47 protein-coding genes (1 of these 47 only partly in view) are annotated in these 56,634 nt (G+C 73.9%); 11 read left to right on the forward strand and 36 right to left on the reverse strand.

Annotation, left to right across the window (positions count from 1 at the left end; translation table 11 throughout):
• Positions 1-100 precede the first annotated feature (100 nt).
• The 5 genes from ffh to nsdA all read right to left on the reverse strand — a co-directional run bounded on the left by ffh (position 101) and on the right by nsdA (position 8,148).
• On the reverse strand, positions 101-1,666 hold the full coding sequence (gene ffh / locus ACWGB8_RS04125) for a signal recognition particle protein (RefSeq protein ID WP_452210050.1): 1,566 nt from the start codon (positions 1,664-1,666) through the stop codon (positions 101-103).
• A gap of 238 nt (positions 1,667-1,904) precedes the next feature.
• Complete coding sequence (locus ACWGB8_RS04130; protein ID WP_452210052.1) at positions 1,905-4,529, reverse strand: [protein-PII] uridylyltransferase; 2,625 nt, start codon at positions 4,527-4,529, stop codon at positions 1,905-1,907.
• Positions 4,530-4,634: 105 nt separating this feature from the next.
• Complete coding sequence (locus tag ACWGB8_RS04135) at positions 4,635-4,973, reverse strand: P-II family nitrogen regulator (protein WP_380267600.1); 339 nt, start codon at positions 4,971-4,973, stop codon at positions 4,635-4,637.
• Positions 4,970-6,331: an ammonium transporter gene (locus ACWGB8_RS04140; protein WP_452210054.1), complete on the reverse strand. Its 1,362-nt coding sequence runs from the start codon at positions 6,329-6,331 to the stop codon at positions 4,970-4,972. Before ACWGB8_RS04140 ends, ACWGB8_RS04135 begins: the two co-directional genes overlap by 4 nt.
• A 362-nt stretch (positions 6,332-6,693) precedes the next feature.
• Complete coding sequence (gene nsdA / locus ACWGB8_RS04145; protein ID WP_452210056.1) at positions 6,694-8,148, reverse strand: transcriptional repressor NsdA; 1,455 nt, start codon at positions 8,146-8,148, stop codon at positions 6,694-6,696.
• A 516-nt stretch (positions 8,149-8,664) separates the two neighbouring features.
• Between nsdA and ACWGB8_RS04150 the strand changes: the two genes are divergently transcribed.
• Positions 8,665-9,366 (forward strand): bifunctional DNA primase/polymerase, encoded by a 702-nt coding sequence (locus ACWGB8_RS04150; RefSeq protein ID WP_452210058.1) that lies wholly within the window; start codon positions 8,665-8,667, stop codon positions 9,364-9,366.
• A 160-nt stretch (positions 9,367-9,526) separates the two neighbouring features.
• Here ACWGB8_RS04150 and ftsY read toward each other — a convergent pair whose 3' ends face one another.
• From ftsY to ACWGB8_RS04175, 5 genes are all read right to left on the reverse strand, one after another.
• Entirely contained in the window at positions 9,527-10,768 is a 1,242-nt protein-coding gene (gene ftsY, locus ACWGB8_RS04155; protein WP_452210060.1) for a signal recognition particle-docking protein FtsY, read from the reverse strand.
• A 54-nt stretch (positions 10,769-10,822) separates the two neighbouring features.
• Positions 10,823-14,416 (reverse strand): chromosome segregation protein SMC, encoded by a 3,594-nt coding sequence (gene smc, locus ACWGB8_RS04160; RefSeq protein ID WP_452210062.1) that lies wholly within the window; start codon positions 14,414-14,416, stop codon positions 10,823-10,825.
• A 251-nt stretch (positions 14,417-14,667) separates the two neighbouring features.
• Entirely contained in the window at positions 14,668-14,871 is a 204-nt protein-coding gene (locus ACWGB8_RS04165; RefSeq protein ID WP_452210064.1) for a hypothetical protein, read from the reverse strand.
• Between the two features lie 435 nt (positions 14,872-15,306).
• On the reverse strand, positions 15,307-15,606 hold the full coding sequence (locus ACWGB8_RS04170; RefSeq protein WP_452210066.1) for an acylphosphatase: 300 nt from the start codon (positions 15,604-15,606) through the stop codon (positions 15,307-15,309).
• A 99-nt stretch (positions 15,607-15,705) separates the two neighbouring features.
• The gene (locus ACWGB8_RS04175; protein ID WP_452210068.1) at positions 15,706-17,049 is read right to left on the reverse strand and encodes an EGFR-like transmembrane domain-containing protein; all 1,344 of its coding nucleotides are present in this window, start codon (positions 17,047-17,049) and stop codon (positions 15,706-15,708) included.
• Positions 17,050-17,379: 330 nt separating this feature from the next.
• Here ACWGB8_RS04175 and ACWGB8_RS04180 point away from each other — a divergent pair, with 330 nt between their 5' ends.
• Complete coding sequence (locus ACWGB8_RS04180; protein WP_452210069.1) at positions 17,380-18,309, forward strand: hypothetical protein; 930 nt, start codon at positions 17,380-17,382, stop codon at positions 18,307-18,309.
• Positions 18,310-18,372: 63 nt separating this feature from the next.
• On the opposite strand, the gene mutM is transcribed toward ACWGB8_RS04180, so the two are convergent.
• From mutM to ACWGB8_RS04230, 10 genes are all read right to left on the reverse strand, one after another.
• Entirely contained in the window at positions 18,373-19,236 is an 864-nt protein-coding gene (gene mutM / locus ACWGB8_RS04185) for a bifunctional DNA-formamidopyrimidine glycosylase/DNA-(apurinic or apyrimidinic site) lyase (RefSeq protein ID WP_452210071.1), read from the reverse strand.
• Between the two features lie 4 nt (positions 19,237-19,240).
• Positions 19,241-20,032 carry a ribonuclease III gene (rnc, locus tag ACWGB8_RS04190; RefSeq protein WP_452210073.1) on the reverse strand — a complete coding sequence of 264 codons (792 nt, stop codon included), beginning with the start codon at positions 20,030-20,032 and terminating at the stop codon, positions 19,241-19,243.
• A gap of 20 nt (positions 20,033-20,052) precedes the next feature.
• Positions 20,053-20,226 carry a 50S ribosomal protein L32 gene (gene rpmF / locus ACWGB8_RS04195; RefSeq protein ID WP_030056747.1) on the reverse strand — a complete coding sequence of 58 codons (174 nt, stop codon included), beginning with the start codon at positions 20,224-20,226 and terminating at the stop codon, positions 20,053-20,055.
• A gap of 2 nt (positions 20,227-20,228) precedes the next feature.
• Complete coding sequence (locus ACWGB8_RS04200; protein WP_452210075.1) at positions 20,229-20,897, reverse strand: YceD family protein; 669 nt, start codon at positions 20,895-20,897, stop codon at positions 20,229-20,231.
• A gap of 134 nt (positions 20,898-21,031) precedes the next feature.
• Positions 21,032-22,234 carry an ATP synthase F0 subunit B gene (locus ACWGB8_RS04205; protein ID WP_452210076.1) on the reverse strand — a complete coding sequence of 401 codons (1,203 nt, stop codon included), beginning with the start codon at positions 22,232-22,234 and terminating at the stop codon, positions 21,032-21,034.
• Positions 22,235-22,438: 204 nt separating this feature from the next.
• Positions 22,439-22,930, reverse strand: a complete 492-nt coding sequence (gene coaD / locus ACWGB8_RS04210) for a pantetheine-phosphate adenylyltransferase (RefSeq protein WP_452210078.1) — start codon at positions 22,928-22,930, stop codon at positions 22,439-22,441.
• Positions 22,931-22,976: 46 nt separating this feature from the next.
• Complete coding sequence (gene rsmD, locus ACWGB8_RS04215; RefSeq protein WP_452210080.1) at positions 22,977-23,558, reverse strand: 16S rRNA (guanine(966)-N(2))-methyltransferase RsmD; 582 nt, start codon at positions 23,556-23,558, stop codon at positions 22,977-22,979.
• Between the two features lie 152 nt (positions 23,559-23,710).
• Positions 23,711-24,238, reverse strand: coding sequence for a hypothetical protein (locus ACWGB8_RS04220; RefSeq protein ID WP_452210082.1), 528 nt, complete (start codon positions 24,236-24,238; stop codon positions 23,711-23,713).
• A 148-nt stretch (positions 24,239-24,386) separates the two neighbouring features.
• Positions 24,387-26,594 carry an ATP-dependent DNA helicase RecG gene (recG, locus tag ACWGB8_RS04225; protein ID WP_452210084.1) on the reverse strand — a complete coding sequence of 736 codons (2,208 nt, stop codon included), beginning with the start codon at positions 26,592-26,594 and terminating at the stop codon, positions 24,387-24,389.
• A 38-nt stretch (positions 26,595-26,632) separates the two neighbouring features.
• On the reverse strand, positions 26,633-28,267 hold the full coding sequence (locus ACWGB8_RS04230; RefSeq protein WP_452210085.1) for a DAK2 domain-containing protein: 1,635 nt from the start codon (positions 28,265-28,267) through the stop codon (positions 26,633-26,635).
• A 285-nt stretch (positions 28,268-28,552) separates the two neighbouring features.
• Here ACWGB8_RS04230 and rpmB point away from each other — a divergent pair, with 285 nt between their 5' ends.
• Entirely contained in the window at positions 28,553-28,738 is a 186-nt protein-coding gene (rpmB, locus tag ACWGB8_RS04235) for a 50S ribosomal protein L28 (RefSeq protein WP_014138233.1), read from the forward strand.
• A gap of 106 nt (positions 28,739-28,844) precedes the next feature.
• Here rpmB and thiD read toward each other — a convergent pair whose 3' ends face one another.
• From thiD to ACWGB8_RS04250, 3 genes are all read right to left on the reverse strand, one after another.
• Positions 28,845-29,639 (reverse strand): bifunctional hydroxymethylpyrimidine kinase/phosphomethylpyrimidine kinase, encoded by a 795-nt coding sequence (thiD, locus tag ACWGB8_RS04240; RefSeq protein WP_452210086.1) that lies wholly within the window; start codon positions 29,637-29,639, stop codon positions 28,845-28,847.
• A gap of 24 nt (positions 29,640-29,663) precedes the next feature.
• Positions 29,664-30,689, reverse strand: a complete 1,026-nt coding sequence (locus tag ACWGB8_RS04245) for an ATP-dependent 6-phosphofructokinase (RefSeq protein WP_452210088.1) — start codon at positions 30,687-30,689, stop codon at positions 29,664-29,666.
• A 248-nt stretch (positions 30,690-30,937) separates the two neighbouring features.
• A complete protein-coding gene (locus tag ACWGB8_RS04250) occupies positions 30,938-31,903 on the reverse strand; it encodes a thiamine-phosphate kinase (protein ID WP_452210090.1) in 966 nt (321 codons plus the stop codon).
• A 221-nt stretch (positions 31,904-32,124) separates the two neighbouring features.
• Here ACWGB8_RS04250 and ACWGB8_RS04255 point away from each other — a divergent pair, with 221 nt between their 5' ends.
• Together ACWGB8_RS04255 and ACWGB8_RS04260 are read left to right on the forward strand one after the other, a co-directional pair.
• The gene (locus ACWGB8_RS04255; RefSeq protein ID WP_452210091.1) at positions 32,125-32,358 is read left to right on the forward strand and encodes an Lrp/AsnC ligand binding domain-containing protein; all 234 of its coding nucleotides are present in this window, start codon (positions 32,125-32,127) and stop codon (positions 32,356-32,358) included.
• A gap of 19 nt (positions 32,359-32,377) precedes the next feature.
• Positions 32,378-32,896, forward strand: coding sequence for a DUF3515 domain-containing protein (locus ACWGB8_RS04260; protein WP_452210092.1), 519 nt, complete (start codon positions 32,378-32,380; stop codon positions 32,894-32,896).
• Positions 32,897-32,975: 79 nt separating this feature from the next.
• Here ACWGB8_RS04260 and ACWGB8_RS04265 read toward each other — a convergent pair whose 3' ends face one another.
• The 3 genes from ACWGB8_RS04265 to ACWGB8_RS04275 are packed head-to-tail and all read right to left on the reverse strand — an operon-like array spanning position 32,976 to position 36,019.
• On the reverse strand, positions 32,976-34,118 hold the full coding sequence (locus tag ACWGB8_RS04265; RefSeq protein WP_452210094.1) for a D-alanine--D-alanine ligase family protein: 1,143 nt from the start codon (positions 34,116-34,118) through the stop codon (positions 32,976-32,978).
• A gap of 60 nt (positions 34,119-34,178) precedes the next feature.
• A complete protein-coding gene (locus ACWGB8_RS04270; RefSeq protein ID WP_452210096.1) occupies positions 34,179-35,180 on the reverse strand; it encodes an NAD(P)H-dependent glycerol-3-phosphate dehydrogenase in 1,002 nt (333 codons plus the stop codon).
• Positions 35,177-36,019 carry a lysophospholipid acyltransferase family protein gene (locus tag ACWGB8_RS04275; RefSeq protein ID WP_452210098.1) on the reverse strand — a complete coding sequence of 281 codons (843 nt, stop codon included), beginning with the start codon at positions 36,017-36,019 and terminating at the stop codon, positions 35,177-35,179. Before ACWGB8_RS04275 ends, ACWGB8_RS04270 begins: the two co-directional genes overlap by 4 nt.
• Positions 36,020-36,236: 217 nt before the next feature.
• Here ACWGB8_RS04275 and cofC point away from each other — a divergent pair, with 217 nt between their 5' ends.
• Both cofC and ACWGB8_RS04285 read left to right on the forward strand, forming a co-directional pair.
• On the forward strand, positions 36,237-36,944 hold the full coding sequence (gene cofC / locus ACWGB8_RS04280) for a 2-phospho-L-lactate guanylyltransferase (protein ID WP_452210099.1): 708 nt from the start codon (positions 36,237-36,239) through the stop codon (positions 36,942-36,944).
• Positions 36,945-37,020: 76 nt separating this feature from the next.
• Positions 37,021-37,254, forward strand: coding sequence for a hypothetical protein (locus ACWGB8_RS04285; protein ID WP_452210101.1), 234 nt, complete (start codon positions 37,021-37,023; stop codon positions 37,252-37,254).
• A gap of 103 nt (positions 37,255-37,357) precedes the next feature.
• Here ACWGB8_RS04285 and ACWGB8_RS04290 read toward each other — a convergent pair whose 3' ends face one another.
• The 4 genes from ACWGB8_RS04290 to leuC all read right to left on the reverse strand — a co-directional run bounded on the left by ACWGB8_RS04290 (position 37,358) and on the right by leuC (position 40,755).
• Positions 37,358-38,068, reverse strand: coding sequence for an HU family DNA-binding protein (locus ACWGB8_RS04290; RefSeq protein WP_452210103.1), 711 nt, complete (start codon positions 38,066-38,068; stop codon positions 37,358-37,360).
• 133 nt (positions 38,069-38,201) lie between these two features.
• Positions 38,202-38,549: an SCO5555 family protein gene (locus ACWGB8_RS04295; protein ID WP_452210105.1), complete on the reverse strand. Its 348-nt coding sequence runs from the start codon at positions 38,547-38,549 to the stop codon at positions 38,202-38,204.
• A 182-nt stretch (positions 38,550-38,731) separates the two neighbouring features.
• On the reverse strand, positions 38,732-39,328 hold the full coding sequence (gene leuD, locus ACWGB8_RS04300; RefSeq protein WP_452210106.1) for a 3-isopropylmalate dehydratase small subunit: 597 nt from the start codon (positions 39,326-39,328) through the stop codon (positions 38,732-38,734).
• Between the two features lie 5 nt (positions 39,329-39,333).
• Positions 39,334-40,755, reverse strand: coding sequence for a 3-isopropylmalate dehydratase large subunit (leuC, locus tag ACWGB8_RS04305; RefSeq protein WP_452210108.1), 1,422 nt, complete (start codon positions 40,753-40,755; stop codon positions 39,334-39,336).
• A 231-nt stretch (positions 40,756-40,986) separates the two neighbouring features.
• Between leuC and ACWGB8_RS04310 the strand changes: the two genes are divergently transcribed.
• Entirely contained in the window at positions 40,987-41,700 is a 714-nt protein-coding gene (locus ACWGB8_RS04310; RefSeq protein ID WP_452210110.1) for an IclR family transcriptional regulator, read from the forward strand.
• 51 nt (positions 41,701-41,751) lie between these two features.
• Here ACWGB8_RS04310 and ACWGB8_RS04315 read toward each other — a convergent pair whose 3' ends face one another.
• The 4 genes from ACWGB8_RS04315 to ACWGB8_RS04330 form a co-directional block, all read right to left on the reverse strand.
• The gene (locus ACWGB8_RS04315) at positions 41,752-42,480 is read right to left on the reverse strand and encodes a heparin lyase I family protein (protein WP_452210111.1); all 729 of its coding nucleotides are present in this window, start codon (positions 42,478-42,480) and stop codon (positions 41,752-41,754) included.
• Positions 42,481-42,749: 269 nt separating this feature from the next.
• A complete protein-coding gene (locus tag ACWGB8_RS04320) occupies positions 42,750-44,222 on the reverse strand; it encodes a uracil-xanthine permease family protein (RefSeq protein ID WP_452210113.1) in 1,473 nt (490 codons plus the stop codon).
• Positions 44,223-44,417: 195 nt separating this feature from the next.
• Positions 44,418-45,308, reverse strand: coding sequence for a DUF4436 family protein (locus tag ACWGB8_RS04325; RefSeq protein WP_452210115.1), 891 nt, complete (start codon positions 45,306-45,308; stop codon positions 44,418-44,420).
• A gap of 347 nt (positions 45,309-45,655) precedes the next feature.
• Positions 45,656-46,444, reverse strand: a complete 789-nt coding sequence (locus ACWGB8_RS04330; RefSeq protein WP_452210116.1) for an alpha/beta fold hydrolase — start codon at positions 46,442-46,444, stop codon at positions 45,656-45,658.
• 167 nt (positions 46,445-46,611) lie between these two features.
• Between ACWGB8_RS04330 and ACWGB8_RS04335 the strand changes: the two genes are divergently transcribed.
• The 3 genes from ACWGB8_RS04335 to ACWGB8_RS04345 all read left to right on the forward strand — a co-directional run bounded on the left by ACWGB8_RS04335 (position 46,612) and on the right by ACWGB8_RS04345 (position 49,692).
• Positions 46,612-47,508: a LysR family transcriptional regulator gene (locus tag ACWGB8_RS04335; RefSeq protein ID WP_452210118.1), complete on the forward strand. Its 897-nt coding sequence runs from the start codon at positions 46,612-46,614 to the stop codon at positions 47,506-47,508.
• Between the two features lie 137 nt (positions 47,509-47,645).
• Positions 47,646-48,449 carry a GntR family transcriptional regulator gene (locus tag ACWGB8_RS04340; protein WP_452210120.1) on the forward strand — a complete coding sequence of 268 codons (804 nt, stop codon included), beginning with the start codon at positions 47,646-47,648 and terminating at the stop codon, positions 48,447-48,449.
• A 4-nt stretch (positions 48,450-48,453) separates the two neighbouring features.
• Positions 48,454-49,692: an MFS transporter gene (locus tag ACWGB8_RS04345; RefSeq protein ID WP_452210122.1), complete on the forward strand. Its 1,239-nt coding sequence runs from the start codon at positions 48,454-48,456 to the stop codon at positions 49,690-49,692.
• Positions 49,693-49,783: 91 nt separating this feature from the next.
• Here the strand turns inward: ACWGB8_RS04345 and ACWGB8_RS04350 are convergent, their stop codons facing one another.
• Together ACWGB8_RS04350 and ACWGB8_RS04355 are read right to left on the reverse strand one after the other, a co-directional pair.
• Positions 49,784-52,582, reverse strand: a complete 2,799-nt coding sequence (locus tag ACWGB8_RS04350; RefSeq protein WP_452210124.1) for a hypothetical protein — start codon at positions 52,580-52,582, stop codon at positions 49,784-49,786.
• Positions 52,579-56,634, reverse strand: the final stretch of a protein-coding gene (locus ACWGB8_RS04355) for a protein kinase domain-containing protein (RefSeq protein ID WP_452210126.1). Its footprint extends 4,059 nt past the window's final position; 4,056 of the gene's 8,115 nt are visible here — the last part of the coding sequence; the start codon falls outside the window, past its right edge; it ends in the stop codon at positions 52,579-52,581. The genes ACWGB8_RS04350 and ACWGB8_RS04355 overlap by 4 nt, the downstream gene beginning before the upstream one ends.

Consider the following 56,634-nt stretch of genomic DNA (forward strand, 5'->3'; position numbering starts at 1 on the left):
TATCCCCGCTCACCCCCACAAAATCCACATTCCTACGGCCCGGCGCCCGGTGTTGGGGGCGGCGGGCCGTGCACGGTGGCGCGGGGGTGGGTCCCCGGTCCTACAGCAGGTCCTTGAACTCCTTGGGCAGTTCGAAGTCGGCCGGGCCCTTGCCCGCGCCGAGCCCGAACGCACCGCCCGGGGCCTGGCCCGCACCGGCGCCGGGGCCGAGCGCGCGGCGCTCGGCGGCGGCGGCCTCCTCCTGCGCGCGCTTCAGCGGGTTGCCGGACTTGCGCTTGCCCTTGGCGACCGGGGCCTTCTTGCCGGACTTCTTGGAGCCGCCGCCCATGCCGGGGATCCCCGGCATGCCGGGCATGCCCTTGCCGGAGGCCATCGCGGACATCATCTTGCGGGCCTCGAAGAACCGCTCGACCAGGTTGTTGACCTCGCCGACCTGGACGCCGGAGCCCTTGGCGATGCGCAGCCGGCGCGAGCCGTTGATGATCTTCGGGTCGGTCCGCTCGGCCGGGGTCATCGACTTGATGATGGCGCCGACGCGGTCGACGTCCTTGTCGTCGATGTTGTTGATCTGCTCGCGGATCTGGCCCATGCCCGGCAGCATGCCGAGCAGCTTGGAGATCGAGCCCATCTTGCGGACCTGCTCCAGCTGCGCCAGGAAGTCGTCGAGCGTGAAGTCCTTGCCGCCGCCCTGCAGCTTGGAGGCGATCTTCTCGGCCTCGGCCTGGGAGAAGGTCTGCTCGGCCTTCTCGATCAGGGAGAGCACGTCGCCCATGCCGAGGATGCGCGAGGCCATCCGGTCGGGGTGGAAGGCGTCGAAGTCGTCGACCTTCTCGCCGTTGGAGGCGAACATGATCTGGCGGCCGGTGACGTGCGCGACCGACAGGGCGGCACCGCCGCGGGCGTCGCCGTCGAGCTTGGAGAGCACGACACCGGTGAAGTCGACGCCGTCGAGGAACGCCTGGGCGGTGGTGACCGCGTCCTGGCCGATCATGGCGTCGACGACGAAGAGGACCTCGTCCGGCTGGACCGCGGCACGGATGTCGGCGGCCTGCTGCATCAGCTCGGCGTCGATGCCGAGGCGGCCGGCGGTGTCGACGACGACGACGTCGTACTGCTTCTGCTTCGCGTACTCGATCGAGTCGCGCGCCACCTGGACCGGGTCGCCGACGCCGTTGCCCGGCTGGGGGCCGTAGAAGGCCACCCCGGCGCGCTCGGCGACGACCTGCAGCTGGTTGACGGCGTTGGGGCGCTGGAGGTCGCAGGCGACCAGCAGCGGGGTGTGCTTCTGCTGCTTCAGCCAGTGGCCGAGCTTGCCCGCGAGGGTGGTCTTACCGGCACCCTGGAGACCGGCGAGCATGATCACCGTCGGGCCGTTCTTGGCGAACTTCACCCGGCGGGTCTCGCCGCCGAGGATGGCGATGAGCTCCTCGTTGACGATCTTGATGATCTGCTGCGCCGGGTTCAGCGCGCCGGAGACCTCGGCGCCGAGCGCCCGCTCCTTGATCTGCTTGATGAAGGCCCGGACGACCGGCAGCGCGACGTCCGCCTCCAGCAGCGCGATGCGGATCTCGCGCGTGGTGGCGTCGATGTCCGCCTCGCTGAGGCGGCCCTTGCCCCGGAGGTTCTTGAACGTCGCTGCGAGGCGATCGGAAAGAGTGTCGAACACGTCGGCGCGGGTCCCTTGCGGCATCGGTATTTGTACGGTCGTCGCCCCCCAGGGTATCCGGCCGCCCCGGGTCCGGTCTCCACCCCCGGGACGGCCCGGCCCCGCGCTGCCCCGCGGACCGCCCCCGACCTGCACCGACCTGCCCCGACTCATTCCGGGGACGGCCCGGTCCGGGCCCCGTCCGGGGACGGCCCGGCCCGGCGAGGCCCCCGGGGCAGCGGCGGACCGGCGGACCGGCTCAGCCCAGCGCCGCCCGGACGGCCGCCGCGACCTCGCCGGCACGCTGCGCGGCGAGCGGGCGGCCGGCCTCGTCGGTCAGGTAGAAGGCGTCCACGGCGTCGGCACCGAGGGTGGAGACGTGCGCCGTCCGCACCCGCACCCCGGCCGTGTCCAGTGCCCGGCCGATCCGGTGCAGCAGGCCGGGGGCGTCGTGGGCGCGGACCTCCAGCACGGTGGCGCTGGCCGAGGCCACCGCGGGGGCGACGGCGACCACCGGTGGCGGCGTGGGGATGCCGGTCCGGCGCGGGGCCGCCGCGTCGCGCTCGGCGAGCCGCCGGGCGACGTCCAGCGAACCGTCCAGGGCCCGCCGCAGGTCGGCCCGGAGCCGGGCGGCCTCCGGCAGCTCGCCGAACTCGGCGGCCACCGTCCAGGTCAGCAGCAGGACGGCGCCCGCGCCGATCGGGTCGAGTTCCCGCAGGCCCGCCTTGCGGACGGTGAGCCGGTGCAGCGCCAGCACCCCGGCGACGGTGCCGAGCAGCCCGGGGCGGTCCGGGACGGCCAGCGTCAGCTCGACCCCCATCGGCTCCACACCGACCGGCCCGCCCGTGCGCCCCGTCCCGACCGAGCCGCCCGGCCCGCCGGGAGTACCCGGTGCGGCCCCGTCCCCGTCCGCGCCGGGACCGCCCTCGGCCTGCGCCCGCAGCGACAGGGCCGGGCCCCCGGTGCGGGCCGCCTCCACCGCGAGCCGCTCCTGCTCGGCGGTCGGGTCGGCGTCCACCGGGAAGGGGTACGCCCCGGCCAGCTGGGCGGCGGCCCGCTGGACCAGGCCGTCCACCAGCGAGGCCCGCCAGCTGCTCCAGGCGGCCGGGCCGGTGGCGGTGGCGTCGGCCTCGGTGAGCGCGTGCAGCAGTTCCAGCTGCGGCAGGGTGGCGACCACCTTGGTGATCGCCTCGACGGTGGCCGGGTCGTCCGGGTCGCGGCGGGTCGCGGTGTCGACCAGGGTCAGGTGGTGGCGGACCAACACCGCCAGGGTCTCGGTGTCCTCCCGGTCGAAGCCCATCCGGGCGGCCACGTCGCGGACGATCACCTCGCCCGCCTCGGAGTGGTCGCCGGGCCAGCCCTTGCCGATGTCGTGCAGCAGCGCGGCCACCAGCAGCAGGTCGGGCCGGGCCACCCGGCGGGTCATCGCGGCGGCCCGGACGGCGGTCTCCACCAGGTGCCGGTCGACGGTCCAGCGGTGCACGGCGTTGCGCTGCGGGCGGCAGCGCACCCGCTCCCAGTCGGGCAGCAGCCGCGTGATCAGGCCCTCGGCCTCCAGCGCCTCCCAGACCGGGATGCAGGCCTCCCCCGCGCCGAGCAGGGTGACCAGCTGCTCACGGGCCTCGTCCGGCCACGGCACCGGCAGCGGACGGCACTCGGCGGCCAGTCGCCGGACGGTGGCGTGCGAGACGGTCAGCCCGTTCTGCGCGGCGGCCGCGGCGGCCCGCAGCGGCAGCACCGGGTCGGCGGCGGGGCGGGCGCCCTGGGCGAGGACGGCCTCGCCGTCCTGCTCGACCACGCCCTCGGCGAGCGGGCGCCGCTCCACGCCGCCCCGGGCCACCGCGCCCGAGCCGCGCCCGGCGCCGGAGAACGGGAAGGCGAGCCGCGGCCCCCGCCGACCGCGCCGCGTGCGGGCCGCGAGCACCCGGTCGACCGCCCGCCAGGTGACGTCGCTCGCGTAGGCGACGGTCCGGGCGGCCTCGTAGACCTGGCGCAGCAGGGTGTCGGCGTCCAGCACGCCGAGCTGCCGGGCGACCTGGTCCTGGTCCTGCAGGCTGAGCCGTTCGGTGGCCCGGCCGGTGGCCAGGTGCAGGGCGTCGCGGACGTCGGCGAGGCGCAGCGCGGCGGCGTCGAGGCCGTCGCGGGGGGCGTCGGCGAGCCAGGTGGCGGCGATCGCGTTGAGGGCGACGACGTCGCGCAGGCCGCCGCGGGCCTCCTTGAGGTCGGGTTCCAGCAGGAAGGAGAGCTCGCCGTGGCGTTCGGCCCGCTCCCGGCCGAGTTCGCGCAGTTCGGGCAGCCGGGTGGGGGCGGCGGCGCGCCAGTCCGCGAGGACGGCGGAGCGCAGGCCGGCGGTGAGCGCGGGGTCGCCCGCGATGTGCCGGGCGTCCAGCAGGCCGAGCTGGGCCTTGAGGTCGGCGGCGGCGACGGTGCGGGCCTCGGCGGTGGTGCGCACCGAGTGGTCGAGGGCGGCGCCGGAGTCCCAGACGGGGTACCAGATGCGCTCGGGCAGGGCGGGGTCGAGCGGGCCCTCGTGCAGCAGCAGGACGTCGAGGTCGCTGCGCGGGGAGAGTTCACCGCGTCCGTAGCCGCCGACGGCGACCAGGGCGACCCCGGCGGGCGCTCCGGCGGCGGCGAGCAGGCCGCTCAGCCAGTCGTCGGCGAGGCGGGCGAGGGCGGTGCGCAGGGCGGGGCCGGTCGGGCCGGTCCCGTCCAGCAGGCGGGCCCGGGCCGCCCCGTACGCCACCGTCGCGGAGGCATCGGGAGCACCGGCGGTACTGGCGGTACCGGGAGCACCGGCGACACCTGAAGCACCAGCGGTACCGGAGGAGGCGGCAGCGGCGGAGTCGGGGCGAGGGTCGGAGTCGGAGTCGGCAGCGGCGGTCATTCGTTCTCCCCGTCCATCGTGCTGGGCTGATACGCCGTCAGCGGACCTGCGACCGGGGCCGGTCGCAGGTCCGCCTGCGGTGTCGAGCTGATGGTAGGACCTCGCTCAGAGGGCGTCGGGTCCGCGCTCGCCGGTCCTGACCCGGACGGCGGTGTCGACGGGGATGCTCCAGACCTTGCCGTCGCCGATCTTGCCGGTCCGGGCGGCCTTCACCAGGACGTCGATCAGCTGCTCGGCGTCATCGTCCTCGACCAGGACCTCGATCCGGACCTTGGGCACCAGGTCGACGGTGTACTCGGCGCCGCGGTAGACCTCGGTGTGGCCGCGCTGGCGGCCGTAGCCGCTGGCCTCGGTGACGGTCAGGCCGTGCACTCCGAAGGCCTGCAGGGCGGCCTTCACGTCGTCCAGGCGGTGCGGCTTGATGACCGCGGTGATCAGCTTCATCGGGCGTCGACCTCGGTCTTCTCGGTGGTCCGGCCGGCGGTGGCGGCGGGAGCGGGGGCGGCGGGGGCGGCGGAGGCCGCCACCGGGGCGGGACGGGCGATACCGGTGCCGAGGGCGCTGAAGTCGTACGCGGACTCGGCGTGCTCGCTCTGGTCGATGCCGGCGACCTCCTCCTCCTCGCTGACCCGGAAGCCGATGGTGCGGTGGATCGCCTGGCCGAGCAGCCAGGAGAGGACGAAGGAGTACGCGCCGACGGCGACGACGCCCATCGCCTGCTTGCCGAGCTGTTCGAGGCCGCCGCCGTAGAACAGGCCCTTGGCGGTCTGGCCGACGGCGCCGGTGGCGAACAGGCCGACCAGCAGCGAGCCGATCACGCCGCCGACCAGGTGGACGCCGACCACGTCGAGCGAGTCGTCGTAGCCCCAGCGGTACTTGAGGCCGACGGCGGCGGCGCAGGCGATGCCGGAGACGATGCCGATCGCGACGGCGCCGAGCGGGGAGACCGAGCCGCAGGCCGGGGTGATGGCGACCAGGCCGGCGACCGCGCCGGAGGCGGCGCCCAGGGTGGTGAACGCGCCGTGCTTGATCTTCTCGTAGGCGAGCCAGCCGAGGACCGCGGCGGCGGTGGCGACCTGGGTGTTGACCAGCGCCATCGCGGCGACGCCGTTGGCGGCCAGCGCGGAGCCGGCGTTGAAGCCGAACCAGCCGAACCAGAGCAGGCCGGAGCCGAGCATCACCAGCGGCAGGCTGTGCGGGCGCATCGGGTCCTTGCGGAAGCCGACCCGCTTGCCGAGCACCAGGCAGAGGGCCAGGCCCGCGACACCGGCGTTGATGTGCACGGCGGTGCCGCCGGCGAAGTCGATCACGCCGTTGCGGTCACCGAGCCAGCCGCCGTTGCCGCCGTCGAAGAAGAACACCCAGTGCGCGACCGGGAAGTAGACGACCGTGGTCCAGAGCGCGACGAACAGGCCCCAGGCGGCGAACTTGGCGCGGTCCGCGATGGCGCCGCTGATCAGGGCGGGGGTGATGATGGCGAACATCAGCTGGAAGGCGGAGAACGCGGTGACCGGGATCGCGCCGGTCAGGTCGTTGAGCCCGATGCCGCGCATCCCGAGGTGGTCGAGGTTGCCGATCAGGCCGGCGCCCGCGTCGGGGGCGAAGCTGAGCGAGTAGCCGTACAGCACCCAGAGCACGCTGACGATGCCGAGCGAAATGAAGCTCATCGCCAGCATGTTCAGTGTGCTCTTGGCCCTGACCATGCCGCCGTAGAAGAAGGCCAGCCCGGGGGTCATCACCATGACCAGGGCCGCACTGATGAGCACGAAGGCGGTATCGCCCGCGCTGAAGCCGTCCGGCATCGGCGTCTCCTCATGAATGGAAGCCGCTCCACACCCGGGATACCTGTCCCGTGCCACCCGGGGTGTCGGCGATGAAGAGGAGCGTGCCGAAGGCGGGTTTCGGCCGATGCGGCCCGTTGTTTCGCGGCCGTGACGAGGCCGACGCCGGGGTTACGCGTACGTGAACTGCGGCCCTGCCGGGGCGGCCGGTGGGTTACCGTACCGCCCCGCACCACGCGGAGTGCCGGACGTGCCACCGACCGTGGCAGCGGCGGCTGTCACGGTCGGCGGGTCCGGGGGGCTCCGGCGTGATCCACTGGCCGGAACCGGCCCACGGGCGGACGGGGCGGTCCCACAGGACCCGGGCAGGGGCGCGGGTGGGCTCACACCACCGAGACGTACTCCGGGATGTCCTCGGTGATCCGCTCCGTGAGCCGGTTGACCGCGTCCACGCCCCGGAACCGCGCGGCGGCGGCCTCGGTGGTCTTGCGCACCCGGGAGTTCAGCCGCTCCGAGCGGACCTTGGTCGCGATGTCGACCGCCTGCTCGGCCATCACGGCCGCCTGCTCCGCCTCGTTCTGCAGGACGTGCACGCTGGCCATCCCGATCAGGTTGAAGGCGTACGAGCGGATGTGGTCCGGGTCCTTGCGGAAGAGGTCGACCGCGGTCTCCATGACCGGTGCGGACATCGAGGCGTACAGCTCCGCCTGGCCGGAGTGGTAGGCGAGGTCCCGGTAGGAGTGGGCGTTCTCGGCGTTGAGCTCGGCGGGCGAGAAGAACCGCAGCCAGTTCGGCTGGTCGTCGCCCTCGCGGATGTCGGTGAAGGTGTCCTCGGCCAGCCGGACGGCGCGGGCGCAGCGGTTGACCTCGCCGATGGTGGCGTAGGCGCGGGCCTCCATCGCGTAGAGCAGCGACTGCTGGCGCGGGGTGGCGGTGTCCCGGCTGCCGTACTGGGCGAGGTGGATCAGCTCCAGGGCGTCCTCGCCGCGGTTGAGGTGGATCATCTGGCGGCTCATGTCGGTGAGGATCTGCGCGCCGAACGGGCGGTCTCCGGCCTCCTTGGCGGCGTGCAGCGCGAGCACGTAGTACTTCTGCGCGCTGGGGTGCATGCCGACGTCGTACGACATCCAGCCGGCCAGGTGGGCCAGCTCGGAGGTGAGCCGGAAGAGCCGCCTGGTGGTCTGCTCGGGGTAGGTCTCCTGGAGCAGGTCGGTGACCTCGTGCAGCTGGCCGACCACGGCCTTGCGGCGCAGCCCGCCGCCGTTCTGGGCGTCCCACTGGCGGAACATCACGGTGGTCTGTTCGAGCAGTTCCAGCTCGGGTTCGGAGAGCCGGCCGCTGTGCGGCTCCCCGCCGTTGGCGGCGGCCAGGATCGGGGTCGGCGCGCCGCCCGGGCCGGGGGCGAGCCAGCGCTGCATGGGCTCGATCAGCGCGGCGCCGGCCGTCAGGGCGAGCGAGGTGCCGAGGAAGCCCCGGCGGTTGAGCATCAGGTCGCTGCGGGAGTAGTCGCTGATCAGCTGGACGGTCTGGGGGGCGCTCCACGGCAGGTCGACGCCGCCGCCGACGGTGGAGACGGGGACGGCGGCGCGCAGCCCGAGGTCCTCGATCGAGACGACCGAGCCGAAGCGCTCCGAGAACAGCTCCGACATGATCTTGGGGATCGGCTCGCGCGGCTGCTCCCCGTCGAGCCAGCGGCGCACCCGCGAGGTGTCGGTGGACACGTGGTGGGCGCCGATCTGGCGGGCCCGGCGGTTGACCTGGCGGGCCAACTCCCCCTTGGACCAGCCGCTGCGCGCGAACCACGTGCTCAGCTTCTCATTGGGTTGCTTCTCTGCCATGGGAACGTCCCCATCCCGCCCGGCTCCGGTCCGGAGCCCCGATCGTGACTGCCCGACGGTTGCGGGCGCTGTGCCAGACGTGCCGTACCTGAGGTGCTGTCATGCTTGGTGAACCGAACGTAACGCCCTCTGCGCCGTCCGGGGGAGCGGGCCTGGCGAAACGCCACCCTTCGCCACCCCCAGGAGTGAACCGAAGCCGGTCCGCGCGCGCTTCACTGGTAGTCCCGGCGGAGCGGCACATGCCACCCGCCAAGTCCACCCCGGCCGTCCCGGCCGTCTCGGCAATCCACAGCAGTCCCAGGCGAGTTGTTCTCCCGCCTGAAGCGGCGGCAGCCTCGCGCACCCGACGATCCTGCACCCGCACCGCCCGCCGCAAGGCGGCGCCCGGAGCGCACCGCACCATCAGGCGCACGCCCTGCGCCGCGCGCCGCCACCGCACAACGCACGACGCAACGGACAATCAACACAAAGTCACCATCCCGTAACCACCGGCAACGAGAACCTGTTGGGGGAGGCATGGACAACCTGTTCGGCGAACTTCGGCTGGGGCACCTGCGGCTGGCACCGAGGGGCGCGCGCCGCCGCACCCGCACCACCGCGTCCCAGGCCGCCGCGGAGTACACCGGCCGCTGGGGCTGGGCCGTCGCCGTCGGCAGCCCGGCCGGGCCCGCCACCCCCCACGGCGGCTGCCACTGCGGCGCCCCCCGCTGCGCCGCCCCCGGCCTCCACCCGGCCGGCGGCGAGCTGCCGGCCGGCGACGGGATCCGCCCGGCCGCGGACGGCCTGCGCGGGGAGGAGGCACCGGTGCTCTTCCCGACCGGCCGCGCCTTCGACGTGCTCGACGTGCCCGAGCAGGCCGGCCTCCAGGCTCTGGTCCGGCTGGAGCGGATGGGCACCCAGGTCGGACCGGTGCTGGCCTCCCCCACCGGCCGGCTGCAGTTCCTGGTCGCCGCCGGCACCGCCCGGATGCTGCCCGACCTGCTGTACCGGATGGGCTGGGACGACGCCGCACTCGACCTCGCCTGCCACGGCGAGGGCAGCTGGGTGGCCGCTCCCCCGACCGTGCTCGACGGCCTCGGCCCGGTGCGCTGGCTGCGCCGCCCCACCCGGGACAACGCCGGCTGCCCGCCGGAGGCCCGGCTGCTGCTCGGCACCCTGGCGTACGCCTGCCACCGCAGCCGAGAGCGGGCCGCCGAACCCGCCTGGGTCGCCTCCTAGGGCTCCCCCTCCCCCACGCACCGCGCACCAGGCGCCACCGGGAGCACCACCCGGAGCCCCCGCACCCACCCGCCCCGGGTACGCCGAAGGGCCCGCCCCCTGCGGAGCGGACCCTTCGTCCGACGGGACCCGGCCGCGGCAGCGGCCCGGACGGCGGCGGTCAGTCGCCGATCAGCGCGTCCACGAACGCCCCGGGCTCGAACGGCGCCAGGTCGTCGGCGCCCTCGCCCAGCCCGATCAGCTTGACCGGCACGCCCAGCTCGCGCTGGACCGCGATCACGATGCCGCCCTTGGCGGTGCCGTCCAGCTTGGTCAGCACGATGCCGGTGATGTCGACGACCTCGGCGAACACCCGGGCCTGCACCAGGCCGTTCTGGCCGGTGGTGGCGTCCAGCACCAGCAGCACCTCGTCGACCGGGCCGTGCTTCTCGACGACCCGCTTGACCTTGCCCAGCTCGTCCATCAGGCCGGTCTTGGTGTGCAGGCGGCCGGCGGTGTCCACCAGGACGGTGTCCACGCCCTCGGCGATGCCCTCCTTGACGGCGTCGAAGGCGATCGACGCGGGGTCGCCGCCCTCGGGGCCGCGGACGGTGTGCGCACCGACCCGCTCGCCCCAGGTCTGCAGTTGGTCGGCGGCGGCGGCGCGGAAGGTGTCGGCCGCGCCGAGCACCACCCGGCGGCCGTCGGCGACCAGGACCCGTGCCAGCTTGCCGGTCGTGGTGGTCTTGCCGACGCCGTTGACGCCGACGACCAGGACCACCGCCGGGCCCTCCTCGTGCTTGGTGGAGCGGACGGTGCGGTCGCTGTCCTTGCCGATCAGGTCGACGAGCTCCTCGCGCAGCAGGCCGCGCAGCTCGTCCGGGGTGCGGGTGCCGAGCACCTTGACCCGGGTGCGCAGGCGCTCGACCAGCTCCTGGGTCGGGACCACGCCGACGTCGGCGATGAGCAGGGTCTCCTCGATCTCCTCCCAGGTGTCCTCGTCGAGGTGCTCGCGCGAGAGCAGCGAGAGCAGGCCCTTGCCGAGGGAGTTCTGCGAGCGGGAGAGCCGGGAGCGCAGCCGGACCAGCCGGCCGGCGGTGGGCTCGGGGACTTCGAGGGCCGGGACCTCCTCCGCGGCCTCGGCGGTCTCGACCGGTTCGACGGCCTCGGCCGGTTCGACCGTCCCGGCCGGCGCGGCGGGAGCCTCGGGGAGCTGCACCTCCTCGACGGTGCGTCTGGGGGCCTCGGTCGGCGGCGCGGACTCCTCGCCGACCTGGGGCTCGCTCGGGGTCTTGGGCGCCGTGATGACCGGCGCCTGCGACTTCGGGGGCAGTTGCTGGCGTCGTCTGCCGGAAACGACGAGGCCCGCGATCGCGCCGATGGCGATCACGGCGATGACTACGGCAAGAATCACGTATTCCATAACCCGTCCAGTATCCGCGACGGGTGCCCGGACGGACCGCAGGAGTCACCGGGTTCAGGCGCGGCGCCCCCGCGGGGCGCGGCCGGGCCCGTCCTCGCGCAGCCGCTGGCTGATCACCTGGGAGATGCCGTCGCCCTTCATGGTCACCCCGTACAGGGCGTCGGCGGACTCCATGGTCAGCTTCTGGTGGGTGATCACGATCAGCTGGGAGCTCTCCCGCAGCTCCTCCATGATCCCGACCAGCCGGCGCAGGTTGGTCTCGTCGAGCGCCGCCTCCACCTCGTCCATCACGTAGAACGGGCTGGGGCGCGCCTTGAAGATCGACACCAGCAGGGCCACCGCGGTCAGCGAGCGCTCCCCGCCGGAGAGCAGCGAGAGCCGCTTCACCTTCTTGCCGGGCGGGCGGGCCTCCACCTCGACCCCGGTGGTCAGCATGTCGTCCGGGTCGGTGAGCAGCAGCCGGCCCTCGCCGCCGGGGAAGAGCCGTGCGAAGACGCCCTCGAACTGGGCGGCGGTGTCGTGGTACGCGGCGGTGAACAGCTGCTCGACCCGGGCGTCGACGTCCTTGACGATGTCCAGCAGGTCGCGCCGGCTGCGCCGGAGGTCGTCGAGCTGCTCGCCCAGGAAGCGGTGGCGCTCCTCCAGCGCGGTGAACTCCTCCAGCGCCAGCGGGTTGACCCGGCCGAGCTGCTGGTACGCCTTCTCCGCCGTGCGCAGCCGCTTCTCCTGCTCGGCCCGGACGTACGGGTACGGCTCGCCCGGCTCCTTGCCGTCCTCGGGCGGCGCGGGCGGCACCGGGAGGTCCGGCCCGTACGAGGCGAGCAGGTCGCCGCCGGCGATGCCGAACTCCTCCAGCGCGCGGGCCTCCAGCTGCTCGATGCGCAGCCGCTTCTCAGCCCGCAGCACCTCGTCCCGGTGGCCGGCGTCGACCAGCTTGTCCAGTTCGCCCTTGAGTTCGCGCCCGTGCTCGCGGTGCTCGCGCAGTTCGGCCTCGCGGGTGGTGCGGGCCTCCTCGACGGCGGCGCGGTCGGCGTCCGCACGGGCCAGCGACACCTCCAGGCAGGCGAGCAGCTGCCGGGCTCCGGAGGCCACGGCGGTCGCCACCGCGGCGTCGTGTTCGGCGCGCCGGCGGCGTTCGGCGGCCCGGGCGCGGGCCTCGCGTTCGGCCCGGGCGGCGCGGTCCAGCTGGTCGGCCCGGCCGGTGAGGGCGCGCACCCGCTCCTCGTGGGTGCGGACCGCGAGCCTGGCCTCCAGCTCGCCCTGGCGGGCCCGCGCGGAGTCCTCGGCGAGCCGCTGCTGTTCGGCCTGGTCGGGTTCGTCGTCCGCGGCGCCGGCCGACTCCTCGGCGGCGGCGAGGCGTCCGGCGAGTTCCTCGGCGGCGGCCAGGGCCTGGGCGAGGCCCTCCTCGGCGCGGGCGGCGGCGGCCGAGAGCCGCTCGGCCTCGCCGGCCGCGGCGCGGGCCTGCCCGCCGAGCCGGCCCAGGGTGCCGGCGGTCCGGGCTCGTTCCCGTTCGGCCTGCCGCCGCCGTTCGGCGAGCCGGTCCAGCTCGGCGGCGGTCTCCCGGCGCCGGGCGGTGAGGTCGGCGAGCCGCTCGGCCGCGGCGGCGCAGCGGAGGTCGAGGTCGGCGATGGCGCGGGTGGCCTCGTCCACCGCGGCGGCGGTCTCCAGCAGGCTGGGGGCGGCGCCGGAGCCTCCGTGCGCGGAGCCGGTGCCGAGCCGGTCGCCGTCGGCGGTGACGGCGGTGAGCCGGGGGTGGGCGGCGATCAGGGTGAGGGCCGTGTCGAGGGTGTCGACGACGGCGGTGCCGGCCAGCAGGGTGCGGACGGCGGGCAGCAGCGCAGCCGGGCCCTCGACCAGGTCGGCGGCCCAGCGGGCGCCGGCCGGGAGCCCGGGTTCGGCGGCGACCGCGGCGGCGGCCGGTCCGGGGGCGTCCGCGATCAGCAGGGCGGCCCGTCCGGCGTCGTCGGTGCGGAGCAGGCGCAGGGCCTCGGCGGCGGCGCCGGGCGAGTCGACCGCGACGGCGTCGGCCGCGCTGCCGAGCGCCGCGGCGACCGCACTCTCGTGGCCGGGGGCGATCCGCAGCAGGTCGGCGGCCGGGCCGAGGAGTCCGGTGAGCCGGTCCCCGGCGGCGAGCAGGGCGCCGCTGCCGTCCTTGCGGCGCAGGCCGAGGGCGAGGGCGTCGCGCCGGGCGGCGAGCGCGGCGCGTTCGCGGTCGGCGGCACCGGCGGTGTCCCGGGCGGCGGCGAGGTCCCGTTCGACGGCGGCCAGCGCCGTGCGGGCGTCCTGGTGGGCGGTGTCGGCGTCCGCGTCGTCGGCGGCCTCCCCGTCCACCAGGTCCTGCAGCTCCTGGTGCTCGGCCCGGGCCGCCTCGGCCCGCAGCAGCGCCTCGTCGCGGGCCTCGGCGAGCCGGCCGATCTCGGCCTCGGCGGACGCGGCCCGGGAGCGGGCGGCGGCGGTCTGCCCCTGGAGCCGGGCCAGGCCCTCGCGGCGGTCGGCGATCGCGCGGGCGGCGGCCTTGAGCCGGCGCTCCTCCTCGGCGAGGGCGCGTTCCAGGTCGCTCCTGGTCTCGACGGCTTCGGCCAGCGCGTACCGGGCCTCCTCCAGGGCCTCGGCGAGGGCGGCCTCCTCCGCGCGGATCCGCTCGGCCTCCCGTTCGAGCTCCTCGGGGTCGCGTCCGCGCCGTTCCTCGGCCTGGCGGCCGGCCGCGGCGTGCCGGGCGGCGGCCTCGGCGAGTCCGAGGGTGCCGCGGGTGCGTTCGGCGAGGGCGGAGAGCCGGTACCAGTTCTGCCGGGCCGCTTCGAGGCCGGGCCCGAGCTGCTGGACCTGCGCCTCCAGGACGGCCTCCCGCTGCAGGGCGCGGGCGAGCTGCTGTTCGACGGTGCTGCGGCGCAGGCCGAGCGCGAGCTCGTCGGCGATCTCCGCCTCGACGGCCCTGCGCAGGGTCAGCAGGTCGTCGGCGAGCAGGCGCAGCCGGGCGTCGCGCAGTTCGGCCTGGATGCCGGCGGCGCGGCGGGCGATCCTGGCCTGGCGGCCGAGCGGGCCGAGCTGGCGGCGCAGTTCGGCCACCAGGTCCTGGACGCGGTTGAGGTTGACCTGCATCGCGTCCAGCTTCCGCAGCGCCTTCTCCTTGCGCTTGCGGTGCTTGAGGACGCCGGCGGCCTCCTCGATGAAGGCGCGGCGGCCCATCGGGTCGGCGTGCAGGACGGAGTCGAGCTGCCCCTGCCCGACGATGACGTGCATCTCGCGGCCGATGCCGGAGTCGGAGAGGAGTTCCTGGATGTCCAGCAGCCGGCAGGTGTCCCCGTTGAGCGCGTACTCGCTGCCGCCGTTGCGGAACATCGTCCGGGTGAGGGTGACTTCGGCGTAGTCGATGGGCAGGGCGCCGTCGGTGTTGTCGATGGTGAGGCTGACCTCGGCCCGACCGAGCGGGGCGCGCCCGCTGGTCCCGGCGAAGATGACGTCCTCCATCTTGCCGCCGCGCAGCGATTTGGCGCCCTGTTCGCCCATGACCCAGGAGAGGGCGTCGACGACGTTGGACTTGCCGGAGCCGTTGGGGCCGACCACGCAGGTGATGCCCGGTTCGAAGCGCAGGGTGGTGGCGGAGGCGAAGGACTTGAACCCGCGCAGGGTCAGACTCTTCAGGTGCACGCGCCGGTACTCCTCTTCGCTCGCCGGGCGTCCCGGCGGCGGCGTCTTCGCCCGACGGGGTCCCAGCGGCGACTGTATCCGGCTCCCGCCCCGGTCAGGGCGCCCGGACACGGCCGCGGCCCGAGCGGCGAAGGTGCCCGGTGCGGTGCCCGGACACGACGAAGGGACGCCACTCCGGGCGTCCCTTGCAAGCTGCGTCCCTTTCGGGGGCTCGTAGCAGAACGGCGTCGATCGGTGGGACCGGGCGGGACTCAGGTGAGAGCCGGCTCCCGCTGATCCAGGTCGAGTCCGTTGAGCAGCGAGTGCTCGTCAGCGACAGCGGCGAGAGCGTCGTTCTCGGCCTGCATCCGGAGAAGCTCGGCCTCCAGATCCTGGACGCGCTGCTGCAGCCGTCGCATCTCGGAGAGCATTCGCGGGTCGGGGCCGCCGACGTACCCGAGAAGCGCCTTTGCCATGATGAATGGTCCTCCACGCTGAGTGACCGAACCGGAACGGTATGGGTCTAGGGGGAAGGGGGACGCACGCGCGGCGCGCCACCGGCAGTGCTGGCTGGGCACCACGGCGCAACCACCGTGAGCTGGGCCCACGGGGGAATGCACCTACCGGCCGAACGCGGTCGTGTGCGCGGGCTTCCAGCGTCTCACCAAAGACGGTACGGGTCAACACGATCACCGCACGCTACCGCGCCCCTGTCACCTGCATGGCGGTGTCGTCACACCATGCGGACCCGAGGGGGCTCCACCCCGTGCTCGTGGATCATCACTCGAAGCGGAGTCAACCACGAGTCTGCCCCGATGGCAACCGTATGACACCGGCAGTTGCCTGCTCTTTTCCGTGATCCGCCAGCCGGGTGACCCGAACGGGTGAGGCGGGCCCGGCGCCGCACGGCCTCAGCGGATCTCGAAGCCCGGGTAGCCTGCGCCGGTGGCCGTCCAGATCTCGGTGACACCGCTGACCCGGCCGGGCGTGTCGGGTCCGCGCAGCAGCGCGAGCAGGAACTCGCAGTCGGCCGCGAGCCCCTCGGCCACCACCTGGACGCGCCCGTCCCCCAGGTTGCTCGCATAGCCGGTCAGCCCGATCTCCAGCGCCCGCGCCCGGGTCCACCAGCGGAAGCCGACCTGCTGGACCTTCCCCCGCACCCAGGCGGTCACCCGGACCGGTTCGTCCCCGTGCGCGTCGCGACCATGCATGTCCCGACCCTATCCGCCCGCCCCCGGCCCCGCCCCGCCGGCAGCCGCCGCTCACGGCCCGGCCCCGGGCCGGAGCCGGGCCGCCGAACGCCGCCGCCGTCAGAACCCGCCCCCGAAGTCCCCGCCCCCGCCGAAGTCCCCACCGCCGCCGAACCCGCCGCCGTAGTCCCCGCCGCCGTGGTCCCCGCCGGACCACTCGCCGCCCCCGTACTCGCCGCCGCCCTCGCCCGCGTACGCCGGGCCGCTCGCCATCATCGAGCCGAGCATGGTGCCGACCAGCAGGCCCGGCAGCAGCCCGCCGCCGTACCCGCCGAAATAGCCGCCCGCCCACGGGCCGTACACCGGGCCGGCGTTCCAGTACGGCTGCGGGCCGCGCGCGGTCGGCACGGTCCGGACGTCCGGATCCTCGCCGGAGGCCAGCCGGGCGGCATCGGCCGCGCAGACCGGCACCGGCCGGGCCGCACCGCCGTCCGGCGCCCAGTCCGCGTCCTGGGCGGAGGGGCCGTGGCGCGGGTCGAAGAAGCACGGCGGACGGCGTTCCGGCAGCGCGCGGCCGTCCCGCCGGGCGGCCAGCACGGCGAGCGCGAACCGGCCGTCCTCCAGCGCCTCGGTGACCGGCTTGACGTCCGCCGGGCGCCGGGCCGCGTCCATGGTGCGCTTGGCGTGCTCGTACGAGTCGAGGGCGCTGGTGTAGTCGGCGCGCTGGACCTCGTCGGCGTCCGACGCACCGGGGTGGAAGTCGAGGCGCTCCAGTTCCTCGCCGTACGCGGTGATGTCCTCGTCGACGACCCGGCGCAGCTGCGCGAGCTCGGCCCGGTGCTGCTCCTCCTTGCGCTGCCGGGAGCGCCGCAGCAGCAGGAAGGCGCCCGCGCCGACCAGGGCCAGCAGGGCGAGCGGGACGACGATCCCGGCGACCGAGGGGCCGTCGGCGGCGCCGCCGCCGCCCGCGGCCTGCGGTGCGGCGAGGTCGACGAAGTCGGTCAGGGTGCCGTCGATGTCGCCGGGGTGGGCGCGCGCGGCGGCGCCGGCGGTGTTGCCGACCGCGGCGGCGGAGAGCACCGCGGCGTCGGCGCGGGCCTGGAACTCCTCACCGCGCCAGATGCCGTAGACGCCCTCGACGCCGACGCGGGTGCGAAGGTCCCGGAAGACCGTGTCGGCGTTGTAGTCGTCGGTGGCCGGCACCACCGCGACGAACAGCGGCTTGCCGGTCTCCCGGATCCGCTCGGTCAGGGCGTCGGCTTGGCTCTGCGGGAAGCGCTCCGCCATCGCCGGGTCGACGTAGACCTGGCCCTGTTTCAGCACCGCGGCGGCGTCGACCGGGCCGGCCGCCGAGGCGGCGGGGGCGAGCAGCGCGGCGAGCAGCAGGATCAGCAACCCGAGCAGCGCCGCCGCCGGGGCGAGCGGCCCCACTGTCCGGGAAGGTCGTCGTGCAGGGCTCCTCATGACACCGACGCCACCTCTCGAATCGGGCCGAAACGGTATACCCCTCGCATACCCCCGCAGAGGCCGCCCCCACCGTCCGCCGGGGTATCGACCCTCCTCCGGGATGATGTTTGCCGCCCTGGCCCCTGAGCGGCCCCCGGAACGGGAACCCCTGCCCCGTTCCGTGCGTCCGTCCCGGCGGGACGCACCGCCGGGACCAGGCATAGTGGTGTGCCGGCCGCCCCCGCGCGGCCGGTCCGGAGCGACCCCTCCGCCCCACGACTCTCGGCACCCCCAAGACTCTCGACACCCCGCGACTCTCGCCCCCAAGACTCTCGAACGGAGCACCTGGTGATCATCGGCCTCGTCACCGCCGTAGCGGCCTCGGCCTGCTACGGCATCGGCTCGGTCCTGCAGGCCGTCGGATCCCGCCGCTCCGCCCGGGAGGAGGCCGCCAAGGGCAGCTCCGGCGGGACGACCGAGCACGGCGGCCCGAGCCTGTCGTCGACCGCGAAGGCCGCCGTGACCTGGGAGTTCATCCTCGGCACGGTGCTCGACCTGATCGGCTTCCTGCTGGGCGCGCTGGCCGCCCGGCTGCTGCCGCTGTTCCTCTCGCAGACGATCATCAGCGCCAACCTGGTGATCACCGCGGTGCTGAGCATCAAGCTGCTGGGCATCCGGCTGAAGCAGCTGGAGTGGGTCTCGATCGGGGTGCTCTGCTCGGCCCTGGTCATTCTGGCCGTCGCGGCGGGCCCGGAGGGCGGGCACCACGCGGCGATGACCTTCCACTGGTGGCTGCTGGCCGTCACGACCGTGGTGCTGGTCGGCGGCGGCCTGCTGGTGCGCCGGATGGGCGCCAACGGGGCGATCGTCGCCGGTCTGCTCTCCGGCCTCGGCTTCGGCGCCCTGGGCGTCGGGGTGCGCGTCCTGAACGGCGTCGAGCCCTTCGACCTCGGCCTGCTGCTCTCCGACCCGGCCCTGTACGCCGTGCTGGTCGGCGGTATCGGCGGCATGTACGTGCACACCGTCGCCCTGCAGATCGGCTCGGTGAACGGGGCGACCGCGGCGCTGGTCGTCGGCGAGACGGTCTTCCCCGGCGCGGTCGGCGTGCTCTGGCTCGGCGACGCGACCAAGTCCGGGCTGGGCTGGCTCGGGGCGGTCGGCTTCCTGCTCGCGGTGGTGGCCGCGGTGGGCGTCGCCTGGTTCGGGCAGGACACCCACGGCCCCGCGCCCGCTCCCGGGGAGCCCGCCGCCCCGCAGCCGGAGCTCAGCGCCCGCTGAGCCGCCCCGCCCGCGAGCCGCGACCGGCGCCGCGCGGGCCGGGACCTGCGCCCCTCGGACCCGCTACCGGGCCCGGGGGGCGCGCTGGCAGCGGGGGCAGAAGTAGCTGGAGCGGTTCATCCAGGCGGCCCGGCGCATCGGCGTGCCGCAGCGGCGGCAGGGCTCGTCGGCCCGGCCGTAGGCGTCGAGGTCCCGGGAGAAGTAGCCGCTCTCGCCGTTCACGTTGACGTAGAGGCTGTCGAAGCTGGTGCCGCCGACGGCCAGCGCGGCGGTCATCACGTCGCGGGCGTGGGCCAGCAGCAGGAGGGCCTGCGGGCGGGTGAGGGTGGCGGTCGGCCGGTCGTAGTGCAGCCGGGAGCGCCAGAGCGCCTCGTCGGCGTAGATGTTGCCGACGCCGCTGATCAGGGTCTGGTCGAGCAGGGCCCGCTTGACCGTGGTGCGCCGGGCCCGCAGGGCGGCCGCGAAGGCGGCGTCGTCGAAGCGGGGGTCGAGCGGGTCGCGGGCGATGTGCGCGATGGAGACCGGGGTGGCCTCCGGGTCGCCGTCCTCGGCCTCCTCGACGGCGAGCCCGCCGAAGGTCCGCTGGTCGACGAAGCGCAGTTCCCGGCCGCCGTCGGTGAAGCGCAGCCGGACCCGCAGGTGGGTCTCGTCGGGCACCGAGGGGTCCTGGACGAGCAGCTGGCCGCTCATCCCGAGGTGGCCGATCAGCGAGAAGCCGCCGCCGGCCAGCGGCACCCAGAGGTACTTGCCGCGCCGCTGGGCCGTGCCGAGGGTGGTGCCGGTGAGCCGGGCGGCGAAGTCGGCGGCCCCGGCCGGCTGGCGGCGCACCGCCCGCGGGTGCAGCACCTCGACGTCGGCGACGGTCCGCCCGGCGACCCAGTCGGCGAGTCCCCTGCGGACGACCTCGACCTCGGGCAGCTCGGGCACGGGATCAGGCGCCGGCGTTCGGCAGGCGGTCGGCGAACTTCTCCTTGATCGCCCGCCAGGCGCTCTCCGCGGCCTTCTGCTCGGCTTCCTTCTTCGAGCGGCCGACGCCGCTGCCGAAGTCCTCGCCGGCCACCCGGGCCGCGGCGGTGAAGGTCTTCTCGTGGTCCGGGCCGGACTCCTCGACCACGTACTCCGGCACTCCGATGCCCACCGCGGCGGTGAGCTCCTGGAGGCTGGTCTTCCAGTCCAGGCCGGCGCCCAGCTGAGAGGACTCCTCGATCAGCGGGTCGAACAGCCGGTGGACGAACTCGGTGGCCGCGTCCAGGCCGCGGTCCAGGTAGATGGCGCCGATCACGGCCTCGACGGTGTCCGCGAGGATCGACGACTTGTCGCGGCCGCCGGTGCCCTCCTCGCCCTTGCCGAGGCGGATGAAGGTGCCGAGCTCAAGGCCCCGGCCGACGTCGGCCAGCGCGCGCGAGTTGACCACCGCGGCGCGCAGCTTGGCGAGCGTGCCCTCCGGGACGTCCGGGTGGACGCGGTAGAGGGTGTCGGTCACCACCAGGCCCAGCACCGAGTCGCCGAGGAACTCCAGGCGCTCGTTGGTGGGCAGCCCGCCGTTCTCGTACGCGTACGAGCGGTGGGTCAGGGCACGTACCAGAAGGGCGCGCTCAAGCGTGTACCCGAGGCGCCCTTCCAGAACGTCGTATTCGGTCGAAGCCGGCCCGCCGGCCTTCCCTCCGCCAGAAGAGTCCTTCTGGGCAGTGGTCGACTTGCGGGAGGAGTTACCGTCCGACATCGATCCGTACACCCCGCCGATCAGACCGAGAGGACCTGGCGACGGTTGTACGTGCCGCAGCTCGGGCACGCGATGTGGCCCAGCTTCGGCTCGTGGCAGCGGTCGCACGCCACGAGGGCCGGAACAACGGCCTTCCAGTTGGAACGGCGGTGGCGCGTGTTGCTGCGCGACATCTTCCGCTTCGGAACAGCCACGGCTACTTCTCCTGGTTCTCGGCGGCACCCTCGCGGGTGTCGCTGTTCGTGTTTCCCCACCGCCGGTCAGCGGCTTCGCCACGGGTCTCGTCGCCGTGGCCGGCGGAGAGTCCCTGCAGAGCCGCCCACCGGGGGTCGACGGCGTCGTGGTGGTGCGCCGGGTCGTCGCTCAGCCGCGCCCCGCACTCGGAGCACAGGCCCAGACAGTCGTCCTGGCACACCGGCTGCAGCGGCAGTGCGAGCACCACCGCATCACGCAGCACCGGCTGGAGGTCGAAGAAATCGCCCTCCAGGCGGTAAGTCTCTTCCTCCGAGTCCTCGTCGAGGTCCTCGGTCCCGGCCGTCCGGGCGCGGTGGCGCTCGTCGGACTCCGGGTAGTAGTACAGCTCCTGGAACGCCACGTCGAGGTCGTCCTCGACCGGCTCCAGGCACCGTACGCACTCGCCCTCGACGTGGGCCTCGGCGGTGCCGGTCACCAGCACGCCCTCGACCACCGACTCCAGGCGGAGCTCCAGGCTGATCCCGCTGCCCTCGGGCACGCCGATCACGTCGGCGATCCCGAGGCCCTCGGGGGCCTCCAGGGTGCGGGAGACCTTGCGCATCGAGCCGGGGCGACGGCCCAGCTCGTGCGTGTCGAACACGAGAGGGTCGCGGTGGTCGAGGCGGTTCAAGGTTCCTGACTTCCTGGAAAGAGCTGGTGTGCGGCGCTGCTCGTCGGATGACGCGCGGGCAGACCGACGGCCCGACACGGGGAGGCCGGAGTGGTCAGACTACCCGAGAGTTCGGCCAGGACCCAATCCGGCGGTCACCGCCCGCCCAGCTCCCGCAGCCTGGTCATGTCGATCATGCTGGTGTCGAAGAAGCTGGTCTCGTCGAGCGCCTGCTGCTGTTGCTGCGGCAGCTGCGCGGGCACCGCGGGCGGGGCGGCCGGCGGCTGCGGGTAGCCTCCCCCGGCCTCCGGCCGGGGGTGCCCCCATGCGTCGTACTGCTGGGCCGCGTAGCCCTGCTGCTGCGGGTAGCTGTAGCCACCGTCCGGCTGCCCGGCCGGGTAGCCGGGCTGCTGGGGGTAGCCGCCGCCGTACTGCTGCGCGGCGTACGGGTCGGCCTGGCCGGCCGGGTCGTAGCCGCCGCCGTACACCTCGGCGTACTGCCCGCCGGGGGCGCCCTGCTGGGCCGCCGCCGCGTACTGGTCGCCGCCCGGGGCCTGCCAGCCGGCCGCCGCGGGGGTCTGCTCGGGCCAGGTCTGCTGCTGCGGGACGTCCTCGCGGTACCAGGGCTGCTCGTCGCCGTCGGCGGCGAAGCCGGCCGCGACCGCCTCGGCGCGGTCCTTCAGCTGCTGGGCCTGGTCGGCGGCGGCCAGGTAGGCGCCCAGCTCGTCGATCGGGGCCTTGCCGAGCAGCTTGTCGCGGCCCTTGCCGACCGCCTCCAGGGTCTTGCCGAGCACGGCCTCCAGGGTGGCGAGCTTGGCGTCGACGTAGTCGTCGACCTCCGGGCTCGGGCTGATCCGCTGCGGCCGGAACTCCTCGCCGTCGGCCTCGCCGTCGTGCTCGTTCTCGAAGACGCTCGCGTCGCCGCGCAGCTTGGTGCGCCCGCGGCCGACGGCGCCGAGCGTCTTGGTCAGCACGACCTCGAAGTTGGCGAGCTTGCTGTCCACATAGTCGTCGGCCTCGGCGAGCTTGGTCTCGACCTCGCTGCGGGCCTCGGCGAGGATCCGGTCGGCCTCGGCGCGGGCCTGGCGGACCACCTCGGTGTCGGAGATCAGCGAACCCCGCTCGGCGTGAGCACCCTGGATGATCAGCTCGGCCTCGGCCTGCGCCCCGGCGACCACCTGCTCGTGGTCGGCCATCATCGACTGGGCCTGGGCGAGTTCGGCGGGCAGCGCGGCCCGCAGCTCCTGCAGCAGTCCGACCAGTTCGGCGCGGTTCACCACGCAGGACGCCGACATGGGCATCGAGCGGGCGTTCTCGACGGCCGCGACGATCTCGTCGACCTTGTTCTGCACGTCCACGGGGCTCCGTCTTTCCGTGTGCCGCCGACGGTCCGGCGGAGGCAGCGCCCGGCGCGGCGGTGTCACCGCAGGGCAGGACTACAGACTGTACGGCCACGGCCCGGGGTGCTCACAACGCCCGTGCCCGCACGGCCGCCCGGGCGGGGGACAAGCAGTGACGAACCGGCAGAAAGGGACACCCCGGGGCGGGCCCGGCCCGGCGGCCTACTGCTCGGCGCGGCGCTCCGCGATCCGCTCCACCAGCCGGTCGTGGACCACCGCCGGCAGCAGGTGCGAGACGTCGCCCCCGTACGAGGCGACCTCCTTGACCAGCGTGGACGACAGGAAGCTGTAGGTCGGCGAGGTCGGCACGAAGAGCGTCTCCACCCCGGTCAGGCCGTGGTTCATCTGCGCCATCTGCAGCTCGTAGTCGAAGTCGCTGACCGCCCGCAGGCCCTTGACGATCGCCGGGATGCCGCGCTCCCGGCAGAAGTCGACCAGCAGCCCGAGGTGCGACTCGACCACGATGTTCCCGTACCGGGCGGTGGTCTCCTCGATCAGCGCGATCCGCTCCTCGACGCTGAACATGCCCTGCTTGTTCCGGTTGATCAGGACCGCGACGTGCACCACGTCGTACAGCTTCGAGGCCCGCTCGATGATGTCGAGATGGCCGTTGGTGATCGGGTCGAACGAACCGGGACAGACGGCGCGGCGCATGGCGTTGGCTCCCTCGTGGGGTCGAGTGGTGCGGGCCGGGCGCCCGCTAGGGGTGGCGGGCCTCGGCGGCGGCGCGACCGTACCAGAGCGTTCCCTCGCCGTACCGGCGCGAGCGCAACGCCTCGAAACCGTCCGGCCAGCCGAACTCGCCGCCCCGGGTGCTGCGCTCCACGGTGACGAGTGCCTCGCCCGCGAGCCAGCCCCCGGCCAGGAGTGTGATCAGCATCTCGCGGATCTCGTCGTCGGTCACGACGTACGGCGGGTCCAGGAAGGCCAGGTCGTACGGGCTCTGCGGGGCCGGTCCCGCGATCACCTTCTCCGCCCTGGCGGCCCGCACCTCGGCCCCGGGCAGGCCCAGCGTCCGGACGTTCTCCCGGATCACCCGGACCGCCTGGGCGTCGGCCTCGACCAGCAGCACGTGCTCGGCGCCCCGGGAGAGCGCCTCCAGTCCAACCGCGCCGGAGCCGCCGAACAGGTCCAGCATCCGGGTGCCGCGGACGGTGCCGTGCAGCGCCTCCAGGGTGGAGAACATCGCCTCCCGGGCCTTGTCGGAGGTCGGTCGGGTGCCCCGGCCAGGCGGTACGGCCAGCCGGCGGCCCCCGGCCGCTCCGGCGATCACACGGGTCATGGTGGGGGAAGGTCCTTTCGTCGCTGCCCGTCCACGCTATACGGGTGCAGCCCCGCCGGTCCGACCGGCGGGGCTGCAGGGCTGAACGACAGGTGGCGGTACGACGGGCGGTTCGGCGTGCCGGGCGGCGTGCGGCGCTGCGGGCCGGGCGGCTACTCGGCGGCCGCGGCCTGGGCGGGCACGGCCGCGCCGAGCAGGGCCGGCGAGGCGTAGCGGGACCAGGACAGGCAGCCGTCGGGCGGGCAGAACTCGGGGCGGCGCGGGTCGTGGCCCAGCTCGCGCAGCTTGGTCCGGACGGAGTCGGGCGTGCGGCCGAAGCGGGCGGCGATCCGGGCGACGGTCTCGCCCTCGTGGAACCGCCGGACCAGCTCCTCCTCGTGCTGCGGCACCCAGGGGGCGCCGTGGCCGGGGTAGAGCTCGCGCAGCACGTCGCGGTCGGGGATGGGCTCGGCGACGTCGGCGACGATCGCCAGCGCCCGCAGCGCGCGGTTGAGCGCGATCCGCAGCGAGGCGACGTCCTCGACCGGCAGGCGGAGCTTGCCCGAGGCGAGCGGCGCGGCGGCCGCCCCCTCGCGCCAGCCGGTCAGGGTGAGGGTGACCTCGCGGTCGTCGTCGCTGGCGAGTTCGATCCGGAAGACCTTGTCGCCCAGCGGGAGCTCGTTGAGATGACGGAATGCCATGGCAGGACCCCCAAATGTCGTGCCGGGTACGCACCTTGGGGGTGCGTCCCGAACAACTACATTCTCTCCCGGGGGTCTGACAATCGGCCCTCGCCCGACCGGTCCTCCGTGTCCGGCCCTTCTCCGGCCGGGCCCCGCCCGCCGCGGTTCAGCCCTTCTCCATGTAGGCCGCACGGTCCTCGTCGAGCAGGCCGGCCAGGGCGGTGCGCAGGTCCGGGTGGGCGGCCAGCTCCGGGTCCGCCTCGACCAGCCGGGTGGCCTCGGCCCGGGCGGTGACGATGACGTCCTCGTCCTCCAGGACGGAGAGCACCTTGAGCGAGGACTTCACCCCGGACTGCGCCTGGCCGAGCACGTCGCCCTCGCGTCGCTGCTCCAGGTCGATCCGGGAGAGCTCGAAGCCGTCGAGGGTGCCGGCCACCGCGTCCAGCCTGGCCCGGGCGGGGCTGCCCGCGGGCATGTCGCTGACCAGCAGGCAGAGTCCGGGCGCGGTGCCGCGGCCGACCCGTCCGCGCAGCTGGTGGAGCTGGGAGACGCCGAAGCGGTCGGCGTCCATGATGACCATCGCGGTGGAGTTGGGGACGTTGACGCCGACCTCGATGACCGTGGTGGCGACCAGGACGTCCACCTCGCCGGCGGCGAAGCGGCGCATCACGTCGTCCTTGGCCTCGGGGGCGAGCCGGCCGTGCAGGATCTCCACCCGCAGCCCGGCCAGCGGCCCCCGGGTGAGCATCTCGGCGGTCTCGACGACCGAGAGCGGCGGCCTGCGCTCGTCGCTCCGCGCGCCGACGTCCTCCAGGTCCTCCTCGGCGGCGGCCTTGCCGCGCCCCTTCTTCGGGGCCGGCTCCTCGTCGCCGATCCGCGGGCAGACGACGTACGCCTGGTGGCCCTTGCCGACCTCCTCGCGGACCCGCTCCCAGGCGCGGACCAGGAAGTTGGGCTTCTCCACGGCCGGGACGACGTGGGTGGAGATCGGCGAGCGGCCGGCCGGGAGCTGGTCGAGGACGGAGGTCTCCAGGTCGCCGAAGACCGTCATCGCGACGGTGCGCGGGATCGGGGTGGCGGTCATGACCAGGAGGTGCGGGGGCTGTTCGCCCTTGGCGCGCAGGGCGTCGCGCTGCTCGACGCCGAAGCGGTGCTGCTCGTCGACGACGACCAGGCCGAGGTCCTGGAACTGCACCTTGTCCTCGATCAGGGCGTGGGTGCCGATGGCGATCCCGGCGTCGCCCGAGGCCATGTCGAGGAGCGCCTGGCGGCGGGCCGGGACGCCCATCGAGCCGGTCAACAGGACGACCTTGGTGCCGAGTTCGGAGCCGCCGAGCATGCCGCCCTCGGCGAGGTCGCCCATCATGTCGACGATCGAGCGGTGGTGCTGCTGGGCGAGCACCTCGGTGGGGGCCAGCAGGACGGCCTGCCCGTCGGCGTCGACGGCGGCGAGCATCGCCCGCAGCGCGACCAGGGTCTTGCCGGAGCCGACCTCGCCCTGGAGCAGCCGGTGCATCGGGTGCTCGCCCGCGAGGTCGGCGAAGATCTCGGCGGAGACGGTCCGCTGGCCGTCGGTGAGGGTGAACGGCAGCCGCGCGTCGAAGGCGTCCAGCACGCCGCCGGCCCGGCGGGGGCGGGGCTTGGCGGGCAGCGCGGAGTCGGAGGCCCGGCGCTGGGCGAGGGCGACCTGGAGGACGAACGCCTCGTCCCAGCGCAGCCGGTTCTGGGCGCGCTCGCGGTCGGCGTGGCTGCGCGGGCGGTGGACGAGCTCCAGCGCCTCGGCGATCGGCAGGAGGCCGTGCTCGGCGCGCAGGCCGGCGGGCAGCGGTTCGCCCACCTCGCCGAGGTGGGTGTCGAGCGCCATGTCGATGCACTTGGAGAGCTTCCAGCTGGGCATCTGGGCGCTGGCGCCGTACACCGGGATGAGCCGGCCGGCGAACTGCCCGGCCACACCGGCGTCGCTGTCCGCGTCGAGCAGCTGGTAGTCCGGGGAGACCAGCTGGCGGGTGCGGTTGAACATCCCGACCTTGCCCGCGAACAGGCCCTGGGCGCCGGTGCGCAGCTCCTTCTGGCGCCAGCCCTGGTTGAAGAAGACCAGGGTGAGCCGGCTGCGGTCGTCGGTGACCACGACCTCCAGCCGGTCGCCCTTGCGACCCTGGAAGGGCTTCAGGGTGACCTTCTCGATCCGGGCGAGCACGGTGACGTGCTCGTCGGTCTCCAGGTCGTCCAGGCTGGTGAGCCGGCCGCGTTCGACGTACCGGCGCGGGTAGTGGTGCAGCAGGTCGCCGACCGTGCGCAGCTTGAGGCTGTCGGCGAGGACCTTGGCGGTGCGGTCGCCGACGAGCTTGGTCAGTGGTAGATCGAGAGCGCCCATCACGCCCTGTTTACACCACGGCGCCGACAGAGCGGGTGCTACTCGACCCCGATGAGCAGCGGCGCCGACTCCTGGCCCCCGTGGAAGACCACCGCGTCGACCTCGGGGCGGTGCTGGCGGGCGTGCGCGACCAGGCGGTCGGCCAGGCCCGCGGGGGCGCCCTCGCCGAGCACCAGGGTGACGAGTTCGCCGCCGCCGCCGAGCATCCGGTCGAGCACACTGGCACCGACCTCGCCGAGGTCGGTGCCGATGACGGCGACGTCGCCGTCGATCAGGCCGAGCACGTCGCCGGCCTGGCAGACCCCGGCCATCGTCCAGGACTCCCCCTCGGCGACGGCGAGTTCGGCGTAGCGGGTGGCGCCGGCCGCGGAGGTCATGGCGACCACGTCCTCGTCGAAGCGCCGGCCGGCCTCGTGGACGGCGAGCGCGGCGAGCCCCTGGACGGGCGAGCGGGTGGGCAGGACGGCGATCCGGACGCCCTCCTCGCGCAGTTGGTCGGCGGCGGCCCCGGCGGCGGCCCGCAGTTCGGGGTCGTTGAGCAGCAGGACGACCTCGCGGGCGCCGGCCCGGCGGACGGCGGCGGTGAGGTCGGCGCTGGCCGGGGCCCGTCCGGCGGAGTGCAGCACCAGGGCGCCGGCCTGCTCGCAGAGTTCGGCCAGGCCCGGGCCGGGGACGACGCTGAGCACCGCGCGGTGGCGGACCTCCAGCTCGCCGCGGTCGTCGGCGGCGCCGGCCCGGGCGGCGGCCTCGGCGAAGTGGGTGATCCGGATCTGGTGCGGCCGGCCGGCCTCGACCCCGGCCTCGACGGCGGCGCCGGCGTCGTCGACGTGCACGTGGACGTTCCACAGGCCGTCGCCGCCGCCGACCACCAGCGAGTCGCCGAGGGCGGCGAGCCGTCCGCGCAGCGCGGGCAGCGCCTCGTCGGGGGCGTCGAGCAGGTAGATGACCTCGAAGGCGGGGTGGCCGGGGCCGGGGGGCCGCTCGTGGCCGTGGCAGCTCTCCACCGCGCGGACGTCGTCGCGCAGGGCCACCGGGCCCATCGGCTGGTGGCCGGAGACCGCATCGGCGAGGGCACCGAGGACGGCGACCAGGCCGCGTCCGCCGGCGTCGACCACGCCGGCCTCGGCGAGCACGGGGAGCTGTTCGGGGGTGTGCCGCAGGGCCTCGCGGGCGGCCCGGTGGGCGGTCTCGGCGACCTGGACGAGGCCGTCCCCGGCCCGGGCGGCCTCCCGGGCGGCGACCCGGGCGACGGTCAGCAGGGTGCCCTCGACGGGTTCGGCGACGGCCTGGTAGGCGGCGTCGGCGGCCCGCTGGAGGGCGGCCCGCAGCTGGTCGGCGCCGCCGCCCTCGGCGAGGGTCTCGGCGGTGCCGCGCAGCCACTGGGCGAGGATCACCCCGGAGTTGCCGCGGGCGCCGATCAGTGCGCCGCGGGCCATCGTCCGGGCGGTCTCGCCGAGTCCGGGGGACGGGTCGGCGGACCCGGCGGCCTCGGCGAAGCGGTTCTCCACGGCGGCGGCGGCGGATTCGACGGTGAGGTAGAGGTTGGTGCCGGTGTCGCCGTCGGGCACCGGGTAGACGTTGAGCGCGTCGATCTCCTCGCGGGCCTGGCCGAGCGCGCGCAGGGCCAGCCGGCACCAGGTGCGCACGGCCGGGGCGTCGAGCGTCTGCAGCACCAGGTCTCCTCCGGACGGGTCGCCGCGGTGGCTTCGGGGTGAACGGCGGGCGGCGATGCTGGCAGGTTAGCGGGGAGCGCCGGGTGGCCGCTGGAAGGTGCGGGCGCAGCGATCACCTGCGGGATCGTGGTAGTTTCGTTGAACGGGAGCAAGCGTTGTATGCTCTTCCGGTTGCCTGGAACAATCCAGGCTCACCCCTTTGGTCCGGTACTGGTTCACGCGAGTGCTCCGGTGGGTTGACGGGGTTTTCGAACGTACATGATCTGAAGTCTTGGAGTGACTCCTGTGGCTGCCAACTGCGACGTCTGCGGCAAGGGGCCGGGCTTCGGCAACAGCATCTCCCACTCGCACCGCCGTACCCCCCGTCGTTGGAACCCCAACATCCAGACGGTACGCGCTGTGATCGGGCGGACGCCGAAGCGGCTCAACGTCTGCACCTCGTGCATCAAGGCCGGTAAGGTCTCGCGCTGACGCGCAGACCGGTACGCCGGTCCTCCAGTGAGCCGGTTCATCCTCGGATGAACCGGCTTCCTGTTTTGCTCCGGAGGGGGCGGCCCGTGGGCCGCCCCCTCCGTTGTCAGCGGCGCCAGCGCCAGGCGTGGTCGACCGGGCCGATCCCGGCGCCCAGGGCGAAGCCGCCGGCGATCGCGCCGGTGATGTACTCCTTGGCCGAGCCGACGGCCTCCGGCAGCTCCTCGCCCTTGGCCAGGCCCGCGGCGATCGCGCTGGCCAGTGTGCAGCCGGTGCCGTGGGTGTGCCGGTTGTCGTAGCGGGGCGCGCGGTACCAGTGCTCCTCGCCGGCGCCGCCGTACAGCAGGTCGGCGGCCTCGCCCGCCAGGTGGCCGCCCTTGACCAGGACCCAGCGCGGGCCGAGGTCGAGCAGCGCCTTGGCGGCGTCCAGCATCTGCGACTCGTCCTCGACGGTGCGGCCGGTGAGCTGGGTCACCTCGTGCAGGTTGGGGGTGGCGAGGGTGGCCACCGGGAGCAGCCGCTCGCGGACGGTGGCGACGGCCTCGGCGGCGAGCAGCGCGTCGCCGTGCTTGGAGACGCCGACCGGGTCGACCACGACCGGGGCGCCGACGCCGGTGAGCAGCTCGGAGACGGTCTCGACGAGTTCGGTCGAGGCGAGCATGCCGGTCTTCACGGCCTGCACGCCGATGTCGTCGACGACGCTGCGGAACTGCGCCCGGACGGCCTCGGCCGGGAGTTCCCAGTAGCCCTGGACGCCGAGCGAGTTCTGGGCGGTCACGGCGGTGATCACGCTCATGCCGTGGACGCCGAGGGCGAGCATCGCCTTGAGGTCGGCCTGGATGCCGGCGCCGCCGCCGGAGTCGGAGCCGGCGACGGTGAGCACGCGGGGAGGAGCTGTCATGGGCCCCAACCTACCCGCCGCAGGTCAGAGCACGGCTTCCGATTCCGCCCAGCGGTCCGGCGGCACGGTCTTCAGCCGGGTGACGGCGTCGGCGATCGGCACCAGCTCGACCTCGGTGCCGCGCAGCGCGGTGAAGTGCCCGAAGGCGCCCTTGTGGACGGCCTCCACGGCGTGCCAGCCGAACCGGGTGGCGAGCACCCGGTCACGGGCGGTGGGGATGCCGCCGCGCTGGGTGTGGCCGAGGATGACCGGCCGGGCCTCCTTGCCGAGCAGGTTCTCCAGTTCGTGGGCGAGCCGGGTGCCGATCCCGCCGAAGGTCTGGTGGCCGAACTGGTCGACGTCGCCGTGGTCGAAGCGCATGGTGCCGGGCATGGGCGCGGCCCCCTCGGCGACCGCGATGATGGCGAACTTCTTGCCGCGCGCGAAGCGGTCCTCCACTATCCGGGCCACCGCCTCGATGTCGAAGGGCTTCTCCGGGACGAGGATGCCGTGCGCGCCGGCCGCCTGGCCGGCGGCGAGGGTGATCCAGCCGGTGTGGCGTCCCATCAACTCGACCACCATGACCCGCTGGTGGGACTCGGCGGTGGTCTTCAGCCGGTCGATCGCCTCGGTCGCCACGTGGACGGCGGTGTCGTAGCCGAAGGTGACGTCGGTGGCGTCGATGTCGTTGTCGATGGTCTTCGGGACGCCGACCACCGGCAGGCCGCCGTCGCTGAACAGCCGGGCGGCGGTCAGGGTGCCCTCGCCGCCGATGGCGATCAGGGCGTCGATGCCGAGGTTGCGGGCGAGCGTGCCGGCGTTCTCCACCGCCCACTCGATGCGGTCGCGCCGGACCCGGGCCGAGCCCAGGATGGTGCCGCCGAGGGTGAGCAGGCCGGTGACGTCGTCGTGCGAGACCGGGCGGGCGCGGCCCTCGATCAGGCCGAGGAAGCCGTCCTCGATGCCGATGATCTCGTCGCCGTGCACGTCGGTGCCCCGGTGCACGATCGAGCGGATCACCGCGTTGAGGCCGGGGCAGTCGCCGCCGCTGGTCAGGACACCGATGCGCATGGTGGCTGTGCTCTCCCGCTCCGCCGTGGTTCGGGCCGCCCGCCGGACGTTTCCGGGCGGGCCCCCGGTCGACCGCAAGCCTACGCGCGCGGTCGGCCGGAGCCCGTCAACCGCCGCGCGGGGCGCGCTCGTCCGGGGCCCGGGCGTGCTCGGCCGGGGCCGGGGCGTGCTCGGCCGGGGCCGGGGCGTGCTCGGCCGGGGCCGGGGCGGGTGCGGTCACCCGGTCGAGCGGTCGCCCGGCGGGCCGGTCACTCGGCGAAGTGGTCCCAGCCGCCGACCCGGTCCCAGGGCGCGCCGTCCACGGTGACCCGGCCGCCGCGCGAGCCGGTCGGGCGGCCGGTCACCCGGCCCACCACCCGCCAGCGGGCGGGCAGTTGGACGCCGGGCGGGAAGGTCGCCACCAGGGCGTGGTCCTCGCCGCCGGAGAGCACCCAGACCAGCGGGTCCACCCCGACCGCCTGGCCGATGTCGGCCATCTGCACCGGGACGTCGAAGTCGGCGGCCCGCAGGTCGATGTCCACCGCGCTGGCCTTGGCGACGTGGCCGAGGTCGGCGACCAGGCCGTCGCTGACGTCGATCAGCGAGGTGGCGCCGATGTCGGCCGCGGCCGGGCCCGCGTGGTACGGCGGTTCGGGGCGGCGGTGGGCCTCGACGAAGGCGCGCGGCGAGCGGAAGCCGCGCTGCAGCACGGTGAGTCCGGCGGCCGACCAGCCGAGCCAGCCCGTCACCGCGACCACGTCGCCGACCTGGGCACCGGAGCGCGTCACGGCCGCGCGCCCCTGCAGGTCCCCGAGCGCCGTGATGGCCAGGGTGATGGTGTCCCCGCGGACCACGTCGCCGCCGACCACCGTCGCCCCCGCCACCTGGCACTCGTCGCGCAGCCCGTCCATCAGCTCGGTGGCCCAGGTGGTGGGCAGGTCGGAGGGGGCGACCAGGCCGAGCAGGATGGCGGTGGGCACGGCGCCCATCGCGGCCACGTCGGCCAGGTTCTGCGCGGCGGCCTTGCGGCCGACGTCGTAGGCGGTGGACCAGTCCCGGCGGAAGTGCCGCCCCTCGATCAGCACGTCGGTGGTGGCCACCACCCGGCCGTCGGGCGCCCTCACCACCGCGGCGTCGTCACCCGGGCCGAGGTCGACCGCCTCGGTGAGCGGTACCCGGGCGGTCAGCTCCTTGATGAGTCCGAACTCGCCGAGCTCGCCCACGGTCCCCTGCATCTGCCGTCCTCTCGCGTTCCGAACGTTTCACCACCCGCGTCCGCGGGAACGGTGCGCTCCCCCGCGCGCAGCGTACGCCCTCCGGGGGTGCAGAGGTCTCCCTCCCCGCCCCGCTGCGCGGTAGCGTGGTGATCAGTCTGCCGGTGAGCCCGTTCCCCACCCCCGACGCCCGACCGGGCGATCACGGCGGCGATCCCTGACCCAGCCGCCGGGAGGTCCCCGTGGTAAAGGCATACATCCTGATCCAGACCGAGGTGGGCAAGGCGACCGCCGTCGCCCAGGCCATCACCGCGATCCGTGGCGTCCTGCAGGCCGAGGACGTCACCGGTCCGTACGACGTCATCGTCAGCGCCGAGGCGGACACCGTGGACGACCTCGGTCGCCTGGTCGTCGCCCAGGTCCAGCAGGTGGAGGGCATCACCCGCACCCTCACCTGTCCGGTGGTGAACCTGTAGGCCCGGCTACCATCGGCGGGTGGCCCGACGACTCCGCGTCCCCCGCGCACTGGCGGCGCTCCCGGCACCCGTCCGGTGGCTCGCCCTGCCCGTCGCGCTGACCTGCACCACGGTGGTGCTGGTCGGCAGCTGGAGCACGCCCGAGGAGGACGTCGAGGTCCCCGCGCCCACCGGCAAGGCGGCCGGCTACTGCCGGTCGCTCGCCGGGGCGCTGCCGCCGACCCTGCTCGGGCACCCGCGCAAGGACCCCTCCCCCGCGTCCCCGTACGTGGCGGCCTGGGCCTCCTCGCCGCGGATCGTGCTGCGCTGCGGCGTGCCGCACCCGGACGAGCTGACCTTCGAGCGCCAGGCCGAGATGTCGCCGACCGTCAACGACGTCACCTGGTTCGCGCACCGGCTGCCGGACGGCGGCTACCGCTTCACCGCGACCCAGCGGGCCGCCTTCGTCGAGGTGACCGTGCCCGGCGGGGCCATCGGCAACCCGCTGGACGCGCCCGCCGTCCTGTCCGACCTGGTCAAGGCGCACATCCCGGCCTGAGCGCGGGGCCCGGGCGCGGGGCGCCGCGGCCCGGAAACGCCGCAGGGGCGGGCCGTGGCGGCCCGCCCCCGCCACGGGTTCAGCGCAGGCCGGTGGAACGGTTCAGCGCCTGCTGCAGCAGCCGGTCGATCAGCTCGGGGTACGACAGCCCGGTGGCCTGCCACATCTTCGGGAACGCCGAGATCGGGGTGAAGCCGGGCATGGTGTTGACCTCGTTGACCATCCAGCTGCCGTCCTCCAGCAGGAAGAAGTCCACCCGGGCCAGGCCCTCGCAGCCCAGCGCCTCGAAGGCGGCCAGCGCCTGGCGGCGGATCTCGGCGGTCTCGTCCGCGGTCAGCGCGGCCGGGATCCGCACCTCGGAGGAGTCGATGTACTTGGCCTCGAAGTCGTAGAACTCGAAGTCGCCGCCGACCAGCACCTCGGCCGGCACGCTCGCCCGCGGGCCGTCCTCGAACTCCAGCACCGCGCACTCGATCTCGCGGCCGGCGACGCCCGCCTCGATGATCAGCTTGGGGTCGTGGCGGCGCGCCTCCTCGATCGCGGCGTCCAGCTCGGCCAGGTCCTTGACCTTGGTGATGCCCATGCTGGAGCCGGCCCGGCAGGGCTTCACGAACAGCGGCAGCCCCAGGCCGGCCACCCGCTCGCGCACGGCGGCCCGGCCCGCCTCGGTCTCCCACTCGCGCGGGCGGACCACGGTGTACGAGCCGACGCCCAGGCCGTGCGAGGCCAGGATCCGCTTGGTGAACTCCTTGTCCATGCCGACCGCGCTGGCCAGCACGCCGTTGCCCACGTACGGGACGCCGGAGAGCTCCAGCAGGCCCTGCAGGGTGCCGTCCTCGCCCCAGGGGCCGTGCAGCAGCGGCAGTACCACGTCGACGTCGCCGAGCGCCTTGGGCGTCTGCCCGGGCTCGCTCAGGACCACCTCGCGGCTGCCCGGGGAGACCGGCAGCGCGACCTGGCCCTCGACGGACTCGGCGACGTGGTCGACGTCCGGCAGCCGGCCGTCGGTGATGGCCATCCGGGCGGGCTCGTCGCTGACCAGCGCCCAGCGGCCGTCGTGGGTGATGCCGATCGGCAGCACGTCGTACTTGTCGCGGTCGATCGCCCGCAGCACGCTGCCCGCGGTGGTGACCGAGATGGCGTGCTCGGAGCTGCGGCCACCGAAGACGATCGCTACGCGCGGCTTCGCGGACGGGTTCGGGGAGGACTGTTCGATGCTCATATCGGGTTTGAGACTACCGTGCGAGATGTTTCGGGCGGGTGAGCCGGGCCCCGGCGCCCGTCAGCGCCGCTCGGGCTTGGCCGAGCGGGACATCAGCGCCTGCAGCGCCTCCTGGGTCGGGCGGCCGTTGTGCACCACGTCCACCACGGCCTCGACGATCGGCATGTCGACGCCGTTGCGCCGGGCCAGGTCGAGCACCGACTCGCAGGACTTCACGCCCTCGGCGGTCTGCCGGGTGGCCGCGATGGTCTCCGCCAGCGACATCCCCCGGCCCAGGTTGGTGCCGAAGGTGTGGTTGCGCGACAGCGGCGAGGAGCAGGTGGCGACCAGGTCGCCCATCCCGGCGAGCCCCGCGAAGGTGTACGGGTCGGCGCCCAGCGCCAGGCCGAGCCGGGTGGTCTCGGCCAGGCCCCGGGTGATCAGCGTCGCCTTGGTGTTGTCGCCGAGCCCCATGCCGTCCGCCATGCCGACCGCCAGGCCGATCACGTTCTTCACCGCGCCGCCCAGCTCGCAGCCGACCACGTCCGCATTGGTGTACGGACGGAAGTACGGCGTGTGGCAGGCCGCCTGGAGCCGCTTGGCGACGTCCTCGTCGGTGCAGGCGACCACGCTGGCGGCGGGCTGCCGGTTGGCGATCTCGCGGGCCAGGTTTGGACCGCTGACGACCGCGACCCGCTCCGGACCGACCCCGGCGACCTCGGCGATCACCTCGCTCATCCGCTTCGCGGTGCCGAGTTCGATGCCCTTCATCAGGCTGACCAGCACCGTCCGCGGGCCGAGCAGTGGCGCCCAGGCGGCGAGGTTCTCGCGCAGCGTCTGCGAGGGCACCGCCAGCACCGCGAACTCGGCGCCGGCCAGCGCCTCGGCGGCGTCGGTGGTGGCCCGGATCGAGCCGGGCAGCTCGATCTGCGGCAGGTAGTCGGGGTTGACGCGGGTGGTGTTGATGGCGTCCACCAGCTGCTGCCGGCGGCCCCAGAGCACCACCTCGCTGCCGGCGTCGGCGAGCACCATCGCGAACGCGGTGCCCCAGGAACCGGTGCCGAACACGGCGCATCGGGTCACTTGCCCGCCTCCTCGCCCGCGCGGTGGCCGTCGGCCGCCCGGTTGCGCTCGGCCTCGGCGGCCTCGGCCCGGTGCCGGGCCGCGGCGCGCATGTCGTACCGCTCGGCCGGCGGCCGCTCGCCCCGGATCCCGGCCAGCACCTCGGTGATCGCGTCCATGATGTCGTCCGTCGCGTCCTTGAGCACCTGGGCGGTCAGTTCCTGGCCCCGGTACCTGCTCAGGTCCACCGCAGGACCGGCGGCGACGGTCACCCGGTGCCGCGGGAACAGGTTGAACCGGCTCTTCCCGGAACCGCCCCGGCCGTACGGCGGGATGATCTCGTGCGCACCCCAGTGCGCCACCGGGATGACCGGCGCACCGGTCATCAGCGCGACCCGGGCCACCCCGCTCTTGCCGGTCATCGGCCACAGGTCCGGGTCCCGGGTGAGGGTGCCCTCCGGGTAGAACTGCACGCACTGCCCGGCGTTGACGGCGTCGATCGCCGCCCGGAACGCCTGTGCCGCGTCGGTCGACTCCCGGAACACCGGGATCTGGCCGGTCTTGCGCAGCATGAACCCGATGAACGGGACCGAGAACAGCGAGGACTTGCCGAGGATCCGCGGCGGGCGCCCGCTGTTGTACTGCCAGTGGGCGTACACCACCGGGTCGATGATCGAGTTGTGGTTGACGGCCGCGATGAAGCCGCCCTCCTTCGGAAGGTGCTCCCAGCCCCGCCAGTCGGGCTTGACCAGAGCGGTCGTCACCGGCTTCACCAGCACGGCCGCGAAGCGGTACCAGATGCCGTAGTCGGCGTTGCCGAAGCTGGCGTACGAGCGGCGGGCCACCCCAGGTCCTCTCATCCGGTGCGGCACGTGGGGTGCCGCGGTCTTGGGCGCCCGACCCCGGTCCGGGGGTGGACCCCGGGTGCCCGGGGCCCGGGCGCGGAACAGTCTCGCCCGACCGCTCACCGGCTGTCGAGCAACCCCGCTGGCAGGCCCGGCTCACGTGACGAATCGCACGTCAGCGCGCATGGGGCGGCCTGGCGGGGGCTCCGGGAACGGCGCCACAATGACGCCGATGACCCAGGACACCGTACGCCCCAGCGGGCCCGTCCCGCCGCCCGCACCCGCCGACGGCTGGTCGCTGGTACTGCCGCTCAAACCGCTCGCGCTCGCCAAGACCCGCCTTGCGCCGTTCGCCGGACCGCACCGCCCGGACCTGGCACTCTCGTTCGCGCTCGACACCGTCACCGCCGCGCTGGCGGCCCCGGGCGTCGACCGGGTGCTGGTGGTCACCCGCGATCCCGTCGCCGGCCCGCGGCTGGCCGCGCTCGGCGCCGTGGTGGTCGCCGACGAACCCGGCGGCGGCCTCAACCCCGCACTGGCGCACGGCGCCGCCGCCGCGCTGGCCCTCGCGCCCCGCGCGCCGGTCGCCGCACTCTCCGCCGACCTGCCCGCCCTGCGGCCGGCCGAACTCGCCCGCGTCCTCGCCGCCGTACCGCACGCGGGCCGGGCCTTCCTCGCCGACGCCCCCGGGCTGGGCACCACCCTGCTCGCCGTCCGCCCCGGCCGACCGCTCTCCCCCGCCTTCGGGGACGGCTCCCGGGCCCGCCACACCGCCGCCGGCGCCCGCGAACTCCACCTGGACGGCGTGGAATCGGTGCGCCGGGACGTCGACACCGGTGCCGACCTGGCCGAGGCCCGCACGCTCGGGCTGGGGCCGCACACCGAGGCCGCGCTCACCGCGCTCGGCCCCGCACTCGACCCCGCCGCCCGGGGCCGCTGACGCCCCGGACACGGCGCCCCGGTCCGCGGAGCGGCTGCTCCCGGGCGTTGTCGGCGGCCCTCGCTATGCTGCAGGCATGCAGGCCACCGCATTCACCTTCGACCCCGCCACCCGGGCCGGCTCCGTGCTGCTCGACGACGGGAGCCCGGTGCCGTTCGACGCGGCCGCCTTCGACGCCGGCGGCCTGCGCCTGCTGCGCCCGGGCCAGCGGGTGCGCATCCGCACCGAGGGCAGCGGCGACGCCCGCCGGGTGGTCTTCGTGACCCTGCAGACCTTCCCCGACCCCGCCGAGGGCACCGGCACCGCCTGATGCCCGCCGCAGGAGCGCCGTGACGCGAAAGAGCCGTGGCGGCACCCGCTCCCGGGGGAATTCCGGGAGGGAGGGCCGCCACGGCTCTCGAAGGCCGTCCGGACTACTTCGCGGTGGTCTTGCGCGCGGTGGTCTTGCGGGTGGTGGTCTTCTTGGCCGGGGCCGTCTTCTTGGCGGCGGCGGCCTTCTTGGTCGCGGTGGCGGCCGTGGTCTTCTTGGCGGCGGCCGTGGTGGCCGTCTTCTTCGCGGCGGCGGCGGTCTTCTTGGTCGCGGCGGCGGTGGTCGCGGCCTTCTTCGCGGCGGCCGTCGTCTTGGTCGCGGTCGCCTTCTTGGCGGCGGTGGCCGTGGTCTTCTTCGCGGCGGTGGTCGCGGCCTTCTTGGCGGCGGCCTTCTTCGCCGGGGCGGCGGCAGCGGCGGCGGCCGTGGCGCGCTTGGCGGCGGCGCGCTTGGCGGCCGGGGTCGCGGCGACACCGCTCTTGCCCGGGGTGAGGGAGCCCTTGGGGGCCTTCTTCACCGACGGGCCCTCCTTCGGCAGCTTCTTGGCGCCGCTGACCAGGTCCTTGAAGCCCTGGCCGGGGCGGAAGCGCGGGACGGAGGTCTTCTTGACCTTGACCTTCTCGCCGGTCTGCGGGTTGCGGGCGAAGCGCGCGGAGCGCTCCACCTTCTCGAAGGTGCCGAAACCGGTGACCGAGACCCGGTCACCCGCCACGACGGCACGCACCATGGTGTCGAGCACTGCGTCGACGGCCTCTGCGGCAGCCTTGCGACCGCCCAGCTGCTCGGCCACCGCTTCGACAAGCTGAGCCTTGTTCACGTCTTCCCCTTCGGAAACGGGCGCCGGATGATTCCATCCGTTCATTTCGCACGTTAGGTATGTATCTGCGGACTTTCAATTACCAAACGCGCGAATCACCCTAGTGTCGCAATGGATTTGCGCGTCGGCGACCTCAGACGACGGGCGGGCGCCCCTCGTCGAGGTCCTGCACAAAGCGACTCAACCGCCTTGCCGCCTCCGGAAGATCGCGCTTGGCGGTCTCGGTGACGATCAGGAGTTGACGGGTGAGAGCGGTCTTTGCATCGGCGGACACGTTCAGCGCATGGACGCGGGCGTGGGCTTGCTTCAACCGCTCGGCCACAAGCGCGTAGAGCGCTGCGACTTCCGGGTCGTCCGGCTCCTCAGCGGCTGAGGCGGCGGTGTCCCGCGGATCGTCAATTCGGCGTTCGGCTCCCCGGCCCGTGGTCTCCGGTGACGCGGGTTCGCCGCCCGCGTACGGAGGTTCATGGTGCCGGTGCATGCACTGATTGTGCCATCTACCCGCAGTTGTGCATGCGCGGGGCCCTCTGCGGCAATGCATTGTCGGCAATCGGGGGCCGGCCGCGGAGTCGAACTCCGGCTCCGGAGCGGCGGAAGGCCCGCCCCCCCGAGGGGAGGACGGGCCGTCCGGCGGATCGTCAGAATGCTTGCGGCGACGGTCGATCAGGCGATCGGAAGGGTCCGCGGCTTGAACGCGGGACGGGTCGCCTCGAAGGCCGCGATGTCGCCCTCGTTCTGCAGCGTGATGCTGATGTCGTCCAGCCCGTTCAGCAGCCGCCACCGGACGTTGTCGTCCAGTTCGAAGGAGGCGGTGACGCCCTCGGCGCGCACCTCGCGGGCCTCCAGGTCGACGGTGATCTCGGCGGTCGGGTCGGCCTCGGTGAGGGCCCACAGCCGCTCCACGGTCTCCTGCGGCAGGACGACCGTGAGCAGGCCGTTCTTCAGCGAGTTGCCGCGGAAGATGTCGGCGAAGCGGGACGAGATCACCGCGTGGAAGCCGTAGTTCTGCAGGGCCCAGACCGCGTGCTCGCGGGACGAGCCGGTGCCGAACTCGGGGCCGGCCACCAGCACGGTGGCGCCCTGCCGCTCGGGGAGGTTGAGGACGAAGGACTCGTCCTTGCGCCAGGCCTCGAACAGCCCGTCCTCGAAGCCGGAGCGGGTGACCTTCTTCAGCCAGTGGGCCGGGATGATCTGGTCGGTGTCGACGTTGCTGCGGCGCAGCGGGACGGCCCGGCCGGTGTGGGTGGTGAACTTCTCCATGCTGCTCAGGCCTCCACAGCGACGTTGGACGAGAGGTCGGCGGGCGCGGCCAGTCGGCCGAGCACGGCGGTCGCCGCGGCGACCTGCGGCGAGACCAGGTGGGTGCGGCCCCCCTTGCCCTGGCGGCCCTCGAAGTTGCGGTTCGAGGTGGATGCGCAGCGCTCGCCGGGGGCCAGCTGGTCGGGGTTCATCCCCAGGCACATCGAGCAGCCGGCGTGGCGCCATTCGGCACCGGCGGCGGTGAAGACCTTGTCCAGGCCCTCCTCGACGGCCTGCAGGGCGACCCGTACCGAGCCCGGCACGACCAGCATCCGCACGCCCTCGGCGACCCGGCGGCCGTCCAGGATCGCGGCGGCGGCCCGCAGGTCCTCGATCCGGCCGTTGGTGCAGGAGCCGACGAAGACGGCGTCGACCGCGACCTCGCGCAGCGGGGTGCCGGCCTCCAGGCCCATGTACGCCAGGGCGTTCTCGGCGGCGATCCGCTCCTGCGGGTCCTCGAAGGAGGCCGGGTCCGGCACGTTCGCGCCGAGCGGGGCGCCCTGGCCGGGGTTGGTGCCCCAGGTGACGAACGGGGTCAGCTGGGCGGCGTCGATGAAGATCTCGTGGTCGAAGACCGCGTCCTCGTCGGTGACCAGGGTCTTCCAGTACGCGACGGCGGCGTCCCAGTCCTCGCCCTGCGGGGCGTGCGGGCGCCCCTCCAGGTAGTCGAAGGTGGTCTGGTCCGGGGCGATCATGCCGGCCCGGGCGCCCGCCTCGATCGACATGTTGCAGATGGTCATCCGGGCCTCCATGGAGAGGCTGCGGATGGCCGAGCCGCGGTACTCCAGGACGTAGCCCTGGCCGCCGCCGGTGCCGATCTTCGCGATGATCGCCAGGATCAGGTCCTTGGCGGTGACGCCCTCGGGCAGCTCGCCCTCGACGGTGATCGCCATGGTGCGGAACGGCGCCAGCGGCAGGGTCTGGGTGGCCAGCACGTGCTCGACCTGGCTGGTGCCGATGCCGAAGGCCAGCGCGCCGAAGGCGCCGTGGGTGGAGGTGTGGGAGTCGCCGCAGACCACGGTGGTGCCGGGCTGGGTCAGGCCCAGCTGCGGGCCGACCACGTGCACGACGCCCTGCTCGACGTCGCCGAGCGAGTGGATCCGGACGCCGAACTCGGCGGCGTTCTTGCGCAGCGTCTCCAGCTGCACCTTGGAGACCGGGTCCGCGATGGGCTTGTCGATGTCCAGGGTGGGCGTGTTGTGGTCCTCGGTGGCGATCGTCAGATCGGTCCGACGGACCGGGCGCCCGGCCAGACGGAGGCCGTCGAAGGCCTGCGGGCTGGTCACCTCGTGCAGCAGGTGCAGGTCGATGAAGAGCAGGTCGGGCTCGCCCTCGGCGCGCCGCACGACGTGGTCGTCCCAGACCTTCTCTGCGAGTGTCCGTCCCATCGGAATCCCTCCAGCCGGCCGCGTTGCCGGCCTTCTCGTGTCGTCGGGGTCAGTGCTTCCGCCGCCCTGTGAGGCACGCGTCGCGCGACCTGCACGCCGGATCGGTGTCCACGATGCGGACGCCTGATCGAGGCCGCATTCTGGATGTCTCCCGGGCTGCTGCATCCAGAGTGGCGCTTTTCCCGGAAGATTGAACTTGCGTCTCGCGGAATGAGACTGCAGTCTTAGGGCATGGACAACACTAGCGGCGTCGGCGTTCTCGACAAGGCCGCTCTGGTGCTCAGCGCACTGGAGTCGGGCCCCGCCACGTTGGCGGGGCTGGTCGCCGCCACCGGTCTGGCGCGGCCCACCGCCCACCGACTCGCCGTCGCACTCGAACACCACCGTCTGGTCACCAGGGACATGCAGGGCCGCTTCATCCTCGGCCCCCGTCTCTCCGAACTCTCCGCCGCGGCGGGCGAGGACCGGCTGCTCGCTACCGCGGGCCCCGTCCTCACCCACCTGCGCGACGTCACCGGCGAGAGCGCACAGCTCTACCGCCGCCAGGGCGAAATGCGGATCTGCGTAGCCGCCGCCGAGCGGCTCTCCGGCCTGCGGGACACCGTCCCGGTCGGCAGCACCCTGCCGATGAAGGCCGGCTCGGCCGCCCAGGTCCTGCTGGCCTGGGAGGAGCCCGAGCGCCTCCACCGCGGCCTCCAGGGCGCCCGCTTCACCGCCACCGCCCTCAGCGGCGTCCGGCGGCGCGGCTGGGCCCAGTCCATCGGCGAGCGCGAGCCGGGCGTCGCGTCCGTCTCCGCGCCCGTCCGCGGCCCCTCCAACCGCGTGGTGGCCGCCGTCTCCGTCTCCGGCCCGATCGAGCGACTGACCCGCCACCCCGGTCCGCTGCACGCCCAGGCCGTCATCGAAGCGACCCGTCACCTCACCGAGGCCCTGCGCCGGGCCTGACCACCGGCGGGGCCCCTCCGACCGGCCGGTCCCGCCGGGGTCCGCCGGACCCTACGAGCCGGCGGTCGCGCCCTCCAGGGTGGTCGCCATGATCGGGCTGGTGAAGGTGTTCGTCGCGTCCCCCGGGGAGAGGTGGTAGGAACCCCACTTGAGGTAGTTGCGGGTGCCGTCCCAGGTGGTCCCCTTGAAGGTGCCCGAGCCGGTGGTGAAGGTCTGCTTCACGCCGTCGAACCAGAAGTCGATGGTGCCGTCCGTGCGGCCCAGGCGGATCTTCAACGCGTAGGAGTGCCACTGGTCGTTGGCGGTCGGCGCGGTCCACAGCGTGTGCGCCACATGGTCGGTGTCCCACTCCTGGAGGCGGATGCGCCCGGTCGTCGCGTCGATCTCGATCGGGTGGTTCGCCGTGCCGGTGCTCGGCGAGCACTTGAGCTGGAAGACGTAGCGGCTCTTCGCGTCCTTGATGTCCACCTTGGACGACCATCCGAGGTAGAAGGTGTCGCCCTCCTTCAGGTCGGGGCTGAGCGTCTCGCAGCGCTCCTCGCCCGCCGCCTGGAACGCCCGCCACACACTGCCCTTGACGGGGTCCTTGACGACGCCGAAGTCGCCCTGCGCGCACTGGACGGCGGCGAAGGAGGACGGACCCTTGCCGGTACTCGGGGTCCACAGGACCCTTCCCGCCGCGGCGGAGCTGCCGGCGGTGGCCGAGGCGCAGGTGATCGCGAGCGTGGTGAGGGCCACGACGCCGACGGCGGTCGTGCGGCGGTGGGACAGCGGAGACATGCCACTCCCGGGTGGACGAGCGGCCGGCACGGGTGTCGTCCGGACCGGCCCCGAAGGGACGCAGGGACCGATTCGACCACCTGACGGCCCGTCGGACCAAGCAGGCCGACCGGCAGCGGCACTTTCGGGCACGTCCACCGGTCGGCCCGGGCAGCGCAACGGGGACCCCCGGGCGGGGGCACCGGGGCAGGGGCATCGCGACAAGGACGCCGTGGCAAGGGCCCCGTGGAAAGGGCGCCCCGTCGCGCAGCCGCCGCCCGCACCGACCGCTACCGCGTGCCCGGCCGCGCGCCGCCCGAACCCGCGCCGCCCCCGGGGCCCGTGTCGCCTTCGGGGCCCGTGTCGTCCGCGGAGCCGGTGCCGTCCGCGGGGCCGGTGTCGTAGGAGGAGGTGCCCTCGTCGAGCAGCGGCTCCTGCGTCCTGAGGTGCGCGGGGGCCAGCGCCCGCAGCACGTGGTAGCCGGTGATGACGACCAGGGTGCCCAGCGCGATGCCGCTGAGGCTGAAGCTGTCGGTGAACTCCAGGGTGACGTTGCCGATGCCGATGATGATGCCCGCCGCGGCCGGCACCAGGTTCAGCGGGTTGCGCAGGTCCACGTCGGACTTGATCCAGATCTGTGCGCCGAGCAGGCCGATCATGCCGTACAGGATGACGGTGATGCCGCCGAGCACCCCGCCGGGGATCGCGGCCACGACGGCCCCGAACTTCGGGCAGACGCCGAACAGCAGCGCGAAGGCGGCCGCCGCCCAGTAGGCCGCGGTGGAGTACACCCGGGTGGCGGCCATGACGCCGATGTTCTCGGAGTACGTGGTGTTCGGCGGGCCGCCGAGCGCGGTGGAGAGCATGGAGCCGACGCCGTCCGCGGAGATCGCGGTGCCGAGCCTGTCGTCGAGCGTCTGGCCGGTCATCTCACCGACCGCCTTGACGTGCCCGGCATTCTCCGCGACCAGTGCGATCACCACGGGCAGGGCCACCAGGATCGCGGACCACTGGAAGGAGGGGCCGTGGAAGTCCGGCAGGCCGATCCAGTCCGCCTTGCCGACGCCCGACAGGTCGAGCCGCCAGTGGTCGGTGGGGTTCCCGCTCGCGTCCACCGAGTGGATCTTCCCGAAGACCCGGTCGAACAGCCAGGAGACCGCGTAGCCGAAGAGCAGCCCGAGGAAGATCGCCACGCGCGACCAGAAGCCGCGCAGGCACACCACGGCCAGCCCGGTGAACAGCATCACCAGCAGCGCCGTCCACTGGTCCTGCGGCCAGTAGGTCGAGGCGGTGACCGGCGCGAGGTTGAAGCCGATCAGCATGACGACGGCACCGGTGACGATCGGCGGCATCGCGGCGTGGATGATCCGCGCCCCGAAGCGCTGGACCGCCAGGCCCACCAGGAAGAGCGCCGCGCCCACCACGAACACGGCACCGGTGACCGTCGCACTGGTGCCGCCCTGGGCGCGGATCACCGCGGCCACGCCGACGAAGGAGAGCGAGCAGCCGAGGTAGCTGGGCACCCGTCCGCGGGTCGCCAGCAGGAAGACCACGGTCGCGACACCCGACATCATGATCGCCAGGTTGGGGTCGAGCCCCATCAGCACGGGCGCCACGAAGCTCGCGCCGAACATGGCCACCACGTGCTGGGCGCCGAGCCCTGCCGTGCGGGGCCAGGAGAGCCGTTCGTCGGGGCGGACGACCGCTCCCGGTGCGGGCGTGCGCCCGTCACCGTGCAGTTTCCAGCGCACGCCGAGATCCATGGGGGGGTTCGCCTTCTCTGGGACTTCCGGGACTTCCGGGGGACTGTCCGCCCCATTCTCACGGTCCCCCCGCCTCCCGCCCGTCATAGCATCGACGCCGACCGGCGCGGCCCGGCCGGGTATCGGGCGGGCTGTCAGAACGGCTGTCAGGCCGGTATCGGGGCGGCCTGTCAGAACGGCGGCCCGGCCCGGGCGTCACGGCCCGGAGCCGGGTGCGGCCGCCGGCGCTGCCGCTTCCGCCGCCGCCTCGGCCCGTCTGCGGTGTTCGATCCGGCTGCCGGAGACGACCGTGACGGCCAGGCTCGCCGCGATGATGCCCTCGGCCCAGAAGAACGCCACGTAGTCGATGAGCGAACCGATCGGCGGCGAGCCGGGCGCGGCATTGCGCATGCCGATGAGCGCGAAGAGGGTCGCGGCCATCCACCCGAGCGGAGGCCACACCATCCCCTGCCGGCCGCGGAGGAGCACCTCGGCCCCGGCCAGGACCGCCAGGGCGAGCGCCCACATGGCCGCGATCATGAACCAGGCCAGGATGAAGGTACTGCGCGCCCGGGTGACCGTGCCCGTCAGGACGGTCGCCCCGGCACTGTTCGGAGTGCTGGTCGGGTGGACCAGGAAGAACGGGTCGGCGTCCGCGAAGACCACCCCGAGGGGAACGGCCCCCGTGGCGTCCGTGGCCGCGAACGCCAGCGCGAAGTGGTGGCGGTCGAACGGGTAGTCGGTCACGGTGCCGTCGTAGAAGTTGGCGCGCACGGGCTGGGGCGTCACGGCCTCGCCCGGCGCAGCCCGGAGCTCGGTCACGGTCGCCGCCTCGACGGTGATCGCGACCTGTCGGCTGAAGACGGAGGAGCCCGGCCCCGCGGCGAGGCCCCCGCGCGGCACGGCCACGACGAAGAGGGTGAGCTCGCCCGTCCCGGGGTCGATGTCCTGGGAGGTGACGTCCAGTTCGATCCAGTCACCGGCGACCGGGAGGGCCAGTTCGCGGGCCTGCTGCCGGGTGTTGCGCTCGTTCAGGTACAACGCCGTGCCGGCCGAGCACAGGACCACCACGATCAGCAGGGCGAGGAGGAAGCGGTTGCCGCGCAACCCGGAGAGGTTCACGCCGGGGCGGGGCCGGACGCGACCGCGGCGGCGAGCACGGCCCCGTACGGCAGGACCGGGCGGCGGGACGAGCGGGGGTGCGCCATGGGGGCCTCGTTCCGTGAGGTGTCGGACTCGGCTCCGCAGGCTACTGACCGGAAGGCCGGGAACCGCCACGGCACGCATCCGCCGTTCGGGGGAATCCGGCGACGGGCCGCCGTCCCCCGGAGTTCGGCGTCGGCGGCCGGCCGCGAGCGGGCCTGCGCGCCCTCCCGGTTCGCCGGCCCGCACCGCCCCTGCCGGGTCCGCGCCCGCCCGGGTCCGCACCCGCCCGGCCGCCGCGACCGGGCCGGTTACGGCGCGCTCCGGGAGGCCCGGGACATCCGGGCGAGCGCGGCGCGCAGTGCGGCGTTGAACCGGTCGGGGAGCTCCTGGTGCGGCATGTGAGCGGCGCCGGCGATCACGCCCACCTCCGCTCCGGGAGTGGCGGCGGCGCAGGCCCGGGCCACCTCCGGGGGGATCGCGGTGTCCAGCTCACCGTGGAGGTAGTGGATCGGCACCTGCAGCCCCGGCAGTGCCGGGCGCGGGTCGTAGCCGGCTGCGGTGGCCTGGTGCTCGTCGATGTGGACGCCGGAGTCCAGGATCTGGCGGACCGTCCAGTCGACGAGCGCGGGCGCGGTGCCCGGCGCGTACCACCCCGGCACCCAGTCCGCGACCGTACCGGCCCGGTCGCGGCGCAGATCGGCCACGAGCTGCGCCTGGCCCTTCGTCGACGGCCAGTACCCCGGTGCGCCCACCGGGACCACACCTGCGATCAACTCGGGCCGCTGGAGCCCCAGTTCGGTGGCGAACGTCCCGCCGATCGACGAGCCGACGAGCACCGGCCGATCCAGCCGCAACGCGCCGATCAGCGCCACCAGGTCGCCGACCACCCCGGCGGTGGTGTTGCCCCGGACGGGTCGGGCCGACCGGCCGCAACCGCGCCAGTCGACGGTGACGACCCGGTGGTCCCGGGTGAAGTCGGCCTGCTGGGCGCCCCAGGTCCGGCCGCTGGTGCCCCAGCCGTGCAGGAACAGCAGCGCCGGACCGGTCCCCTCGTCCTCGTAGTGGAGCGTGGTGTCGTTGACGTCCAGGCTGGGCATGGTTCTCCTCTGCCGTGCGGGGCCTCGTGGGGCCTTGCGGGCCGGGCGGTTCGTGATGTCCCCAGCCAAGCGCGATCACCTGCGCCGACCAAGGAGCGATCCGCGCCTACACTGATCGCGAACGGTGATCAATGCCGGTCGCGACGGGCGGAGAAACCGGGGAGCCCATGGAACTGCGTCAGCTGCGCTACTTCCTCACGGTGGCGGAGGAACTCCACTTCGGCCGCGCCGCCGAGCGGCTGCACATCGTGCAGTCCGCGGTCAGCCAGCAGCTCCGTCGGCTCGAACGCGAGCTGGGTACCGAGCTGTTCACCCGCTCCACCCGCGTCGTCCGGCTCACCGAGGCCGGCCACCGGCTCCTCCCGTACGCCAGGGACATGCTCGCCCTCCAGACGCGCGCCCACGAGGCCATCCACGAACTGTGCGCCGAACAGGCCGCGACGGTGCGCCTCGGCACCAGTTCCGGGCTGGGAGCCCGGCTGGACGCCGTACTCACCGCGTTCACCCGGCGGGCCGGACACACCCGGATCGAACTCGTCACCGGCAGCACCGGGGAACGCCTGGCGCAGGTGCGCGCCGGCAACCTGGACGCCGCCCTGCTGCGCGGCGAACGGGCCGACCCCGAGCTGGAGTTCCTACCGCTGTGGCAGGACGCGCTGGTGGCCGCGCTCCCCGCGGACCACCAGCTCGCCGAGCAGGAGACGGTCGCCCTGGCCCGGCTCGCCGACCTACCGCTGCGGATCTCCCGCCGCTCCCGCAACCCCGCCCTCCACGACCTCGTCATGCGCTCCTGCCGGGCCGCCGGCTACACGCCCGCCCTGGGCCCGGAGTTCACCAACGACCAGGACACCCTCGCCGCCATCGCCCACGGCGAACCGTCCTGGACGGTCTTCTACGCCGCACACGCCGGTCAACTCCCCCTGCCCGGCGTGGCGTTCCGCCCGCTGACCGACCCCGAGCCGGTCATGGGGACCTGCCTCGCGGTGCGCAGCGGTCCGCCCCGGGCCGCCCTGCGCGCCCTGATCGAGGCCTGCCACGAGGCCGGTCCGGGAGCCCGCGCGTAGGACCCGGCCCGCCGGGGCGCCGGCTCCGCCGACCTTCCGGTCCTGTCGGCTACTCCAGCAGCTTTCGGCCCGTCGCCTAGCGTGTGGAGGCCGCTCGGGACCACCGGCGGCCGTGCCGGACGACCGGAGGAGCCGCCATGCCCAGGGAGGCGCCGTACCTCGCCGTGAGCGACGCGCTGCGCGCACGCATCCGTGCGGGAGAGTGGGAGGTCGGGGCGCGGCTGCCGTCGCGGATGAGGCTCGCCGTCGAGTACGGGGTCGGACGGAACGTCACGCAGCGCGCCGTCGAAAGGCTGATCACCGAGGGCCTGTTGGAAGGACGCGCGGGTTCGGGAACGTACCTCGCCGCCCCGGGCGAGCGCTTGCCGATGATCCGCTCCCGGCACCGCGCGCACCGGTCCGGCTCCCCGCTCCCCGCCCCGTCGGAGGAGCGGGGCAGGGCCGACTCCTGGGACACGCACAGCCTGGTGCGCGTCCCGGCCCCCGAGGACGTGGCCGAGCGGCTCGCCATCGGCCCGGGCGATCCCTGCGTCACCACGCACTACGAGTTCCTCGCCGACGGCCGACCGGTCCAACTCTCCCAATCCTGGGAACCGATGGCCATCACGGGAGGTACGTCGGTCGTGCTCCCCGAGACCGGCCCCCTCGCCGGCCGGGGCGTGGTCGAACGCATGCGCTCCATCGGTGTCCTGGTGCACTCCGTCGTCGAGCGGCCCCGCCCCGCCCGCGCCACCCGGATGCAGGCACACCTCCTGGGGATCGGCCCGGGGGATCTGGTGCTCCGGATCGAGCGGACCATCTACGACACCACCGGCCGCCCCGTGGAGACCGCCGACATCGTCGTTCCGGACGGACTGCGGCAGGTGGTCTACGAGTTCGCCGCCGACGACCCTGCGCCGCGGGATCCGGCGGGACGCCGAACCACCACCGGGAGCCGGTGACCGAATGCCCTCGGCTCCGCGCTCCGGACTCCTGCACAACCCCGACTTCCGGCGCCTGTTCGCCGCGACCGCGGCCGGTCAACTGGGCGACCGCATCATGTTCCTGGCCCTGCCGCTGGCCGCCGTCGCCGCCCTCGACGGCGGCGAGCTCGACGTCGGACTGCTGACCGCCATGGTCACCGCGGGCTCGCTCCTGGTCGGGCTGCCCGCCGGGGCGTGGGTGGACCGCCTGCCGAAGCGGACGGTCCTGGTCGGCACCGACCTGGTGCGGGCGCTGACGCTCGCGACGATACCGATCGCATGGTGGGCCGGTCACCTCACCATGGGCTGGCTCCTCGCGACAGCCCTGGTCCACGGGGCACTGACCGCCGTCTTCGATGCCGCCCACGTGAGCTGCCTCCCGCACCTGCTGGGGCGCGACGACCTCGTCGAGGGGAACGCGAAGCTCTCCGCGGTGCGCTCGGTGACCAGCATCGGCGGTCCTGCGGTGGCCGGCCCGCTCGCCGGCTGGGCGGGACCCCCTGCCGCGGTCCTGGCAGGCGCGTGGGGAATGGCCGTGTCCGGACTCCTCGCGATCGGCATCCGCGCCCGCGAACGCAGGCCCGACCCCGCCGACACGCCCCCGCTGCTCCGCGGCGTCAAGGAGGGCCTGGCGTTCGTCCTCACGCATCCCGTGCTCCGCGCGACCGTCCTCGGGGACGCGTTCTTCAACCTCTTCCTCGCGATGTACCAGGCCATGCTGCTGGTCCTCCTGCCCGGGGAGATGGGCCTCGATTCCACCGGCACCGGCCTCGTGCTGTCCGGGATGGGCTGCGGCGCCCTGCTGGGAGCGCTCTGCGCGAGGCGCCTGTCCGTACGGTTCGGCCCCGGCCGGGTCAGCTGCCTCGCGCCCCTCGTCACCTGCCCGGCGGCCGCCCTGATGCCGCTGGCCCACCCCGGCTGGACCGTCCCCGTGGCGGCGGCCGGGCTCGCGGCCCTCTCCCTGGGCGGAGTCGTCCGCTTCGTCGCCCAGTCGAGCCTCCAACAGGCGCTCACCCCGGTCGGCATGCTCGGCCGGATGAGCGCGACCACCCGCTTCCTGTCCGGCTGCGGCCTTCCCCTGGGTGGAATCCTCGGCGGAACCGCAGGCGCCGCCCTGGGCGCGAGGCCCACCCTGCTGATCGCCGCGGCCGGCATGACTCTGAGCTTCGCCCCGGGCCTCGCCTCACCGCTCCGAAGCCTGCGCGGGGAACGTCCGGCCTGACCCCCGGCCACCCGGTGGGCCGCGGTCGGCCACGTGACGCAGGGCGGGGAGTGGGCAGAGCGGGGGGCTTCGGCAGGATCGGCGCAGCCCCCTACCGGGCGGCTGCCGTGGCCACGCGGGCAGCGAACTCGGTGGCGGTCCACACGGGTCGCTCGTCCCAGGGCCGCAGCGCGGCGGACACCACGGAGGTGAGCTCCCGGCCGGCGCCGTGTTCGGTCAGCAGCGGGGCGACCTGCTCGTGCGCATGCCGGTACGGCGGATCCTCGCCGGTGAGCAGCCAGTGGGTCACGGCCGCGAGGGAGTAGAGGTCCGAGGCGCGACTCCGGCGGGTGTCGCCGGCACGGATCTCCGGGGCCACGTACGGGGAGGGGTCGTGGGAGAAGAGCCTGGAGACCGAGGCGGTGCTCGCCCGGGGAACTCGCATCCAGTCCAGCATCGAGACTTTGACGTAGGGCCCCTCGCTCACCCCCGGGGGCGGCGGGCACAGGTACGCCGAGTCGGGTGAGAGATGACGCAGTACCACGTCCGCACCGTGGAGTTCGGCCACCGCGTCGGCGAGTGCGGCGACGGTGCCGGCGGCCTCGGGGGCGGGCAGCGGGGCGGGAAGCCTCCGCACCGGGTGGTCGTGTTCCCAGACGTAGGCGATCAGGAGGTGCGGTTCGACCTCGGAGGTGTCCCGGGGCAGCTGGACCGGCCGGAAGACCCGGTCGGTCAGGGCGGGACGGTCCGCCAGCGCCCGGGCCACGATGTGTGTGCGGTCGCTGAGGGCCCTGCGCAGCCCCGCCGCCTCGTCCCTCGGAAGCGTCGTCATGTTCTCGCCGATGACCTTGAGGTAGTGGGGCAGGCCGTTGGCCTCGGCCCGGTACGCCTGCCAGCCCGCACCGATGGCGTGGAGGGCCTCCAGTCGGAAGCCCGCGAGCACCGCGGGGGTGGCGATCTCGCCCACCAGACGCCGCAGACAGTCCTCGAACTCCGGCGGGCGCCGGCCTCCGGGGGCGAGGGAACGGATCCGTCCCAGCAGGTCCTGCGGGTCCTGGGAGACCAGGGTCGCGGCGGCTTCCGAGGCCGGGTCGGCGAGCTCGGGCACCCGGGGGACGACCAGCAGGCAGGCGCTCCGCCCCGGCCAACCGATCTGCCGCTCCAGGGCGGGGGCGAGCTGACGGAGGAGCGGGAGCGGCGAGTGGGTGGTGTAGGCCCGGGTGACGCCGGGCGCCGGCGGCCACGTCGCACCGGCTGGGTCGAGCCCGTCGGGGAGCCGCCAGTTCTTGCATTCGACGGCGATCAGAACGTCGCCGCGCAGGACGACGCAGTCGACGTCGGTGTCGCGGCCCCGCCGGTCGGCACGGGCGGCGACGATGACGGCATCGGACGGATCGAGGCCCTTGGCCAGGGTGTGCGCGACCTTGCGTTCCTGCTCCGTCCGGTAGGGGCCCAATTGGTAGAGCCGGGCTCCGCGCGCGGAGGGCGCTGCTGCGCCGACCGGTCCGGACGACCGGGCTGGAGCGGTGCCTGTGGGAACGACCGCCGGAGCCGGCTGCGGCGGAGCGGGGCGAGGCGGTGCGGAGCGCGGCGGTGCGACGGTGGCGGGACTGCCTTCGAGAGCCGTCAGAAGTGCCGGCGCGGACGGACGCTGTGCCTGATCGCCGAGTGAGCGTTGCAGGGCCTGGATCCACCGCTCGGGAAGCTCGCGGGTCGGACGCGCGAGGTCGGCCCGTGGGTGGTCGCCCGCGTCGGTCCCCCGGAGGAGGGCAAGCGTGACCGAGCCCCAGGACCAGATGTCCGCCGCCTGGGGGACGGTGCGTTCCCGTGTCTGTCGGATCTCGGGGGCGACGTGGACGTTCCGGACCGTCGTCCGCAGCAGGTCCGTACCTCCGCCCACGCCGCCGATCCGGGCGTAGGTCGCGCCGATCAGCGTGACCGTCCGGCCGTCCTCGTTCGGGAAGACCAGTTCGGGTCGGATCGACTGGTGGACGATGTTCCGGGCGTGCCAGTCGGCGATGGTGCGCAGCAGGGCCAGCGAGTGCTGCAGGGTCTCGGCGGTGGTCAGGCCGGCGTGCAGGCGGGCGGCCAGGTCGGCGCCGGGCGGCAGGGGAAGGGGGACGACGAGGCGGGCCCCGTTCTCCACGGTGAACGGGGCGAGCACCGGGCCGGAGGCCGACCGGTGCGCGACGTGGTGGTCGCGGCGGGTCGTCTCGCTGTTGGGCCCGATGACCAGGGCCACCCGTTGCTCGTGACCGGCGGGATCGACGTGGGTGCCCTCGTGCACGATCCAGGTGTCCTGGTAGCTGAGCACGCGGCCCCGCCGGTACCCGTTTCCGGGCCAGGACTGGGGCAGGCGCGGATGGAGCCGTCGGCGGACGTCGTGCGGCGACGACGTCCGCCGGGTCGGGAGGAGGGCCGCCAGCCAGGAGTCGAGCGCGCTCAACGGCACGAGGGCGTGCCCGGCGTCCAGTTCCACCGAGGTCACGTCCACGTCGTCGTGGTGGACGACGACGCCCTCGGTTCCGACCTGCCGCCCCAGTCTGCTGTGGAGAACCGACTGCTTGTGGCGGATCCGGGAGAACGGATTGGGCACCACCGTACGAACGGTGCTCCGCTCGTGGTGCCAGTGGTAGGCCGCGGCGTGGCCCAGCACCCTGCCGCCGGCGGCCGGCAGCAGGTGGACGACGACGGCGGTGCCCGGCAGCAGCACCACGGCGTCGTCCTCCGTCGGGTACGAGTAGGAGGCCTGCTCGCCGGCCGGTGCGTGGTAGGGCAGGACGATCCGGCCGGGGACGGCCGACAGGGCTGCGGCGAGGCGGGTCGGCCAGCCGGTGTCCGCAGCGGCAGCACGTGGGGGCGTCGGACGCGGGCGGGGTCCCGGCCCCGGCCGGGAGGAGGGATCGCTCATGCCCGGAACACTCTCCTCAGTTCGGTCGCCAGTTCCTCGGCGTTCTCGAACCGATGCGACGGATTGGCGTTCAGCGCCTCGCGCAGGACGCTGGACAGGGCCAGTGACGTGGTCTTCCTGATGGTGAGGAAGTGGTTCTCCAGCAGGGAGTGCCCGGTCTGTCCGAACGGGTCCTGCTGGTCGTCCCGGCAGTGGCCGAACGACCTCCGCTCGGGATGGACGAGTTCGAACAAGGTCGCAGCCAACGAGTACGCGTCGTCCGAGGCGAGCACTCCGCGTGGCTCGTCGAGGTCGAGGACACGCTGCTCGGGGGTCGTGTACCGCTCGTCGAAGGCGTGATCACGGAAGACGGGGCTGACCTGGTCACCGAGATTGCCGCCGCCCCAGTCCAGGACCGTCACGCGGCCGTCGGGGGCCAGGACGAGGTTCTCCGGTTTGACATCGCCGTGGGTGAGGCCGCCCTCGCGGTAGGCGCGGCCGACGGTGTCCGCCGCCTGGGTCACCCAGCCGACCGCGTCCTGCCAGTCGTAGTGCAACCGGTCGTGCTGCCGGACGCAGTCGGCGAGGGTGCGTCCCTCGGTCCACTCGAAGACGAACCACTCCTTCCCCACCACTCCGCATTCGCGCAGCAGTCGGGGAACGCCGCTGCTCACACTCCCCTGCAGGGTGTCGAACCGGGCCTGCAACGCCGCGTACTGGTCCGGGTCGCCGGTCGGGTTGAGCAGCTTGGCCACCGCGGTGTGACCGTTCAGGGTCACCTTGCGGGCCGCCGCGAAGCCGTCGACCTCCTGCTGCCCCAGGGCCTCGCCCAGGACGAAGCCGGCCCGGCGCAGGGACTCCGCCGGATCCTCGACCGTGCTGGGCTCCGGCGTGTGGGCGGCGGAACCGGTCGGCTCGGTCGCGCCTACCCGGGCCTTGAGGCGCTGACGGGCGTGCCGTTCCCGGAGCCAGCGGTGGATCAGCAGGTTCGACCACACCCAGTCGCTGTGTCCGTCACGCCGGATGAGACCGAGGTCCTTGATCCTGTCGAGCCCGCGGTCGACCTCCGGGTCGGTCACCATGTCCACGGCGTCGCCGTCGATGACGGTCTCGTCCGAGGCGGTCGCGTTCTCCAACAGATAGGAGACGGCCCTCTCGACACCGGGTTCACTCTGGAGATCCGCGATCGGCCGGATGACCTCGGGGTTCTGCACCAGCGCCTGCGCCGCGAGCTCCACGTCCTGCGGGGTGATGATCGAGGCCTTGCGCTTGCCCAGTTGTGCCGCCAGCTGCTCCCCCATGCAGTGCACGTGGTAGGGATACCCGCCGGTGTACTCAACGAGGCGTTCCACCGCGGCCTGCTGCAGGAAGACGCTGTCGTCGAAACCGCGCCGGAGGATCAGCCGGGCCTGGTCGGGCTCCATGAACCCGACCGGGAACGGGATGATCTCGCCGGTGAGATTGGTCCCGTACGGCGTCAGCCTGTCCTTGAGACTCTCGAAGCTGCAGGATCCCAGGGTCAACAGCAGGAGCGGCACGGCGGGGTCGGTGGCCATGCCCCGCAGCTGGTCGCCCAGATGTGCGATCGACTGCCCGGATTCGTTCACCCGGTCGAGCAGTTTCTGGAACTCGTCGACCATCAGCAGCAGTCGCCAGTCGTCGAGGCCCTCCAGCCGGATTCCGGTCAGCCATTTGCGGAAGGCGTAGCCGGTTTCGGGCAGAGGTTCAGGACTGTGGGTTCCTCCCCTCCAGGATTTCCCGACCTTTTCCACGATCTCCTCGGCGAGCCACGTCCAGAGGGGAGGGAACTCACCGGGGATCCAGAGCTCCCCGTTGACGTCCACGGCGAGAAGGCCGGGAATCGGCCACTCGGCCGGGTTCTCCGGAAGGGGGTGGGCCATCAGCGAACGGGCCAGCGTGGTCTTGCCCACCTGCCGGGGTCCGTGCAGGAACCGCACCGGGGCGACCGGGCGGCCGCTGTAGTGGTGCCGCAGCTGGGCGAGTTCGCTTTCCCGGGGGACCCTGATCCGTTCGTGGGCGGGGCTGGTGGGGACGAACGCGTGCCCGCCCAGATCCCGTTCGGACCGCGTCTCCACGGGGTACGCGATCTTGAGGTCGTCCGTATCGGTCTCACCGGGCCGGAAGAGCGCGAAGTCCAGTTCCACCCGATCGGTGCCGCACAGCTCGTCGACCCTGAAGACGACGCGCTGCCTGCCGCGGCCCAGCTCCACTTCGGCGTGCGGCAAGCCGTTGCAGCCGATGCGCACACGGCCGTCGTCCTCGTGCGGCTCCACCGTCAGGCGGACGTGCAGCGGGCCGTCCCCGTGGCACCACAGCTCCGTCTCGGTGACCGTGAACGCCGCTTCGGCACGGGCCGGCAGCAACCGCCGGCCGGACTCCTCCCAGAGCCGGTAGGTGACCTTGCTGACCCGCTGCACCACCTCGCGCAGCGTGGGGTCGCCGACGCGTCGGCAGAGGTCGAGGGCCTGCTTGCGCAGGTCCATCAGGCGTGCGCGGCCCTCGTCGCTGCCGATGTCCTGGGCGAGTTGGTGGTACCAGACGTCGATGAGCTGGTCGACGGTCACCTCGTCCTGGCTGCCGAAGGCCACGGAACGCACCGACTCCGCCACCCGCTCCAGCCGGTGCACCGCCTCCAGCGGCGCGTCCACCACATCGACCGCTTCGAAGGAGACCACTTCCGCGTTCAGATCGAGGAGCAGGCTCTCGTGCGCCACCTCGTCCCCGCGGAGGATCTCCAGTTCCCGCGTCCGCATCGGCAGACCCAGTTCCTGCTTCCCGGACAGCGCATCCCGGTGCGTTGCGGGATCGCCGCTGCTGCGGGCCGCTTGGATCCACTCCTCCACCGCCGTGGCGAGATTCGGCCGGCCTGGCCTCACCGAGAGCTCCAGGACCACCTCCTTGTACGCCAGCGCGGCCTGTGGACTGTCCCCGTCCTGCCACAGCATCCGGGCGTAGAGCCACCGCGCCTCCGGTGAGCTGCCCCGGCGCTGCTCCAGCAGGGCACGCATCAGCTGCAGCCGGCGGTGCGACGGCTGTTCGCGTCGCAGTTCCTCGGAGCGCGCGTTGGCCACCTTGCCGAGGAGGGAGCCCCGAAGAAGACCCGGAACCAGCGTGAGATGGTCGGGGCGGCGGGCCTGCAGCGCTGCATGCACGATCTCGTTGATGTGGGGCATCGGACGTATGAGGCACCGGTACGCCTGCTCGACCACAGTGCCGTCGCCGGCATCCTGGCCCAGCAGCAGGGCCACCACGGCGAACAACCGGCCGAGGCCCGGCGGGCGCTCGGTGGCGACGGACAGCAGCGTGCGCGCGGCGGCACCGGCGTCCTGGAGGTGGTGGAGTTCGAGTCCGGCCTGGGCCAGCGGCAGCTCCGTCCGGCCCAGGGCGAGATCCTCGGTACGCATCCGGATGATCTCTTCGACCGCCGCCCTGCTGCCACCGCAGGCATGGGCGACTGCGGTCCGGGGCCGGATGAAGGCGGCGCTGAACAGGAAGCCGTCGGCGAGTTGCCGGCCGAGGCCTTGTTCGCCGGTCCGTACCAGGGCCAGCGCGAGGTCGGCAGCGATCACCTCGTTGCGCGGATGCGCGTCGTACGCAGTGCGCCAGGCTCGCGCGGCGTCGTGCCAGCGGTCCTCCTGCGCCGCTTCCAGGCCCTCCGCGAACGCGGCCCTCGCGGCGGCGCCCATCCGGTCGAGGTGGTCCTGCGTGAGGGGCCGGGGAGCCGGCCGGACGAACCGCTCCGCCTCGCCGGCCAAACCGTCGACGAGCCGGGTGCAGAGCGCGCGCAGGTCCTGGGTCAGCTGCGCGAAGCCGGGGGAACCCGGTTCCGTACCCAGCAGGCTCCTGCGCAGGACATCCGTCACGGCGCGGTCCTCCCACTCGCCGGGCTTGATCCGCGGGAAGCGTGGGCCGCTCGCCCCGGAACCGGTGGCGGGCGCTTCCCGGGGCGGGGCGGCGGGCGAAGCCGGGACTTCCCGGGTCGCGGCAGCGGCGGATCCGGCGGTCGCGCACGTGGGCTCCACCGGGGTGGAGCCGCCGACCGCCGACGCGCT

The organism is Kitasatospora sp. NPDC054939, from assembly GCF_053610105.1.

Coding starts and splice junctions, on each gene's coding strand:
- ACWGB8_RS04130 (WP_452210052.1), bottom strand. CDS start 4,529: ATGACCGCCGCTGCCGACTCCGACTCCGACCCTCGCCCCGACTCCGCC.
- ACWGB8_RS04135 (WP_380267600.1), bottom strand. CDS start 4,973: ATGAAGCTGATCACCGCGGTCATCAAGCCGCACCGCCTGGACGACGTG.
- ACWGB8_RS04140 (WP_452210054.1), bottom strand. CDS start 6,331: ATGCCGGACGGCTTCAGCGCGGGCGATACCGCCTTCGTGCTCATCAGT.
- nsdA (WP_452210056.1), bottom strand. CDS start 8,148: ATGGCAGAGAAGCAACCCAATGAGAAGCTGAGCACGTGGTTCGCGCGC.
- ACWGB8_RS04150 (WP_452210058.1), top strand. CDS start 8,665: ATGGACAACCTGTTCGGCGAACTTCGGCTGGGGCACCTGCGGCTGGCA.
- ftsY (WP_452210060.1), bottom strand. CDS start 10,768: ATGGAATACGTGATTCTTGCCGTAGTCATCGCCGTGATCGCCATCGGC.
- ACWGB8_RS04165 (WP_452210064.1), bottom strand. CDS start 14,871: ATGGCAAAGGCGCTTCTCGGGTACGTCGGCGGCCCCGACCCGCGAATG.
- ACWGB8_RS04170 (WP_452210066.1), bottom strand. CDS start 15,606: ATGCATGGTCGCGACGCGCACGGGGACGAACCGGTCCGGGTGACCGCC.
- ACWGB8_RS04175 (WP_452210068.1), bottom strand. CDS start 17,049: ATGAGGAGCCCTGCACGACGACCTTCCCGGACAGTGGGGCCGCTCGCC.
- rnc (WP_452210073.1), bottom strand. CDS start 20,032: ATGTCGGACGGTAACTCCTCCCGCAAGTCGACCACTGCCCAGAAGGAC.
- coaD (WP_452210078.1), bottom strand. CDS start 22,930: ATGCGCCGCGCCGTCTGTCCCGGTTCGTTCGACCCGATCACCAACGGC.
- rsmD (WP_452210080.1), bottom strand. CDS start 23,558: ATGACCCGTGTGATCGCCGGAGCGGCCGGGGGCCGCCGGCTGGCCGTA.
- ACWGB8_RS04220 (WP_452210082.1), bottom strand. CDS start 24,238: ATGGCATTCCGTCATCTCAACGAGCTCCCGCTGGGCGACAAGGTCTTC.
- recG (WP_452210084.1), bottom strand. CDS start 26,594: ATGGGCGCTCTCGATCTACCACTGACCAAGCTCGTCGGCGACCGCACC.
- thiD (WP_452210086.1), bottom strand. CDS start 29,639: ATGACAGCTCCTCCCCGCGTGCTCACCGTCGCCGGCTCCGACTCCGGC.
- ACWGB8_RS04245 (WP_452210088.1), bottom strand. CDS start 30,689: ATGCGCATCGGTGTCCTGACCAGCGGCGGCGACTGCCCCGGCCTCAAC.
- ACWGB8_RS04250 (WP_452210090.1), bottom strand. CDS start 31,903: ATGCAGGGGACCGTGGGCGAGCTCGGCGAGTTCGGACTCATCAAGGAG.
- ACWGB8_RS04265 (WP_452210094.1), bottom strand. CDS start 34,118: ATGAGCATCGAACAGTCCTCCCCGAACCCGTCCGCGAAGCCGCGCGTA.
- ACWGB8_RS04275 (WP_452210098.1), bottom strand. CDS start 36,019: ATGAGAGGACCTGGGGTGGCCCGCCGCTCGTACGCCAGCTTCGGCAAC.
- cofC (WP_452210099.1), top strand. CDS start 36,237: ATGACCCAGGACACCGTACGCCCCAGCGGGCCCGTCCCGCCGCCCGCA.
- ACWGB8_RS04285 (WP_452210101.1), top strand. CDS start 37,021: ATGCAGGCCACCGCATTCACCTTCGACCCCGCCACCCGGGCCGGCTCC.
- ACWGB8_RS04295 (WP_452210105.1), bottom strand. CDS start 38,549: ATGCACCGGCACCATGAACCTCCGTACGCGGGCGGCGAACCCGCGTCA.
- leuD (WP_452210106.1), bottom strand. CDS start 39,328: ATGGAGAAGTTCACCACCCACACCGGCCGGGCCGTCCCGCTGCGCCGC.
- leuC (WP_452210108.1), bottom strand. CDS start 40,755: ATGGGACGGACACTCGCAGAGAAGGTCTGGGACGACCACGTCGTGCGG.
- ACWGB8_RS04310 (WP_452210110.1), top strand. CDS start 40,987: ATGGACAACACTAGCGGCGTCGGCGTTCTCGACAAGGCCGCTCTGGTG.
- ACWGB8_RS04315 (WP_452210111.1), bottom strand. CDS start 42,480: ATGTCTCCGCTGTCCCACCGCCGCACGACCGCCGTCGGCGTCGTGGCC.
- ACWGB8_RS04320 (WP_452210113.1), bottom strand. CDS start 44,222: ATGGATCTCGGCGTGCGCTGGAAACTGCACGGTGACGGGCGCACGCCC.
- ACWGB8_RS04330 (WP_452210116.1), bottom strand. CDS start 46,444: ATGCCCAGCCTGGACGTCAACGACACCACGCTCCACTACGAGGACGAG.
- ACWGB8_RS04335 (WP_452210118.1), top strand. CDS start 46,612: ATGGAACTGCGTCAGCTGCGCTACTTCCTCACGGTGGCGGAGGAACTC.
- ACWGB8_RS04340 (WP_452210120.1), top strand. CDS start 47,646: ATGCCCAGGGAGGCGCCGTACCTCGCCGTGAGCGACGCGCTGCGCGCA.
- ACWGB8_RS04345 (WP_452210122.1), top strand. CDS start 48,454: ATGCCCTCGGCTCCGCGCTCCGGACTCCTGCACAACCCCGACTTCCGG.
- ACWGB8_RS04350 (WP_452210124.1), bottom strand. CDS start 52,582: ATGAGCGATCCCTCCTCCCGGCCGGGGCCGGGACCCCGCCCGCGTCCG.